Annotated in this window: 46 protein-coding genes, 1 tRNA gene and 2 pseudogenes (2 of these 49 running past the window's edge); 28 read left to right on the top strand and 21 right to left on the bottom strand. The window is 72.5% G+C overall.

What is annotated here, in order from left to right; translation table 11 throughout:
- Positions 1–790, bottom strand: partial view of a helix-turn-helix domain-containing protein gene (locus ACIG0D_RS06615; protein ID WP_399796706.1) — the 5' portion only. It extends 41 nt beyond the left edge of the window; the window shows 790 of its 831 coding nt (coding positions 1–790); the start codon lies at positions 788–790; its stop codon lies beyond the left edge, outside the window.
- Between the two features lie 29 nt (positions 791–819).
- Here ACIG0D_RS06615 and ACIG0D_RS06610 point away from each other — a divergent pair, with 29 nt between their 5' ends.
- From ACIG0D_RS06610 to ACIG0D_RS06600, 3 genes are all read left to right on the top strand, one after another.
- Complete coding sequence (locus ACIG0D_RS06610; protein ID WP_399796704.1) at positions 820–1,911, top strand: ADP-ribosylglycohydrolase family protein; 1,092 nt, start codon at positions 820–822, stop codon at positions 1,909–1,911.
- Between the two features lie 189 nt (positions 1,912–2,100).
- On the top strand, positions 2,101–2,406 hold the full coding sequence (locus ACIG0D_RS06605) for a 4a-hydroxytetrahydrobiopterin dehydratase (protein ID WP_399796702.1): 306 nt from the start codon (positions 2,101–2,103) through the stop codon (positions 2,404–2,406).
- A gap of 7 nt (positions 2,407–2,413) precedes the next feature.
- Positions 2,414–3,217, top strand: coding sequence for a class I SAM-dependent methyltransferase (locus ACIG0D_RS06600; protein WP_399796701.1), 804 nt, complete (start codon positions 2,414–2,416; stop codon positions 3,215–3,217).
- Here the strand turns inward: ACIG0D_RS06600 and ACIG0D_RS06595 are convergent.
- The 3 genes from ACIG0D_RS06595 to ACIG0D_RS06585 form a co-directional block, all read right to left on the bottom strand.
- Positions 3,183–3,959, bottom strand: a complete 777-nt coding sequence (locus tag ACIG0D_RS06595) for a PASTA domain-containing protein (protein WP_399796699.1) — start codon at positions 3,957–3,959, stop codon at positions 3,183–3,185. The genes ACIG0D_RS06600 and ACIG0D_RS06595 overlap by 35 nt on opposite strands.
- 143 nt (positions 3,960–4,102) lie before the next feature.
- Complete coding sequence (locus ACIG0D_RS06590; RefSeq protein WP_399796698.1) at positions 4,103–6,811, bottom strand: cellulose binding domain-containing protein; 2,709 nt, start codon at positions 6,809–6,811, stop codon at positions 4,103–4,105.
- A gap of 165 nt (positions 6,812–6,976) precedes the next feature.
- Positions 6,977–9,895 carry a glycoside hydrolase family 48 protein gene (locus ACIG0D_RS06585; protein ID WP_399796696.1) on the bottom strand — a complete coding sequence of 973 codons (2,919 nt, stop codon included), beginning with the start codon at positions 9,893–9,895 and terminating at the stop codon, positions 6,977–6,979.
- A 480-nt stretch (positions 9,896–10,375) separates the two neighbouring features.
- Here ACIG0D_RS06585 and ACIG0D_RS06580 point away from each other — a divergent pair, with 480 nt between their 5' ends.
- Positions 10,376–12,103 carry a glycoside hydrolase family 6 protein gene (locus ACIG0D_RS06580; protein ID WP_399796694.1) on the top strand — a complete coding sequence of 576 codons (1,728 nt, stop codon included), beginning with the start codon at positions 10,376–10,378 and terminating at the stop codon, positions 12,101–12,103.
- Between the two features lie 142 nt (positions 12,104–12,245).
- A complete protein-coding gene (locus tag ACIG0D_RS06575; RefSeq protein ID WP_399796693.1) occupies positions 12,246–13,160 on the top strand; it encodes a class I SAM-dependent methyltransferase in 915 nt (304 codons plus the stop codon).
- A gap of 102 nt (positions 13,161–13,262) precedes the next feature.
- Here ACIG0D_RS06575 and ACIG0D_RS06570 read toward each other — a convergent pair whose 3' ends face one another.
- The 3 genes from ACIG0D_RS06570 to ACIG0D_RS06560 form a co-directional block, all read right to left on the bottom strand.
- Positions 13,263–14,099 (bottom strand): aldo/keto reductase, encoded by an 837-nt coding sequence (locus tag ACIG0D_RS06570; protein WP_399796692.1) that lies wholly within the window; start codon positions 14,097–14,099, stop codon positions 13,263–13,265.
- A gap of 105 nt (positions 14,100–14,204) precedes the next feature.
- Positions 14,205–16,031 (bottom strand): AMP-dependent synthetase/ligase, encoded by a 1,827-nt coding sequence (locus ACIG0D_RS06565; RefSeq protein WP_399796690.1) that lies wholly within the window; start codon positions 16,029–16,031, stop codon positions 14,205–14,207.
- Between the two features lie 381 nt (positions 16,032–16,412).
- Positions 16,413–17,276 carry a LysR substrate-binding domain-containing protein gene (locus tag ACIG0D_RS06560; protein WP_399796689.1) on the bottom strand — a complete coding sequence of 288 codons (864 nt, stop codon included), beginning with the start codon at positions 17,274–17,276 and terminating at the stop codon, positions 16,413–16,415.
- A gap of 192 nt (positions 17,277–17,468) precedes the next feature.
- On the opposite strand from ACIG0D_RS06560, the gene ACIG0D_RS06555 reads away from it, so the two are divergent.
- Entirely contained in the window at positions 17,469–18,518 is a 1,050-nt protein-coding gene (locus ACIG0D_RS06555) for a bile acid:sodium symporter family protein (protein WP_399796688.1), read from the top strand.
- Here the strand turns inward: ACIG0D_RS06555 and ACIG0D_RS06550 are convergent.
- The 3 genes from ACIG0D_RS06550 to fdhD form a co-directional block, all read right to left on the bottom strand.
- A complete protein-coding gene (locus tag ACIG0D_RS06550) occupies positions 18,454–19,656 on the bottom strand; it encodes a DUF4185 domain-containing protein (protein WP_399797076.1) in 1,203 nt (400 codons plus the stop codon). The two genes, ACIG0D_RS06555 and ACIG0D_RS06550, sit on opposite strands and share 65 nt — an antisense overlap.
- Positions 19,657–19,811: 155 nt before the next feature.
- A complete protein-coding gene (locus tag ACIG0D_RS06545; RefSeq protein WP_399796686.1) occupies positions 19,812–21,677 on the bottom strand; it encodes an exo-alpha-sialidase in 1,866 nt (621 codons plus the stop codon).
- 274 nt (positions 21,678–21,951) lie between these two features.
- Positions 21,952–22,800, bottom strand: a complete 849-nt coding sequence (gene fdhD, locus ACIG0D_RS06540; RefSeq protein WP_399796685.1) for a formate dehydrogenase accessory sulfurtransferase FdhD — start codon at positions 22,798–22,800, stop codon at positions 21,952–21,954.
- A 247-nt stretch (positions 22,801–23,047) separates the two neighbouring features.
- On the opposite strand from fdhD, the gene ACIG0D_RS06535 reads away from it, so the two are divergent.
- Positions 23,048–23,995, top strand: a complete 948-nt coding sequence (locus tag ACIG0D_RS06535; protein WP_365765679.1) for a beta-ketoacyl-ACP synthase III — start codon at positions 23,048–23,050, stop codon at positions 23,993–23,995.
- 64 nt (positions 23,996–24,059) lie between these two features.
- Here the strand turns inward: ACIG0D_RS06535 and ACIG0D_RS06530 are convergent, their stop codons facing one another.
- A complete protein-coding gene (locus tag ACIG0D_RS06530; protein WP_399796683.1) occupies positions 24,060–24,890 on the bottom strand; it encodes an NAD(P)H-binding protein in 831 nt (276 codons plus the stop codon).
- 276 nt (positions 24,891–25,166) lie between these two features.
- Between ACIG0D_RS06530 and ACIG0D_RS06525 the strand changes: the two genes are divergently transcribed.
- The 17 genes and pseudogenes from ACIG0D_RS06525 to ACIG0D_RS06445 all read left to right on the top strand — a co-directional run bounded on the left by ACIG0D_RS06525 (position 25,167) and on the right by ACIG0D_RS06445 (position 45,868).
- Complete coding sequence (locus tag ACIG0D_RS06525) at positions 25,167–26,348, top strand: ROK family protein (RefSeq protein WP_399796681.1); 1,182 nt, start codon at positions 25,167–25,169, stop codon at positions 26,346–26,348.
- 176 nt (positions 26,349–26,524) lie between these two features.
- Positions 26,525–28,048 (top strand): sugar ABC transporter ATP-binding protein, encoded by a 1,524-nt coding sequence (locus ACIG0D_RS06520; RefSeq protein WP_399796680.1) that lies wholly within the window; start codon positions 26,525–26,527, stop codon positions 28,046–28,048.
- A complete protein-coding gene (locus tag ACIG0D_RS06515; protein ID WP_399796678.1) occupies positions 28,045–29,064 on the top strand; it encodes an ABC transporter permease in 1,020 nt (339 codons plus the stop codon). Before ACIG0D_RS06520 ends, ACIG0D_RS06515 begins: the two co-directional genes overlap by 4 nt.
- A 17-nt stretch (positions 29,065–29,081) precedes the next feature.
- Positions 29,082–30,122, top strand: coding sequence for a substrate-binding domain-containing protein (locus ACIG0D_RS06510; RefSeq protein WP_399796677.1), 1,041 nt, complete (start codon positions 29,082–29,084; stop codon positions 30,120–30,122).
- Between the two features lie 283 nt (positions 30,123–30,405).
- Positions 30,406–31,554 (top strand): Gfo/Idh/MocA family protein, encoded by a 1,149-nt coding sequence (locus ACIG0D_RS06505; RefSeq protein ID WP_399797075.1) that lies wholly within the window; start codon positions 30,406–30,408, stop codon positions 31,552–31,554.
- Between the two features lie 15 nt (positions 31,555–31,569).
- Positions 31,570–32,568 (top strand): sugar phosphate isomerase/epimerase family protein, encoded by a 999-nt coding sequence (locus ACIG0D_RS06500; RefSeq protein ID WP_399796676.1) that lies wholly within the window; start codon positions 31,570–31,572, stop codon positions 32,566–32,568.
- A 165-nt stretch (positions 32,569–32,733) separates the two neighbouring features.
- Positions 32,734–35,283, top strand: coding sequence for a PQQ-dependent sugar dehydrogenase (locus tag ACIG0D_RS06495; RefSeq protein ID WP_399796675.1), 2,550 nt, complete (start codon positions 32,734–32,736; stop codon positions 35,281–35,283).
- Positions 35,284–35,294: 11 nt separating this feature from the next.
- Positions 35,295–36,662, top strand: coding sequence for a ThuA domain-containing protein (locus ACIG0D_RS06490; RefSeq protein ID WP_399796673.1), 1,368 nt, complete (start codon positions 35,295–35,297; stop codon positions 36,660–36,662).
- 100 nt (positions 36,663–36,762) lie between these two features.
- Positions 36,763–37,965 carry an inositol-3-phosphate synthase gene (locus ACIG0D_RS06485; RefSeq protein WP_399796671.1) on the top strand — a complete coding sequence of 401 codons (1,203 nt, stop codon included), beginning with the start codon at positions 36,763–36,765 and terminating at the stop codon, positions 37,963–37,965.
- Complete coding sequence (locus ACIG0D_RS06480) at positions 37,962–38,960, top strand: SCO3242 family prenyltransferase (RefSeq protein ID WP_399796669.1); 999 nt, start codon at positions 37,962–37,964, stop codon at positions 38,958–38,960. The genes ACIG0D_RS06485 and ACIG0D_RS06480 overlap by 4 nt, the downstream gene beginning before the upstream one ends.
- Complete coding sequence (locus ACIG0D_RS06475; protein WP_399796667.1) at positions 38,957–39,850, top strand: sugar phosphate isomerase/epimerase family protein; 894 nt, start codon at positions 38,957–38,959, stop codon at positions 39,848–39,850. The genes ACIG0D_RS06480 and ACIG0D_RS06475 overlap by 4 nt, the downstream gene beginning before the upstream one ends.
- A pseudogene (locus tag ACIG0D_RS06470) lies at positions 39,847–40,512 on the top strand (EboA domain-containing protein); the annotation flags it as partial. The gene ACIG0D_RS06475 and the pseudogene ACIG0D_RS06470, both read left to right, overlap by 4 nt.
- Positions 40,513–40,703: 191 nt before the next feature.
- Positions 40,704–41,552, top strand: coding sequence for a TatD family hydrolase (locus ACIG0D_RS06465; RefSeq protein ID WP_399796666.1), 849 nt, complete (start codon positions 40,704–40,706; stop codon positions 41,550–41,552).
- Positions 41,553–41,555: 3 nt separating this feature from the next.
- Positions 41,556–42,761 (top strand): metabolite traffic protein EboE, encoded by a 1,206-nt coding sequence (gene eboE, locus ACIG0D_RS06460; protein WP_399796664.1) that lies wholly within the window; start codon positions 41,556–41,558, stop codon positions 42,759–42,761.
- Complete coding sequence (locus tag ACIG0D_RS06455) at positions 42,758–44,152, top strand: nucleotide pyrophosphatase/phosphodiesterase family protein (protein WP_399796663.1); 1,395 nt, start codon at positions 42,758–42,760, stop codon at positions 44,150–44,152. The genes eboE and ACIG0D_RS06455 overlap by 4 nt, the downstream gene beginning before the upstream one ends.
- A 60-nt stretch (positions 44,153–44,212) precedes the next feature.
- Positions 44,213–45,274, top strand: coding sequence for a sugar phosphate isomerase/epimerase family protein (locus tag ACIG0D_RS06450; RefSeq protein WP_399796662.1), 1,062 nt, complete (start codon positions 44,213–44,215; stop codon positions 45,272–45,274).
- A 509-nt stretch (positions 45,275–45,783) separates the two neighbouring features.
- Positions 45,784–45,868 (top strand) — tRNA-Leu (locus ACIG0D_RS06445).
- A 67-nt stretch (positions 45,869–45,935) separates the two neighbouring features.
- Here ACIG0D_RS06445 and ACIG0D_RS06440 read toward each other — a convergent pair.
- The 4 genes from ACIG0D_RS06440 to ACIG0D_RS06425 form a co-directional block, all read right to left on the bottom strand.
- Complete coding sequence (locus ACIG0D_RS06440) at positions 45,936–46,547, bottom strand: DM13 domain-containing protein (RefSeq protein ID WP_399796661.1); 612 nt, start codon at positions 46,545–46,547, stop codon at positions 45,936–45,938.
- Between the two features lie 126 nt (positions 46,548–46,673).
- Positions 46,674–47,786 carry a sensor histidine kinase gene (locus ACIG0D_RS06435; protein WP_399796659.1) on the bottom strand — a complete coding sequence of 371 codons (1,113 nt, stop codon included), beginning with the start codon at positions 47,784–47,786 and terminating at the stop codon, positions 46,674–46,676.
- Positions 47,783–48,523 carry a response regulator transcription factor gene (locus ACIG0D_RS06430; protein WP_399796658.1) on the bottom strand — a complete coding sequence of 247 codons (741 nt, stop codon included), beginning with the start codon at positions 48,521–48,523 and terminating at the stop codon, positions 47,783–47,785. Before ACIG0D_RS06430 ends, ACIG0D_RS06435 begins: the two co-directional genes overlap by 4 nt.
- A 167-nt stretch (positions 48,524–48,690) precedes the next feature.
- Entirely contained in the window at positions 48,691–49,638 is a 948-nt protein-coding gene (locus ACIG0D_RS06425) for an arginase family protein (protein ID WP_399796657.1), read from the bottom strand.
- A gap of 161 nt (positions 49,639–49,799) precedes the next feature.
- On the opposite strand from ACIG0D_RS06425, the gene ACIG0D_RS06420 reads away from it, so the two are divergent.
- Entirely contained in the window at positions 49,800–50,363 is a 564-nt protein-coding gene (locus tag ACIG0D_RS06420; RefSeq protein WP_399796656.1) for a phosphatase PAP2 family protein, read from the top strand.
- A gap of 150 nt (positions 50,364–50,513) precedes the next feature.
- Here ACIG0D_RS06420 and ACIG0D_RS06415 read toward each other — a convergent pair whose 3' ends face one another.
- The 4 genes from ACIG0D_RS06415 to ACIG0D_RS06400 form a co-directional block, all read right to left on the bottom strand.
- On the bottom strand, positions 50,514–51,194 hold the full coding sequence (locus tag ACIG0D_RS06415) for a DUF3618 domain-containing protein (RefSeq protein ID WP_399796654.1): 681 nt from the start codon (positions 51,192–51,194) through the stop codon (positions 50,514–50,516).
- Complete coding sequence (locus ACIG0D_RS06410; RefSeq protein ID WP_399796653.1) at positions 51,170–51,568, bottom strand: phage holin family protein; 399 nt, start codon at positions 51,566–51,568, stop codon at positions 51,170–51,172. The genes ACIG0D_RS06415 and ACIG0D_RS06410 overlap by 25 nt, the downstream gene beginning before the upstream one ends.
- 10 nt (positions 51,569–51,578) lie before the next feature.
- Positions 51,579–52,235: a hypothetical protein gene (locus ACIG0D_RS06405; RefSeq protein ID WP_399796651.1), complete on the bottom strand. Its 657-nt coding sequence runs from the start codon at positions 52,233–52,235 to the stop codon at positions 51,579–51,581.
- A gap of 251 nt (positions 52,236–52,486) precedes the next feature.
- On the bottom strand, positions 52,487–53,770 hold the full coding sequence (locus tag ACIG0D_RS06400) for an extracellular solute-binding protein (protein WP_399796649.1): 1,284 nt from the start codon (positions 53,768–53,770) through the stop codon (positions 52,487–52,489).
- Between the two features lie 226 nt (positions 53,771–53,996).
- Between ACIG0D_RS06400 and ACIG0D_RS06395 the strand changes: the two are divergent.
- The 3 genes and pseudogenes from ACIG0D_RS06395 to ACIG0D_RS06385 all read left to right on the top strand — a co-directional run.
- Positions 53,997–54,116, top strand: a pseudogene (locus ACIG0D_RS06395) (cytochrome P450); the annotation flags it as partial.
- Between the two features lie 48 nt (positions 54,117–54,164).
- Entirely contained in the window at positions 54,165–54,341 is a 177-nt protein-coding gene (locus ACIG0D_RS06390) for a ferredoxin (RefSeq protein WP_399797074.1), read from the top strand.
- A 314-nt stretch (positions 54,342–54,655) separates the two neighbouring features.
- Positions 54,656–55,549, top strand: a complete 894-nt coding sequence (locus tag ACIG0D_RS06385; RefSeq protein WP_399796647.1) for a universal stress protein — start codon at positions 54,656–54,658, stop codon at positions 55,547–55,549.
- A 53-nt stretch (positions 55,550–55,602) separates the two neighbouring features.
- Here the strand turns inward: ACIG0D_RS06385 and ACIG0D_RS06380 are convergent, their stop codons facing one another.
- Both ACIG0D_RS06380 and ACIG0D_RS06375 read right to left on the bottom strand, forming a co-directional pair.
- Positions 55,603–56,661, bottom strand: coding sequence for a PucR family transcriptional regulator (locus ACIG0D_RS06380; protein WP_399796646.1), 1,059 nt, complete (start codon positions 56,659–56,661; stop codon positions 55,603–55,605).
- 449 nt (positions 56,662–57,110) lie between these two features.
- Positions 57,111–57,462, bottom strand: the 3' end of a protein-coding gene (locus ACIG0D_RS06375) for an amidase (protein WP_399796645.1). It continues 1,100 nt past the right edge of the window; the window shows 352 of its 1,452 coding nt (coding positions 1,101–1,452); its start codon lies beyond the right edge, outside the window; it ends in the stop codon at positions 57,111–57,113.

Below are 57,462 nucleotides of genomic sequence, written 5' to 3'. Positions count from 1 at the left end.
CGGCCGGGAGGAACGTCTCGATGGCCAGCTCGGCGACGGTCACGTCCATCGGCGTGTTGAACGTGGAGATCGACGAGATGAACGACAGGATCCGGCCCTCGTACTCGATCTGCATCGGCAGCGCGAAGTACGGGACCGGCTCATCCGGTTCGGCGTGCGGCGCGGTCTTCGGCACCGGATACGCCGCCACCTCCTCGTACAGCGCGCGCAGCGGCGCCGAGCGGTGCAGCGCGATCTGCCGCTCCATCTGGGCCAGCAGATGCCCCCGCCACTCGCGCAGATTGCGGATCCGCGGCGCCAGCCCCCTCGGGTGCAGCGTCAGCCGCATCGCGTTCAGCGGCGGCGCCAGCAGCTCCTCGGGCACCTCGTCCAGCAGCATGGCGATGCCCCGGTTCGCGGCGACCACGTCGTACATCGCGTCCACCACCAGCGCCGGATACGGCTCGTAGCCGCGGATCAGCCGCTCCATGCCCGCCCGCAGCGCGCCCATCGACGGGTCGTCCAGCGGGGTCTCCGGGTAGTGCGGGGCGTAACCGGCGGCCAGCAGCAGCGCGTTGCGCTCCCGCACCGGCACCTCCAGATGCTCGGCCAGCCGCAGCACCATCTCCTCGCTCGGCCGGGAGCGGCCCGTCTCGACGAAGCTGATGTGGCGGGCGGACGAGTCGGCGCGCAGCGCCAGCTCCAGCTGGCTGATCCGCCGCCGCTCCCGCCAGGCCCGCAGCAACGGGCCGACGCCCTGTCCGGCGGGGGCGGTGACCGGCGAGGACGGCCCGGACGCGAGAATGCTCATGTGTACGACCGTAGTCGAGGAGGCGCCGCGTGAACGAGCTGTCGCAGCAGGGGAACCAGCAGGCACAGGCGGTGTACCGGTCGAGAGTGCGCGGCTGTCTGCTCGGCGGGGCGCTCGGCGACGCCCTCGGCTACCCGGTCGAGTTCAGCTCCCTCGACGCGATCCGCGCCGCCCACGGCCCGCGCGGCGTGACCTCCCTGGTGCCCGACGCCGGCGGTGTCGCCGGCCGGATCAGCGACGACACCCAGATGACCCTGTTCACCGTCGAGGGCATCCTCACCGCCCACCGCCGCGAGCGGGAGAAGGGCATCGGCGGCGCCGCCCACCAGCTGATGTACGAGGCCTACCAGCGCTGGCTGGCCACCCAGGAGCGGCCCGGCCCCGAGGGCCCCTACGCCGCGCACGCCGGCTTCGACCGCCCCCTGCTCGCCGAACCCTGGCTCTACGCCCGCCGCGCCCCCGGCAACGCCTGCCTGTCCGGCCTCCACCAGCCCTACGTCCCGGACGCGGGCGCCCCGCTCGGCGGCTTCGGCCCGGTCAACCCCAACTCCAAGGGCTGCGGCGGCGTGATGCGCTCCGCGCCCTTCGGACTCACCGGCGCCCCCGCCGACCACGCCTTCGACCTCGCCGCGCGCTGCGCCCGCCTCACCCACGGCCACCCCACCGGGTATCTCGCGGCCGGCGCGTTCGCCGCGATCACCGCGTACCTGATCACCGGGGACTCCCTGGAGGGCGCCGTCCTGCGCACCCTGCGGATGCTCGCCGGCCACCCCGGCCACGAGGAGACCACCGCGGCCCTGCGAAAGGCCCTCGACGCGGCCGCCGAGGGCGCACCCAGCGCCGAGCGGCTGGAGAAGCTGGGCGCCGGCTGGATCGCCGAGGAAGCCCTCGCCATCGGCGTCTACGCCGCCCTCGCCGAACCGCACCGGCCCGCCCACGCCCTGCTGCTCGCCGTCAACCACTCCGGCGACAGCGACTCCACCGGCTCCATCTGCGGCAACCTCCTCGGCACCCGCCTCGGCGACGTGGGGCTGCCGCAGGAGTGGGTACGGCAGGTGGAGGGGCGGGAGCGGATCGCGGCGCTGGCGGACGACCTGGCGGCGGAGTGCGCGGCGGGCTGACGGGCGCCGAAGGGAGCCCTGGGCTGACAGGCGCCGAAAGGGGCCGTGGGCGACCGGTGGCGCATATGCCGATGGCCCGTACCCGGCGGCCGAATGCCGCCGCAGCCGCCCCCCGGCGGCCCCTCTGACCAGGACCGGAACCCCGTCCCTGTGGCAGGCTGGACGGGGACCCCCGGAAGGAGCGAGGTCATGGCCGTCGAACCGCTGTCGCCCCAGGAGATCGAGGACCGGCTGGCCGAACTGCCGGGCTGGTCCCTCGACGAGGACCGGCTCACCCGCACCTACCGGCTCGGCTCGCACATCGCCGCCGCCGCGCTGGTCATGCACATCGCCCGGGTGCAGGACGAGCTGGACCACCACTCCGACCTCACCCTCGGCTACCGGAGCGTGACCCTCTCGGTGAACACGCACAGTGTCGGCGGCAAGATCACCGAGCTGGACGTCGACCTGGCCCGCCGCGTGTCCGCCCTCGCCCCGGCCCACGGCGCGGACTGAGCCGGCGGTGCTCGACTACGACAAGGAGGCCGAACACTACGACGCCTCCCGAGGCGGCGAGCCCCGGGCGCGAGCCGCCGCCGAGGGCGTCCTCGGCCTGGTCCCCGACACCGCGCGCAGCCTGCTCGACCTCGCCTGCGGCACCGGCATCGTCACCCGTCGGCTGGCCGCCGCCCGCAGCGGGTTACGGGTGACCGGCGTCGACCTCACCACCGAGATGGTCCGCCGCGCCGCCGCCCGCCTCCCGGGCGCCGTGGTGCGCGCCGACGCCCGCCTACTCCCGTTCCCCGACGGCACGTTCGACGCGGTGACCAGCGTATGGCTGCTGCATCTGCTGCCGGGCCCGGAGGGCGTGCGCGGCGTGGTCGCCGAGTGCGCGCGCGTGCTGCGCCCCGGCGGCGTCTACGTCACCACCGTCGACAAGGCCGCCGCCCACAACGTGGGCAGCGACATCGACGCCGTCCTCGCGGCCCGCCCCCGCATCCGTGCCGTCGACGAGTCGGCGGCCGTCGAGGCGTACGCCGCCGCCCACGGCCTGGTCCCGGCCGGCCGCGCCCGCTTCCGTGGCCGCGGCCAGGGCCGCAGCCCCCGCCGCACCATCGCCGACCTGCGCCGCGGCTGGTTCGTCACCCTGCCGCCCGGCGACCCCCGCGCCGACGTCTTCGCCGAACGCCTGGCCGCCCTGCCCGACCAGGACCGGCCGCGCCCCGATCCGTGGTTCACCCTGCGCGCGTTCAGAAAGCCGGGGGACGCGGCGGCGGGGCGCGGCGCCGGGGCTACGGGCAGGTCTCGCCGAACTTCACCGCGGTGAAGGTGACGGGCCGGCCGTTCAGGGTCTCACCGGCGGCCGGTTGCTGGGTGCAGACCTGCCAGTTCGACTCGACCAGCACCCAGCGTCCCTCCGGCGAGGCGTCCTCGACGGTGAGCGAGGTGCCCGAGTCGAGTGCGCCGCGGGCCGCCTTCACCGACTTGCCGGTGAAGTCGGGCATCTTCCCGTCCCGTGCGGCCGGGGGCTTCTCGTCCTTCGCCGGGCAGTCCTCCGCCAACTTGACGGTACCGAAGTCGAGTTCGGTGTCGGTCGACGCCGACGTGCCGGCCTTCACGTTCTGGCCGCACACCTTCCAGTTGCGGTCGAAGGCCTGCATGCGGTCCCGGCCGAGCGCGTCGTGCGAGGTGAGGTGGAAGAAGCCGAGTTCCTGGGCCTTGTCCTGCGCGGACTGCAGGCCCATGCCCACGAAGTCGGGGACGGTCGCCTTCTCGTCGGCGGCGGCCCGCTCGTCGTCGGTGGCGGGCTTCGCGTCGTCGGCCTTGGCCGGCTCGGCCCCGACCGTCTCCGTGACGGTGACGGTGGGCCGCGGCTCGGCCTTGGCGTCGGCGCTCGTCTTCTCCTGGCCGTTGTCGCCGGAGGAGCCGATGCCGACGCCGACGAAGAAGATCAGGAGCGCGGCCGGGACGGCGATCCGCTTGCGCGCCCATCCCGGCTTGCCGGCCGGCTGCCCAGCCGGTGGTGCGATGAACGTGGGCTGGTCGGCCGGTGGCTCGTTGTGCGACATGTGTACCCCATAGGTCAGTTGGTGCCAGATGACCGTAAGGGGTGGGACGCCCCGGAGGGGCGCTCGGGGCGGTCCGGTGACGCAACCGTGATGGAAGCGTGAACATTCAACGTTCTTCCGGACCGCCCCTTCTCGCTTCCCGCTCAGTTCACCGCGCAGGTCTGGTCACCCAGCTTGAACGCGGTCGGTTTCCCGTTCGCGCCCGACGAGTTGCCGGTGAAGCCGAAGCCCACCGACGAACCCGCGGCCACGCTCGCGTTCCAGCCGACGTTCCTCGCCGTCACCGTCCCGCCCGACGAGGAATGTTCGGCGTTCCACATCTGGGACACCGTCTGCCCGTCGGGGAAGGTCCAGCTCAGCGACCAGCCGTTCCAGGCGCTGCTCCCGGTGTTGGCGAGCCGCACCTCCGCCTGGAAGCCGCCCGACCACTGGTTGGTGACCTTGTACGTCACCGCGCAGGCACCCGTCGGCGTCGGCGTCGGCGTCGGCGTCGGTGTGGGTGTCGGCTCCGTGCCGCCACCGCCACCGCCGCCCCCTCCCGTGTCGGAGGTGTCGCCGTAGATCACGCCGCGCCCGTTGGTCGCCACGTACACCCGTCCGTACACCCGCGGGTCGCCGGTGATCGCCGCGCCGGTCCAGCCCCACTGGTGGGCGTCGTCGTTGACGCGGGTCCAGGTCGCGCCCTTGTCGGTGGAGCGGAAGATGCCGCGCACGCCGCCGATCTTGGCGCTGGTGTAGAGCGTCTGGTACGAGGCGCCGGGCGCCGCCTTGCCGAAGCCGATGGTGTCGGCCTCCTCCACGTTCGACAGCCTGGTGAAGGTCGCGCCGCCGTCCGTGGAGTGCCACAGACCGTACGCCCCGTCACTCGCGCCGCCCGCCAGCCAGATGTCGCCCTTGCCGCCGGGCAGCGCCTTGAAGCGCACGCTGTCCCCGCTCGGCAGATTGGCCGCCGGAGACGCCGTGAAGGTCGCGCCGCCGTCCGTGCTGACGTAGAACTTCCCGGACTTGAAGCCGTAGAAGGTCTTCGGGTCCACCCGGTCCGACTCGACGATCGCGCCCTCCGGGATGCCCGTGGAGGCCTTCCAGGACGAGCCGAACCCGGTGGTGTGGTGGACGCCCGTGCCCTGCGGGCTCCACACGAACCGGCTGCCGTCGGCCGCCGCCGCGACCGTACCGCCGCCGCTCACCCCGGACGGGTCGGTCCCGGCGAACCAGTTGGCGCCGTTGTCCGTGGAGAAGGCGATGTGCGGGCCGGAGTCGAGGTTGCCGACCCGCACCACCGTGCCCGGGTTCGACTCGGCGAAGTCCAGGCTGGTGGTGGAGGTGAAGTTGGGGGAGGTGTACATCATCGGCGGGACCTTCGTCAGATCCGTGTGCCGGAAGCCGCCGATGTCACCGAGCGCGCTGAGCAGCGGCGCGCCGGACGGGGGAGAGGCGAGGTCGAGGACCGCGGTCTCCTCCAGCCCCTGCACCATCGGCTTGATGGTGAACTTGGCTCCCGTGTCCCAGTTGGTGAGGTTCTCGGTGCCGTAGACCGTGGCGCCGGTGCCGTACATCATCCGGTTCGAGTCGAACGGGTCGATCTCCAGCGCCTCCGTCATCCAGCCCAGTTTCGGGGTCTGCTCGGGCGGTGACGGATTGGCGCCCCAGGTCAGCCACGGGGAGGACGAGACGTCCATCGTGTACCGGTTCTCGCGGTTGGGATACGAGGTGTAGTCCCACGCCTTCGTCCAGGTGGCGCCGCTGTCGGTGGAGCGGAAGATCTGGGTGTCGGGCCACCAGGAGCTGTAGGCCGTGGCCATCACCGTGCCCGGCTTCTGCCGGTCGACCGTCAGACCGCTGAAGCCGTAGTACGTGTCGGCCTCCGCCACCGGGCTGATGTCCGTCCACGTGCCGGTCGCGGTCGCGTACCGCCACAGCCGGCCCTTGCCGCCGTCGTACGGACCGCCCTTGTCGCTGTAGGCGAGGTACAGATGACCCTTGGCCGTGTCCAGGACGCCCTTGTGGGCGAGGTGGCCCGTCGGCTGCCCGGCCAGCCGCTGCCAGGTCGCGCCCGCGTCGGTCGAGCGGTAGACGGCGTTCTCCTTGTCGGCGACACCGACGTAGATCGTCTTGGTGGCGCTGCCGGACGTTCCCGTGGACTCGTCGAATGTGACCCAGACGATGCCCTGGTTGTCACTGGCGTAGCCGGAGGTGTCGCTCGGGTCCTGCGCGTAGTTGCCGGGGTTGGGGAAGTTCGCCACCTGCGACCAGGTCACCCCGGAGTCCGTCGACCGCCACAGGCCCTTGCCGCTGGGCGCGCCCAGGTACAGCACGCTGTTCCTGTTCGGGTCGACGGCGAGGCGTTCGCCCATGCCGCGGCCCGGCATGTTGCCGCCCAGCTTGAACGGCAGGTCCGTCTTCTGCCAGCTCGCGCCCCGGTTCGCGGAGCGCAGCACGGCTCCCTTGCCCGGGTCCCAGTCGTTGGTGTACGTGCCGACGGCCGCGTACACCTTGTCCGGGTCGACGGGGTCGGAGGCCAGGCTCACCACGCCGGTGTGGCCCCAGTCGTCCCAGCCGACGTGGTCGAGCAGGGGCGTCCAGGTCTTCGTCGACTGCTGCCAGCGGTAGGCGCCGCCGATGTCGGTACGGGCGTAGGCGAGGTTCTTCTCCTTGCGGTTGAAGACGATGCCGGGGACGAAGCCGCCGCCGTCGATCCGGGCGTTCTTCCAGGTGTAGGTGTCGGCGGCGATCGACACCTCTCGTTCGACGGGCTCGGCCGCCGGCGCGGGCGGTGCGCCCGCGAGCAGAGCGCCCGTGAGCAGACCGGCCGCGAGCGCCGGCACGGCCGTGAGGATGCGGGTTCTTCGCACGGTGGGGAGGTCCTTCCTGCTGCGAAAGCCGGGGGAGGGCTGCGGGTGCTGCGAGGGGGACGTACGACGGCCGGGCGGCCCCCCGTGCGGGTGGGGACCGCCCGGCCGGACGGGGCCCCGCCGTCGGGTGACGGGGCCCGTGCACGCGGAGCGTTCAGCGGGGACTTATTCGAGGAGCTCCGCGTACGAACCCATGGCGGTGGCGATGTCCACCTGGGCCCAGAACCGGTGATACGTGAAGGTGGGCGCGGCACCGCCCGCCAGGTAGGCCTCGATCTTCGACCAGGCCGGGTCGTTCTTGTAGAAGGAACGGATCGAGGTGAAGGTCGAGGAGGAGTTGATCGTGTCGCCGTTCGGCATGGTGCCGGTCCAGCCGCTCGGGATGTAGACCTTCTCGTTGAAGCGGCTGTAATCGGTGCGGGTCTCCGGGACGGCGATGCCGAGCGCGTCCTGGTTGTTCTTCCACATGCCGTCCAGCAGGGCCTTCGCCACCCGCGCCGCCTCCGTGTCACCGGAGCGGTCGGCGTAGTACGTCAGGGTCTTGGCGTACGAGGCCGCCACACCGACGTCGTTGGTGTAGTCGGCGACGGTGACGTGCAGCCCGGTGTTGGCGCCGGGGCTCGACGGGTTCCAGGTGTCGGGCTTCCCCGACCACTGGAGGGTGGACGGGATCCGGAAGGAGCCGTCCGGGTTGACCGTGGTCTTGGACAGCGCCCAGTCCACCCACTTGTCGAGGACGACCTTGGCGTCCGCGTCACCCGTCTGCTGGTAGTACTCGGCGACTCGCTCCATCGACCACGCCTGGAAGCCGAACCACTGGTTGGACGGCGGGTCGTGGTAGACGGGCTTCTCGTCGTAGTACATGCCGTAGAAGGTCGGCGTGCCGGCCGGCGGGGTGGCGTAGCGGCCCGCCCAGCTGTTGGTGGCGCCGCCCGCGATGGCGCCCTCGGCCGACTGGAGCCAGCGGTAGAACTCCAGCTGCCGGTCGAGGGACTTCGCCCAGTCCGCCTGGCCCGTCGCCGACTTCGGCTTCAGGTCCGGGTAGTTGGCCAGGGCGTGCGCGGCGAGCGGGTTCTGGTAGCCGCCGTGCGCGTGGGAGGAGCCGATGCGCCAGGCCCAGCCCGCCGACGTGTCGACGGCGCCGCCCCAGGCGTAGTACCAGGACAGCAGGTAGTGCGAGGAGTCCTTGCCGCTGCCCGCCGGACAGGCGGCCGGGCCCACGCAGTTGCCCACCTTCTTGAAGTACTTGTCGTACATCGCGTACCGCAGGTAGTCGCCCATCTTCGCCGCCTTGGCGACGGTGGCCGCGACCTGCGAGCCCTTGCCCTGCTGCTCGGCCCAGATGTCCGCCCAGTACGCGACCTGCACCGCGCGCGCGTCGGCGTCGGGGGCGTTGGTGAACTTCCACTGCTTGGCGTAGGAGGAGTCACCGGTGAACAGGTCCAGATAGCCGTTCTTGCCGCCGTACTTGAAGGCGTCGCAGGTGGGCTGCGGGACCGTCTCCCAGACCGACTCCTGGGGGCCGCGCTGGAAGGTGTTGATGTACGACGGCCCGGTGTCGGTCGGACCCGCCTCGCACTTGCCGGGCGAGTTGCCGTAGCCGTAGACGTTGTCGACGTCCTGGATCCAGTGCATGCCGTAGATGTCGTCCGTGCCGTACGCGGACTTCAGCTCGGCGGCGATCGGGTCCGGGCCGACGGAGACACCCGTGTCGAGCTTGGACGGGTACTCGTTCGGGGTGTCGTACTCGGGCGCGTACGTGGCCGGCTTGGACGCGTTGTAGAAGGAGTTCGTCGGCTGGTCGGCCTTGGTGGGGATCATGTACTTCTCCATGATCTCCCAGGCGCCGTTGAACTTGGTCCAGTCGCCCGTCACCTTGCCGTACATGGCCTGGAGCCACAGCAGATAGCTGTACGCCTCCGACGTGGTCTCGTGGCCGTGGTCCGGCGCCTCGACGATCAGCGTCTCCACCGAGTGGTAGGGGATCCCCTCGGGGGAGAAGTAGCCGTTCGCCGGGTTGGTGATCTTCCCGTACAGCTCCAGGAAGCGGGCGTCGTACTCCTTGGTCGCCCCGATCTGGGTGACGGTCACCGACGCCTTGCCGTGGCCGGGCGCCGTCGACTCGAAGACGGCCGCGCCGGTCCCGGAGGAGTCGGCGGTGATCGTCACCTTCTGCGGGGTGTTCCAGTTCGACGGGGTGAAGGTCAGCGAGGCGCCGCCGGTCACCGTCAGGCCCGTGTTGCCGGAGGCCCGGGTGGTGGTGACGGTGACGTTGGAGGACGGCTGGGTCGACAGCCGCAGCTCGTAGCTGCCCGTCTTGCCCTGCTGGACGGGCAGTTGGGTCGGCGAGGCCACCACGGCGGGGCCCGAGGCGACCCTGATGCCGACCGGCGTGGACGACGCCGAGGCGCCCAGGCTGTCGTACGCCTTCGCCACCAGGGAATGACTGCCCACGGTCAAACCGGAGGCGGAGAAGGTGTAGGGCGCGGTGGTGTCCGTGCCCAGCAGCGTGGTGTCGTCGTAGAACTCGACCTTGGTGATGGTCGCGTCGTCGGCCGCCGCCGCGGTGGCCGCGAGCGGCACCGGGTCACCCTGCGAGTAGACCGCGCCCGGGGCGGGGCTGGTCAGCACGGTGATCGGCGGCTGATGGGCACCGGCACACGTGGTGCCGTTCACCGCGAAGGAGGTGGGGGCGGTGTTGGTGCCGCTGTAGGTGAACTGGGCGCCCGTCGAGACCGCCGCGCCGGCCGCGATCCGGCCGTTGTACGAGGCGTTCTTCACGGTGACCGTCTGGCCGGACTGCGACCAGGTGCCGTTCCAGCCGTTCGTCAGCTTCTGGTTGCCGCTGTAGGAGTACGTCAGCGTCCAGCCGTCGATCGGATCGGTACCGCGGTTCGTCAGCGTCAGGTCCGCGGTGAAGCCGGAACCCCAGTCGTTGGTCTTCTTGTAGTCGACGCTGCACTGGAGCGCCGCCGCGTGCGCGGGGCTCTGGCCCGTGGCCAGCATCGACAAGGGCACCGCGAGGGCCGCCACCACGGCGGTCCATAACCGCCGCGCGACGCGGCGTCTGGTTCTGGGGGGCATGTGCTGGTTCCTCCTTGCGGCGAATGCGCAGTTGCGGCTCGGAACTGTCAAGGCTTGAACCAGTGGGAGCGCTCCCATAGTGAGGACGGGGCCAGTTCCGGTCAAGATGTTCGAAGAGTCGAAAAGATTCGATGAACATGCCGGAGGGAAAGTCAAGCAACTCCCCTGTTCTTTACCGTCACTTGGCGCTACCTTCGCCATCACCAGTGGGAGCGATTCCGTCGGTCGACGGGTCCGTCCGGACCCGCCCGAGCTGCAAGGAGTCGTTCATGCGACACCCCCCGCGTTCAGGTCTTTTACTCGTCGGCGCCGCCCTGCCCACCCCCGTGGGTCCCCCGCCGCGCCGGCTTCTTCCGCGCTCGCGCTGACGCTCCTCGGTCAACGCGCCCTCACCCGCGCCCTTGTCGAGGCGTCCCCACCCGCGCCCTGTTCGAGGCGCGAGCACCCGTCACAGAAGTCGCAGAAGAGGAACCCGCACTGATGAGCCGTACCCGAACGAGAACCGCACTGCTGGCCGCACTCACGCTCGTGGGCGGTGCGACCGGGACCGCCATGGCGGCGATCCCCGACGACACCGGCGCCGCCGCCATCCCCTGCACCGTCGACTACAAGGTGCAGAACCAGTGGAGCACCGGCTTCACCGCCTCCGTCACCGTCACCAACCACGGCGCCGCCAAGTCCGCCTGGTCGGTGAAGTGGTCGTACGCCGGAAACCAGAAGGTCACCAGCGCCTGGAACGCCAAGGTCACCCAGAGCGGGACCGCCGTCACCGCCGCCAACGAGAGCTACAACGGGCAGCTCGCCACCGGCGGCTCGGTGAACTTCGGCTTCCAGGGCACGTACAGCGGCACCAACGCGATCCCCGCCACCTTCACCCTCGACGGCGTCACCTGCAACGTCGACGACGGCAGCGGCGGACCCGGCGGCCCCACCGACCCGCCGCCGAACCCGTCGGGCAAGGCCGACAATCCGTACGCCGGAGCCAAGGTGTACGTGAACCCCGAGTGGTCGAGGAAGGCCGCCGCCGAGCCGGGCGGCAGCCGCATCGCCAACCAGCCCACCGGCGTCTGGCTCGACCGCATCGCCGCGATCAACGGCGTCAACGGCGGCATGGGCCTGCGCGCCCACCTCGACGAGGCGCTGAAGCAGAAGGGCTCCGACCAACTCGTCGTCCAGCTGGTCATCTACAACCTGCCCGGCCGCGACTGCGCCGCCCTCGCCTCCAACGGCGAGCTGGGCCCGACCGAGATCGACAAGTACAAGACGCAGTACATCGACCCGATCGCCGCGATCCTCGCCGACCCGAAGTACAAGGACCTCAGGATCGTCACCACGGTCGAGATCGACTCGCTGCCGAACCTCGTCACCAACGTCACCCCGCGGCCCACCGCCACGCCGAACTGCGACGTGATGAAGGCCAACGGCAACTACCAGAAGGGCGTCGGCTACGCCCTGAACAAGCTCGGCGACATCCCCAACGTCTACAACTACGTCGACGCCGGCCACCACGGCTGGCTCGGCTGGGACGACAACTTCGGCGCCTCCGCCGAGATGTTCAAGTCCGCCGCCACCACCGAGGGCGCGACCGTCGCCGACGTGCACGGCTTCATCGTCAACACCGCCAACTACAGCGCCCTGAAGGAGGACCACTTCAAGATCACGGACACCGTGAACGGGACGTCCGTGCGCCAGTCCAAGTGGGTCGACTGGAACCGCTACACCGACGAGCTGTCCTACGCACAGGCGATGCGCGACAAGCTGGTCTCGATCGGCTTCGACTCGAAGATCGGCATGCTCATCGACACCTCCCGCAACGGCTGGGGCGGTACCAAGCGGCCCGCCGGGCCCGGCCCGACGACCGACGTCAACGCCTACGTCGACGGCGGACGCTACGACCGCCGCATCCACCTCGGCAACTGGTGCAACCAGGACGGGGCGGGACTCGGCGAGCGGCCGCGGGCGAACCCCGAGCCGGGGATCGACGCCTATGTGTGGATGAAGCCGCCGGGGGAGTCCGACGGAGCCAGCAAGGAGATCCCGAACGACGAGGGCAAGGGCTTCGACCGGATGTGCGACCCGACCTACACCGGCAACCCGCGGAACAACAACAACATGTCCGGCGCCCTGCCGAACGCCCCGCTCTCCGGGCACTGGTTCTCCGCGCAGTTCCAGCAGCTGATGCAGAACGCCTACCCGCCGCTGTCCTGACGGGTGCGGACCACCGCGGCGTCCGGCGACCGCGGTGACCCGCGAGATCCGGCCGGTCGTGTTGCCGTTCCGGCAACACGACTGGCTCCTTCGCGGTGCGTCGGCGCACCCTGTCGACACCCCGGAGGAGAGGCTGAGCACCATGCCGCACGACCACCACGCCGCGCACGACCACGAGCACCGTCACGAGCACCACGCACACCACCACGGCCACGGCGACCTCGACTGGGCCGGGATGGCCCCGCTGCTGGAGGCGCAGGCCGAGCTGTTCACCCCGCTGTACGAGCGGGCCCTGGCCTGGCTGGCCAAACAGCAGACCGACCCCGGGCTGGTGGTGGACGCGGGCAGCGGACCCGGCGTCGTCTCCTGTCTGCTCGCCGAGACCTTCCCCGGCGCCCGCGTGGTCGCCGTCGACGGTGCCGAACCCCTGCTGGAACGGGCCCGCGCCCGCGCCGAGCGGCTCGGGGTCGCCGACCGGTTCGGCACCCTCGCCGGGGACCTGCCCGGTGTCCTCGGCGACCTCGACTACCCCGCCGACCTGCTGTGGGCCAGCCGCAGCCTGCACCACCTCGGCGACCAGCGCGCCGCGCTCGCCGCCTTCGCCGACCGGCTCGCCCCCGGCGGCACCCTCGCCATCCTGGAGGGCGGACTGCCCGCCCGGTTCCTGCCGCGCGACCTCGGCTTCGGCCGCCCCGGCCTCCAGGCCCGGCTGGACGCGCTGGAGGAGGAGTGGTTCGCCGAGATGCGGGCGGAGCTGCCCGGCAGCGTCGCCGAGACGGAGGACTGGCCGGCGCTGCTCGCCGCCGCGGGCCTCGGCCATCCGCACACCCGCAGCTTCCTGCTGGACCTGCCCGCGCCGACCACCGACCGGGCCCGCGCCTATGTCGCCGCCTCCCTCTCCCGGATGCGGGACGGCTTCGGCGACCGCCTCGACGCGACCGACCGCGCCACCCTCGACCGACTGCTCGACCCCGACGACAGGGCGAGCGTCCACCACCGCCCGGACGTCTTCGTACTGGCGGCGCACACCGTGCACACGGCGACCAAGTCCCTGTGACGGTCCGCGGCGGCCCCCTGACGCGACGACCGCGCCCCGGGACCTGGGCGGTCCCGGGGCGCGGTCGCGACGGCTGTGCCGTGCCGGTCAGGCCACTGCCGGTCAGGCCATGTCGAAGACGGCGGGGTCCGGGCCGATGCGCCGGTCCTCGTTCAGGGCGCTGATCGCCGCCAGGTCCTCGTCGTCGAGGCTGAAGTCGAAGACGTCGATGTTCTCCTTGATGCGCGACGGGGTCACCGACTTGGGGATGACCACGTTGCCCAGCTGGAGGTGCCAGCGCAGCACGACCTGCGCCGGGCTGCGGCCGTGCTTGCGCGCGATGGCGACGATCGCCGGCACCTCGAGCAGGCCCTTGCCCTGGCCGAGCGGCGACCAGGCCTCGGTGGCGATGCCCTTCTCCGCGTGGTACTCGCGGGCCGCGCGCTGCTGGAGGTGGGGGTGCAGCTCGATCTGGTTGACCGCCGGGACGACCGAGGTCTCGCCGATCAGCCGCTCCAGGTGCTCCGGCAGGAAGTTGGAGACACCGATGGCCTTGATCCGGCCGTCCGCGTGGAGCTTCTCCATCGCCCGGTAGGTGTCGACGTAGGTGTCCCGGGCCGGCAGCGGCCAGTGGATCAGGTACAGGTCCACGTAGTCCAGGCCGAGCTTGGACAGCGAGAGGTCGAAGGCGCGCAGCGTGGAGTCGTACCCCTGGTCGCTGTTCCAGAGCTTGGTGGTGACGAAGAGCTCCTCGCGGGGGATGCCGGAGGAGGTGATCGCCTTGCCGGTGCCCTCTTCGTTGCCGTAGATCGCCGCTGTGTCGATGCTGCGGTACCCGGCCTCCAGCGCGGTGGAGACCGCCTGCTCCGCCTCGTCGTCCGGCACCTGCCAGACGCCGAAGCCCAGCTGGGGCATCTCGACGCCGTTGTTGAGGATGATCGGGGGGACCTTGCTGCTCACGAGCTCTTGATCCTTCGGTTGTCGTCAGGTGGTACTCACATCGTCAACGATCACGGGCCGCGTCGCATTCCTGACGGGAGAATCCGTACATGCGTCCGGAATGTCTCACGTCCGGTACAGCGCCTCCACCTCGTTCGCGTACGCCTTCTCGATGGCCTTGCGCTTCAGCTTCAGCGACGGCGTGAGCAGTCCGTGCTCCTCCGTGAACGGCTGGGCGAGGATGCGGAACGTACGGATCGACTCGGCCTGCGACACCAGGGTGTTCGCGGCGACCACCGCCCGCCGGATCTCCGTCTCCAGGTCCGGGTCGCGCACGAGTGCGGCGGCGGTCAGCGAGGGTTTGTTGCGCATCTTCAGCCAGTGCTCCACGGCCTCCTGGTCGAGGGTGATCAGCGCGGCGACGAACGGGCGGTCGTTGCCGACGACGATGCACTGCGCGACCAGCGGATGGTCCCGGACGCGTTCCTCCAGCGGCCCCGGTGAAACGCTCTTGCCGCCGGATGTGACCAGGATCTCCTTCTTGCGGCCGGTGATGGTGAGATAGCCGTCCTCGTCGAGGACGCCGAGGTCGCCGGTGGCCAGCCAGCCGTCGTGCAGGGTGTCGTCGGTGGCCTTGCCGTTGTTGAGGTAGCCCTGGAAGACGTTGGCGCCGCGCAGCCAGATCTCGCCGTCGTCGGCGATGTGCACGGTGACGCCCGGGATGGGCTGCCCGACCGTGCCGTAGCGGGTGCGCTCGGGCGGGTTGGCGGTGGCGGCGGCCGTGGACTCGGTGAGCCCGTAGCCCTCGTAGACGCGCACGCCGGCGCCCGCGAAGAACAGGCCGAGCCGCCGGTCCATCGCCGAGCCGCCGGACATCGCGTGCCGCACCCTGCCGCCCATGGCGTCGCGCAGCTTGGCGTAGACGAGCTTGTCGAAGAGCTGGTGCTGCATCCGCAGCCCCGCCGACGGCCCCGGCCCGATGCCCCAGGCCTTCTCCTCCATCGCCTCCGCGTACCGGACGGCGACGTCGACGGCCTTCTCGAACGCCCCCACGCGGCCCTCGCGCTCCGCCTTGCGGCGGGCGGCGTGGAAGACCTTCTCGAAGATGTACGGCACCGCGAGGAAGAAGGTCGGTCTGAAGGCGGCCAGGTCGGGCAGCAGGGCGGCGGCGTTCAGCTGCGGCTGGTGGCCGAAGCGGACCCGGCCGCGGATCGCCGCGACCTGCACCATCCGGCCGAACACGTGCGCGAGCGGCAGGAAGAGCAGGGTGGCCGCCTCGTCGCCCTTGCGGGAGTGGAACACCGGCTCCCAGCGCTCGATGACCGTGTCGGCCTCGTACATGAAGTTGCCGTGCGAGAGCACACAGCCCTTGGGGCGGCCGGTGGTGCCCGAGGTGTAGATGACCGTCGCGACCGTCTCCGGGGTGACCGCGTTGCGGTGCCGGTGCACCACCTCGTCGTCCAGGTGCGCGCCCGCGTCGTACAGCTCCCGCGCCGCGCCCGCGTCCAGCTGCCAGAGCTGCTTGAGCCGGGGCAGCCGGTCGATGACGGTGGCCATCGTCATCGCGTGGTCCTCGTGCTCCACGACCGCGGCGGTCACCTTCGCGTCGTGCAGCATCCACAGGCACTGCTCGGCCGACGAGGTCGGGTACACCGGCACCACCTGCGCCCCGATCGACCACAGCGCGAAGTCGAACAGGGTCCACTCGTAGCGCGTCCGGGACATGATCGCGACGCGGTCGCCGAACCGGACGCCCCGCGCCAGCAGCCCCTTCGCGAGGGCCAGCACCTCGTCGCGGAACTCCGCGGCGGTCACGTCCCGCCACCGCCCGGCCTCGTCCTTGCGGCCCAGCGCGACGCGGTGCGGGTCCTCCTCGGCGTTGCGGTAGACGGCGTCGGCCAGACCGCCCACGGGGGGTGCCAGGAGCAACGGAGGGCTGGTGAACTCGCGCAAACCCGCTCCCCCGATCTCCGTGACGGCTCCCGGTGACGCCTGACGCCCCGCACAGGCGGTGAAAGCTACCCCACGCAGAGTCGGGGCGGGAGGGGTGCGAAAGGCGAGCAGCGTTCACGTTGACGCTGGTCAGCAGGGGAAAAATGGGCGCACAAGGGGAAGGGGCGGACAGATTCCTGACAGTGGAGTAAGTTTCGGTACCGTAATCTCCACGGAATCTGTACGACCCGCTTACCGGGCCGACGGTGCGCGCACCGTCACCTCTGTCAGCGCGGCGACGACGGATTTCGTCACTCCGGATTCTGCTCGGTCGCTGCTCGCTGTGCGGCCGGTCCCTCCCAGGTCGGGCTCGGCCCCGGTGCAGCCGGTCCCGGCCCGGGCTCAGCCCCGGTGCAGCCGGTCCCCGCCCGCGAGGATCGCCGCCGCCAGCGCGTCGGCCGCCTCCTGCGCCGGCGTACGGCGGTGCCCCTGCACGAGGACGAAGTCGACGCGGCCCAGCTCCGGCAGGCCGAACCGGTCCGGGACGCGGACCAGGCCCGGCGGCACGAGCCCCCGGGAGTGCGCCATCACCCCGAGCCCGGCACGGGCCGCCGCGATCAGACCGTTGAGACTGCCGCTGGTGCACACGATCCGCCAGGCCCGCCCCTGCCGCTCCAGCGCCTCCAGCGCCAGTGCCCGGGTGATGCCCGGCGGGGGATAGACGATCAGCGGCACCGGACGCTCCGGATCGAGACGGAGCCGGTCGGCGCCGATCCAGACCAGCCGGTCGTGCCAGACCAGCTCCCCGCGCGGGTCCTCCGGCCGCCGCTTGGCCAGCACCAGGTCCAGCTTCCCGGCCGCCAGCTGCTCGTGCAGCGTGCCCGACAGCTCCACCGTCAGCTCCAGGTCGACCTCCGGGTGGTCGTGCCGGAAGCCCTCAAGGATCTCCGGGAGCCGGGTCAGCACGAAGTCCTCCGACGCGCCGAACCGCAGCCGCCCGCGCAGCCGGGTGCCGGTGAAGAACGCCGTCGCCTGCTCGTGCACCTCCAGGATCCGCCGGGCGAATCCGAGCATCGCCTCGCCGTCCTCGGTCAGCTCCACGGAGTGGGTGTCCCGGGAGAACAGCGTCCGCCCGGTGGCGTCCTCCAGCCGCCGCACATGCTGGCTGACCGTCGACTGGCGCAGCCCGAGCCGCCGCGCGGCCTGCGTGAAGCTCAGCGTCTGCGCGACCGCCAGAAAGGTGCGCAGGTGGGAGGGGTCGTACACATTCCGAGCCTAGCTCGCGTCATCACAGATCGCGATGACAGTCAGAGTGGTATGCCGGATTCCCGATCGGCGGGCGGAGGCGCACGATGAGAGAAGGGACTGCCGAGCCTCCGTGCGAGAGCTGTGCTCGACCCCCGGCCGAGCAGGGCACCCGACCCTCAGACCCCTTGTCCGCGAACCGTGTGGAGCACCGTGAAACGCCTGCGACGGCCGAGCCGGCTGCCGATCGACCCGTACATCCTGCTGCTGCTCGGGACGGTGGGCCTCGCCGCGCTGCTGCCGGCCCGCGGCACGGCCGCCGACGCGGTCTCCGGCGCCTCCACCGCCGCCATCGCCCTGCTGTTCTTCCTCTACGGCGCCCGCCTGTCCACCCGGGAGGCGCTCGACGGACTGCGGCACTGGCGGCTCCACGTCACCGTCCTCGCCTGCACCTTCGTCGTCTTCCCGCTGCTCGGCCTGGCCGCCCGCGGCCTGGTGCCGGTGGTGCTCACCCACCCCCTGTGGCAGGGCCTGCTCTTCCTCACCCTCGTCCCGTCGACGATCCAGTCCTCCATCGCCTTCACCTCGATCGCCCGCGGCAACGTGCCCGCCGCGATCTGCGCCGGCTCCTTCTCCTCCCTCGCGGGCATCGTCATCACCCCGCTGCTGGCCGCGTCCCTGCTCGGCGGCACCGCCGGCGGGTTCTCCGCGGACTCGCTGCTGAAGATCGTGCTCCAGCTGCTCGTGCCGTTCCTCGCCGGACAGGTGCTGCGCCGCTGGATCGGGGGATTCGTCACCCGCCACAAGAAGATCCTCGGCTACGTCGACCGCGGCTCCATCCTCCTCGTCGTCTACACCGCGTTCAGCCAGGGCGTCGTCCAGGGCATATGGCACCAGGTCAGCCCCGCCCGGCTCGCCGGGCTGCTCGCCGTGGAGGCCGTACTGCTGGCCGTCATGCTCGCGCTGACCTGGTACGGCGCCAGGGCGCTCGGCTTCGGCCGGGCCGACCGGATCACCATCCAGTTCGCCGGGTCCAAGAAGTCCCTCGCCGCCGGACTGCCCATGGCCGGCGTCCTGTTCGGCGCGCACGCCGCGCTGGCCGTGCTGCCGCTGATGCTCTTCCACCAGATGCAGCTCATGGTGTGCGCCGTCATCGCCAAGCGCCGGTCCCACGACCCCGAGGCGAAATCCGGGCAGGTCAGCGATCCGGCCGCAGCCGCAGCGTCACGAAGCGCGGCCGGTACAGGGTCGCGTTCCCGCTGAGCTGCGCGGAGGCGTCCGTCGTCCGCAGCCAGTTGACGTCGTAGCTGAGCACCAGCCGGCCGTCACCGCCGCTCAGCCCGTCGCCGCCCAGCTCCGGGTGCGCCTGCGGGTTGTACGCGGCGACCTCGCCCGGCGGCAGCGGCGCGGTGAGGACGCGGGCCGGGCCGTGCCACGGCCCGGTGGGGGAGCAGGCCCAGTACGACGTCACATCGGTCAGCCCGCGGGTGCCCGCGGCCATGGTGAACAGCACATACGTGCCGCCCCGCCGCACCACCGAGAACGCGCTGCCCACCCCCGTGCGCCACTCGTCCCCGAGCACCGCCGCGGGTCGCGCGCCGGCTGCCCACCCGGAGCCCGTCCAGTACTCCCAGGCGGCCGGATCGGCGAGCGAGCCCTCCGGCACCCGGGCGACGAAGGCCGAGGAGACCGGCCGGGCGGCGGCCTGCCCGTCGTCGCCGCCGAAGACATAGCTCCAGCCGTCCTCCGTGACCAGCGTCGTCCCGAACAGCACCCGCCGCGAGGGGTCGGCGACCGCGCGCTCGTCCCGCACCCGGACGATGCCCTCGACGCGCAGATCCGGCAGCGACAGCGTGGCGACCTCGGTGGCCAGCGGCACACCGTAGATCCACGGCGCCTGGCCCGCCGCGCGGGTCCACAGCACCACCCGCACCACCCGCTCGGCGGCGCCGGGCGAGCGCGGCTCCACCCGGGCGGCGACGGGCCAGCGCCACTGCTGGGGCGCGGGGTCGGGGAAGAGCGGGGCGGGGAGGGTGGCGGTCAGCCGGCCGCCCGCCGTCATCACCACCGCGGAGTTGCGCACGAGCGGGGCGGTGGCGTCACGCCACGGGTGGGACTCGCCGGCCGGGTTGGGCGGGGCGTGCACCGGGCCGAGGTAGGTGTCGGAGAAGAGCCAGAGGAGACGGCCGTCGGGGAGACGCAGGGAGTGGGTGCCGTCGCCGCCGGTCCAGTCGTCGGTGCGGGCGGGGTCGTCGCCGTAGCGGGCGAACTCGGCGGTGAGACGGTCGGCGGCGGACCAGCCGGCGACGGTGTGCGGTGCGCAGCGGGCCGCGGCCTGCCCACGGTCACCGGTGTCCCGCCCACCGCCCAGGAGCACGGCCGTGAGCGCCACGACCAGCAGCAGCCCGACACCGGCCCAGGCCCGGCGCCGCGCCTCCGGGACCTCTCTCGTCGCGCGTGTCTCCCGTAACGCTCGTAACCCTTCTGACTCTCGTAACCCTTGTGACTGTCGTACGTCTCGTCGGTCGCGTCCGTCCTCGGGCACGCTCCGGGACGTTAGCGGCTGTGGTCCACCCGGTCCATGGGCAGCCACAGCACCGTGCCCGGGAGGGGCGCGTCGTCCAGCTCGGTGTCGGCCAGTGCCCGGTTCCACACCCGGACGTCGTCGATCGCGCCGGTGAAGAACGCCCGGGAGTCCATGCGCTGTCCGATGTGCACCCCGAACGGCGAGTTGCGGCTGAGCGAGCCGGACACGTCCGCCGTGGCGGCCACCGCCGCGCCGTCGACGGTCAGGGTGAGCCGCCCGCCGCCGCGCCGCAGCACCACGCGGTGCCAGCGGCCGTCGTCGAGGGCACCGGCCGCGCTCACCTCGGCCGTGCGGACGGCCCTGGCCCCCTCCCGTACGGTGATCAGCCCGCGCAGCCGGTCGTGCGCGGGCTCCGTCCACAGCCGGATCTGCGGCTGGGAGCCGCCGATGCCGCCGATCGAGAGCAGCGGCTGTTCGCCGTCGCCCGCGGTGGAGCGGAACCACAGGGACACCGTGAAGTCTCGGGTGTCCAGCTCCAGTTGGTCACGGCGGGGCAGCCGTACGGCGTCGTCGGTGCCGTCGAGGGCCAGCGCGCCGCCCGAGGCGCCGTCGCTGACGGGCGCGGCGCCGCCGAGGACGGCCGCCTGGTCGCCGTACGGACTGAGATCGCGGGTGGTCGGGTCGGGGCCGCGGGGCGGGACGAGCCAGTCCTCGGTGAAGCGGGCGAAGCGGATCTCGTCGCGGGCGTCGACGGCACCGGCCTCGTACAGCAGGCCGACGGTGTCCGGGGCGATCTCGGTCATGTCGGAGTAGCCCGCCCAGTCGCGGGTGACGACCGTGCCCCGGTCCACGCTGTCCCAGGTGCGACCGCCGTCGTGGGAGGAGCGGATCATCATCGTCCGGCGGCGGTCGGGATCGGCCGGCGCGGACAGCAGCAGGCGCGAGCCGAGCGGGAGGACCGCGCCCTGCACCTGCGGGGTGTACAGATCCGGCAGGTCCTCGAAGGGCGCGTCGAAGGTGTCGCCGCCGTCGCTGCTCACGGCCTGGGTGCGGTGGCCGAGGTCGGTGCCCTCCTGTTCCCGGCCGCCGACCAGGATCGCGCCGTCGGGGAGTTCGGCCAGGGTCGGCTCGGAGGGCTTCTGCCGGAAGACGCCGTCCTCCGCGACCGGCCAGGAGTCCGTCGCGCCGATCCGCCAGTGGTCGCCGCCGTCGTCGCTGACGATCAGCGCGGCGTGGTTCCCGGTGACCCGGCTGCCGTCCCACGTCTCGGCGTTGATCCCGAACACCAGCCGTCCCGCGCGGGGGCCGTGAGCGAGCTGGATGCCGTGCACGGGCCCGGTGGCGTACCAGGAGTTCCAGTTTGGGGGCAGGATCTCCGCGCTCAGATCGCGCGGCGCGGACCAGGTGCGGCCGTCGTCGTCGCTGTACTGCAGATGCGGGGTGCGGTCGCAGGGCACCCGGCAGCCCGCGGCGTCCGTACGGCCCGTGTTGTGCGTCTGGGCCAGCAGGATCCGGCCCGTCCCCCGGTCCACCACCGGCACCGGGTTGCCGTGCGTGTCACCGGCGCCCACGGTGACCACCTGGAGCGGGCCCCAGGTGCGACCGCCGTCCGTGGAGCGCTTGACGACGATGTCGATGTCGGCCGCGTCCCCGCAGTTCAGCACACGACCCTCGGCGAACGCGAGCAGCGTGCCCGCGGTGGTCCGCACGATGGCGGGAATGCGGAAGCAGGCGTAACCGGGGTCCTGCGAGGCCTTGAAGAGCACCTGCTGCTCGAACGTCGCCGCGCGGGCGGCGGATTGGGCGTGTGCGGGGCCCGGAAAGGCCACTGTGGCCGCGAGGACGGCGATCGTGGTGAGGGCGGATCTCGTACGGGCGAGGAGACCTGACGGCACAGTGGGTCTGCCCTTCATCGGGGCCGGAGACAGGGACATCCCCCGCCCAACGTAGGGACCCCTGGGCGGCGGTCGCCGTCTTCGACACCCACCGGCGTGGTGTGGTCACCGAGTCGGGTGTACGGGTCTGCTGACGTGCCGTCAGAGCCCGGCGCCGCCCGTGCCGAGATCGCCTCTCGTCTCGATCGCCTCGCGCGTACGCCCGGCTTGCGTCAAGGTGAACTCACGGTGGACGGCGGGCCGCAGTGCGCCCGCGTAGCTCGTGGTGCGCCGGTCAGCCCTGGGTGGCCGCGGTCCGCAGGACGAGCCGGTGTTCGCCGGCGTACACGTTCATGGAGCTGCCGCGCAGGAAGCCCACCAGCGTCAGTCCCGTCTCCGCGGCCAGGTCGACGGCGAGGGAGGACGGCGCCGACACCGCCGCCAGCACCGGGATGCCCGCCATCACCGCCTTCTGCGCCAGCTCGAAGGAGGCCCGGCCGGAGACGAGGAGGATCGCGCGGGACAGCGGCAGGCCGCCGCTCTGCAGGGCGCGGCCGACCAGCTTGTCCACCGCGTTGTGCCGGCCCACGTCCTCGCGTACGTCCAGCAGCTCGCCGTCCTCGTCGAAGAGGGCCGCCGCGTGCAGCCCGCCGGTGCGGTCGAACACCCGCTGGGCCGCGCGCAGCCGGTCGGGGAGGTCCGCCAGCAGCTCCGGGTCGAGGCGCAGCGGGGGCTCGTCGGCGATCGGGAAGCGGGCGGTCGTGCGCACCGCGTCGAGGCTGGCCTTGCCGCACAGGCCGCAGGAGGAGGTGGTGTAGACGTTGCGCTCGAGGGTGATGTCGGGGAGGGTCACACCCGGGGCGGTCTGCACGTCGACGACGTTGTAGGTGTTGGAGCCGTCCGCCGTCGCCCCCGCGCAGTAGACGATGTTGCGCAGGTCGTCCGCGGTCGCCAGGACGCCCTCGCTCACCAGGAAGCCGGCGGCCAGCGCGAAGTCGTCGCCCGGGGTGCGCATGGTGATCGCGAGCGGCTTGCCGTTCAGCCGGATCTCCAGCGGCTCCTCCGCGACGAGCGTGTCGGGGCGGGACGAGACCGCCCCGTCGCGGATGCGGATCACCTTGCGTCGTTCCGTGACTCGTCCCATGTCCCGATCAGTCCCGTCCGTCCCGGTTCGGTAGGTGCCGGCAGCCGAAGCGACCCGCACGAACTCATTGTCCTGCACGTGCCGGGCCAGGTCGCGGCTCGCTCCGCGGTACGCGCGGCTCCCCGCGGTCTGACCGAAGCCGACAATCCGGGCGGCTGTTTCCTGTGGCATCACCTGCCGTGCTACCCGTCAGTCACTGATCAGACTGGTGAACCCCGCTACCGAGGCACGAGGGGGAACCCCATCCATGAACGGCTCGCGCATCACCGCCGTCGGCCACTACCAGCCCGCGAGGGTCCTCACCAACGAGGACCTGGCGGGCATGGTCGACACCAGTGACGAGTGGATCACGTCGCGGGTCGGCATCCGTACACGCCACATCGCCGGCCCCGACGAGCCGGTGGACGAGCTGGCCGCGCATGCCGCCGCCAAGGCGCTCGCGGGGGCGGGACTCACCCCCGGCGACATCGACCTGGTGCTCGTCGCCACGTCGACGGCCGTCGACCGCTCCCCGAACATGGCCGCCCGGGTCGCCGCCCGCCTCGGCATCCCCCAGCCCGCCGCCATGGACGTCAACGTGGTGTGCGCCGGCTTCACCCACGCCCTGGCGACCGCCGACCACACCGTGCGCGCCGGGGCGGCGCGGCGGGCCCTGGTCATCGGCGCCGACAAGATGTCCGACGTCACCGACTGGACCGACCGCACCACCTGCGTGCTCGTCGGCGACGGGGCGGGGGCCGCCGTCGTGGAGGCCTGCGCGCCCGGCGAGGAGCCCGGTATCGGGCCGGTGCTGTGGGGATCGGTGCCCGAGATGGGGCACGCCGTGCGCATCGAGGGCACGCCCGCGCGGTTCGCGCAGGAGGGCCAGAGCGTCTACCGCTGGGCGACGACCCAGCTGCCCCCGCTCGCCCGCGCGGCCTGCGAACGCGCCGGGCTCGCCCCCGAGGACCTGGCCGCGGTCGTGCTGCACCAGGCCAACCTGCGCATCATCGAACCCCTCGCCGAACGGCTCGGCGCCGTCAACGCGGTCGTCGCGCGCGATGTCACGGAATCCGGCAACACGTCGGCCGCCAGCATCCCGCTCGCGTTCTCCAAGCTGGTGGAGCGGGGCGCGGTGACGAGCGGCGACCCGGTGCTGCTGTTCGGCTTCGGCGGCAATCTGTCGTACGCCGGACAGGTCGTCCGGTGTCCGTGACGCCGCCCGCGACGCCGTAGCCGCACCGGAGCGGGTAGCGCGCGCTGTCGAACGCCGGCTCGGATCACCGGAAGGCGTCCGCGTGCGTCCGCGCCCACTGGTCGAAGGTGCGCGGCTCCCGTCCCGTCACCTCCCGCACCGTCGGCCGCACCACGGACTCGTCCAGGGTGCCGTCGACGAAGAAGCTGACGATCGCGTCCGCGAACGGCTTGGGCATCGCCGCCTCCAGCTCGGCACGCGCCTCCTCGGGACCGAGCCCCACGGCGCGCAGATCCCGGCCCAGTACCTCGCCGAGGACGCGCACCCGGTCGGCGGGCAACAGCGCCTGCGGACCGGTCAGTTCGAGGGCACGGCCGGAGTGCGCGTCGGAGAGCAGGGCGTGCAGGGCGCACTGCGCGATGTCGTAGGGGTCGATGTCGGTGGTGTACACGTCCGGGAACGGCACCCGTACGGTGTCGCCCGCGCGGATCTGGTCCACCAGGCGCAGCGCGTTCGACATGAAGCTGGTGGGCCGCAGGAAGGTCCAGGCCAGCCCCGACTCGCGTACCGAGTCCTCGGCGTCGATCAGGTAGGCCGAGACGGCGTTGGTCCGGTCCCCGGTCCCCGCCGATCCGCCGGACAGCATCACCACCCGCTCCACCCCGGCGTCCCGCGCGTCGGCGAGGATCCGCCGCTGCCCGCCGTAGCCCGGCATCAGGAACATCGCTCGGACGCCCTTCAGCGCGTCGCGCACCGTCTCCGGGCGGTCCAGATCGCCCGCCACGGCCTCGACTCCGGCCGGTAACCCGTCCGTCCGGCCCGACCGGCTCAGCGCCCGCACCGGCTCCCCGGCCTCCGCGAGCGCGTGGACCAGCTCGGAGCCGACGTTCCCCGTGGCACCCGTCACCAAGATCACAGACGTTTCCCCTCCCCATGCCCGGTCCGCGGCCCGGCCCGGATCGTGCCCTCATCCTCGGGGTCAACGCCCGGCGGCGCCAGGGCCTTCGGGTCGCGCCCCGCACCAGCCGTGACCGGCGCACCCCCCGCCTTTGTCCTGTGAGTGGAAAAAGTCATGGGCAATTCCTGCGCGACTTCTTCCCACCTCCGGTAGCCGCTGCTACGTTCCCCTCGAAAGCCAGAGGCAACGGCAACCGCGAGGGCCGGAACGAGGCGGGAGGGGCACGTGAGACGTATGACCGCGCGACCCGCGAACGCCCATCAGGCCAGACTGCTGAAGCTGTTGCGCGACGGCGGGCCCAACTCCCGGGCCCAGCTGGGCGACCAGATCGACCTGTCGCGGTCCAAACTGGCCGTGGAGGTCGACCGGCTGCTGGAGACGGGCCTGGTCGTGGCCGACGGACTCGCCGCCTCGCGCGGCGGCCGGCGCTCCCACAACATCCGGCTCGCCCCCGAACTGCGGTTCCTCGGCGTCGACATCGGCGCCACCTCCATCGACGTCGCCGTCACCAACGCGGAACTCGAGATCCTGGGTCACATCACCCAGCCCATGGAGGTCCGCGAGGGACCGGTCGCCGTCTTCGAGCAAGTCCTCGTCATGGCAGGCAAGTTGAAGGCCTCGGGGCTCGCCGAGGGTTTCGACGGCGCCGGCATCGGCGTCCCCGGCCCGGTCCGCTTCCCCGAGGGCATCCCCGTGGCGCCCCCGATCATGCCGGGCTGGGACGGCTTCCCCGTCCGGGAGGCCCTCAGCCAGGAACTCGGCTGCCCCGTCATGGTCGACAACGACGTGAACCTGATGGCCATGGGGGAGCAGCACGCGGGCGTCGCCCGCTCCGTCGGCGACTTCCTCTGCGTCAAGATCGGCACCGGTATCGGCTGCGGGATCGTCGTCGGCGGGGCGGTCCACCGCGGCACCACGGGCAGCGCCGGCGACATCGGCCACATCCAGGCCGTATCCGACGGCCGCCCGTGCGCCTGCGGCAACCGCGGCTGCCTGGAGGCCCACTTCAGCGGCGCCGCCCTCGCCCGGGACGCCCTGGAGGCCGCCCAGCAGGGGCAGTCCGCCGAACTCGCCGCCCGCCTGGAGGCGAACGGCACCCTCACCGCCGTAGACGTCGCCGCCGCTGCCGCCGCGGGCGACGCCGTCTCGCTCGACCTGATCCGCGAGGGCGGCACCCGCACCGGCCAGGTCATCGCCGGCCTGGTCAGCTTCTTCAACCCCGGCCTGGTGGTGATCGGCGGCGGGGTGACCGGCCTCGGCCACACCCTGCTCGCCGCGATCCGCACCCAGGTCTACCGCCAGTCGCTGCCGCTGGCGACCGGCAACCTGCCCATCGTGCTGGGGGAGTTGGGCCCCACCGCCGGTGTCATCGGCGCGGCCCGCCTCATCAGCGACCACCTGTTCTCACCCGCGTAAAGCACACCCTCGTACGTCCCCGTACGACCGCACGACCGTACGTCCCGAGTACGACCTCGTCAGTTCGGCACACCAGCTCAGCGCACTGCCCTGCCCTGCTCAGCCCTGCCCTGTCCTGCCCCGCTCCACCCTCGCCCTGAACCGGCCCGCACCCACGCCCGCCGAGGGGAACCCACATGGCACCAGAACCACCGCTGCTCAGCATGTCCGGCATCACCAAGTCGTTCCCCGGAGTCCGGGCCCTGGACGGGGTCGACCTCGACGTCCAGGCCGGTGAAGTGCACTGCCTGCTCGGCCAGAACGGGGCCGGGAAGTCCACCCTCATCAAGGTCCTCGCCGGTGCCCACCAGCCGGACGGCGGCACCATCCGCTGGCGCGGCGAGCCGGTCACGCTGCGCTCCCCGATCGCCGCCATGCGCCTCGGTATCGCGACCATCTACCAGGAACTCGACCTGGTGGAACACCTGTCGGTGGCCGAGAACGTCCATCTCGGCCACGAACCCACGGCCGCCGGATTCGTCGTACGGCGCGGCGCCGCCCGGGCGTCGACAGCCGCGCTGCTCAAGCGTCTCGGGCACCCGGAGATCGATCCGGCGCGCCTGGTCGGGGAGTTGTCGGCGGCGCAGCAGCAGATCGTGTCCATGGCGCGGGCGCTCTCCCACGACGTACGGCTGATCGTGATGGACGAGCCGTCCGCCGCGCTCGACCCCGACGAGGTCGACAACCTGTTCCGGATCGTCGGCGACCTCACCGCCGACGGCGTCGCGGTCGTCTACATCTCGCACCGGCTGGAGGAGATCCGCCGGATCGGCGACCGGGTGACCGTGCTGAAGGACGGGCGGGCGGTGGCGGGCGGGCTGCCCGCGAAGACGACGCCGACGCGGGACGTCGTGGCCCTGATGACCGGCCGGAACGTGGAGTACGTGTTCCCGGCGCGGCCGGCCGCTCCGGCACCCGGGGCACGGCGGCCCGTGCTGGAGGTGCGAGGGCTCGCGCGGGACGGCGAGTTCGCGCCACTGGATCTCACGGTGCACGCGGGGGAGATCGTCGGGCTGGCCGGGCTGGTCGGATCGGGACGGTCGGAGATCCTGGAGACGGTCTACGGCGCGCGCAAGCCGACGGCGGGTCAGGTCCTCGTCGGCGGACGGCCGTTGAAGACCGGCAGCGTCCGGGCCGCCGTCCGCGCCGGCCTCGGCCTCGCCCCCGAGGAACGCAAGGCGCAGGCCCTGCTCATGCTGGAGTCCGTCACCCGCAACGTCTCCGTCTCCACCCTGTCCCGCTTCTCCCGCGGCGGCTGGATCGACCGCGGCGCCGAACTGGGCGCGGCCCGGGCGGCGACCCGTGAGCTGTCGCTGCGGCCGGACAACCCGTCGGTGCCCGTGCGCACCCTCTCCGGCGGCAACCAGCAGAAGGCCGTCCTGGCGCGCTGGCTGCTGCGCGGCTGCAAGGTGCTGCTGCTCGACGAACCCACCCGGGGTGTCGACGTCGGCGCCCGCGCCGAGCTGTACGCGGTGGTCCGCCGGCTGGCGGACGAAGGTCTCGCCGTGCTCCTCGTCTCCAGCGAGGTGCCCGAGGTGCTGGGCCTCGCCGACCGCGTGCTGGTGCTGCGCGAGGGCCGCGTCGTCCACACCGCGCCCGCCGGCGAACTCGACGAACACCGCGTACTCGACCTCGTGATGGAAGGAAGCCCGGCGTCATGACGCAGCCCGTCTCCCCGCCGCGGGGCGCCCCCGACAAGGCGCCGCCGGCCGCCCCCCGCCCCGCCTGGCGCACCCTGGTGTTCCGCGCCGACGTGCGCACCCTCTCCCTGCTGGGCGTGCTGGCCGCGCTCGTCGTCATCGGCGGCATCACCAAGCCCGACGAGTTCCTGGACACCCGCAACCTCCAGCTCGTCCTCACCCAGGCCTCGGTGATCGGTGTCGTCACCGTCGGCATGACCTTCGTGATCACCTCCGGCGGCATCGACCTGTCCGTCGGCGCGATCGTCGCCCTCGCCTCGGTCTGGGCGACGACGGTCGCCACCCAGGAGTACGGCTTCGGCGGCATCCTGTTCACCGCGGTCCTGGTCGGCGTCGGCTGCGGACTGGTCAACGGACTACTGATCGCCTACGGCGGCATGGTCCCGTTCATCGCCACGCTCGCCATGCTGGCCTCCGCGCGCGGACTGGCGCTCCAGATCACCGACGGCAAGACGCAGATCGTCACCGTCGACGGCATCCTCGACCTCGGCGAACGCGACGCGTACGTCTTCGGCATACCGCCGCTCGTCCTCGTCTTCGCCGCCGTCACGGTCATCGGCTGGCTGGTGCTGAACCGCACCACCTTCGGCCGCCGCACCGTCGCCGTCGGCGGCAACGCGGAGGCCGCCCGGCTCGCCGGCATCGACGTCCGCCGCCAGCGCCTCTACCTCTATCTGCTGTCCGGGCTGTGCTGCGGCATCGCCGCCTTCCTGCTGATCATCCTGTCCGGCTCCGGCCAGAACACCAACGGCAACCTCTACGAGCTCGACGCCATCGCCGCCGCGATCATCGGCGGAACCCTGCTCAGCGGCGGTCGCGGCACCATCACGGGCTCCGTGCTCGGCGTCCTGATCTTCACCACGATCACCAACATCTTCGCCCTGAACAACCTGCAGAGCGACGTCCAGCAGATCGCCAAGGGCGCGATCATCGTCGCCGCCGTGCTGGTCCAGCGCCGTACCGCAAGCACGACCTGAGGAAAGGGTTCACCACCATGTCGCACCTCCCCAGTCGCAGAGGACTGCTCTTCGGGACCGCCGCCGTCTCCGCGGGTGCCCTCCTCGCAGGTTGCACGAGTAACGAGAAGGACGACGACAAGCCCGCCGCCGACGACCAGCCCGCCGCCGACGACAAGCCGGGCAAGCAGGTCACCATCGGTTTCGCCGGGCCCCAGGCCGACCACGGCTGGCTCAACGCGATCAACGAGAACGCCAAGAGCCGCGCCGAGAAGTACCAGGACGTCACCCTGGAGATCACCGAGGGCTCCAACGACACGGCCCAGCAGATCGGCCAGATCGAGACCCTGATCAACAAGAAGGTCGACGTGCTGGTCGTCCTGCCCGCCGACGGCAAGGCCCTCACCCAGGTCGGCCTGAAGGCGATGCGCGCCGGCATCCCCGTCGTGAACCTCGACCGCATCTTCAACACCCCGCAGGCGTACCGCTGCTGGATCGGCGGCGACAACTACGGCATGGGCCTCAACGCCGGTCACTACATCGGCGAAAAGCTCAAGGACAAGCCCACCGCCCGCGTCATCGAACTCGCCGGCCTCGACAACCTGGAGCTGACCAAGCAGCGCACCCAGGGCTTCGACGACGCCCTCAAGAACTACCCCAACATCAAGAAGGTGGCCCGCCAGGCCGCCGAGTTCACCGTCGAGTCCGGGCAGGCCAAGATGGCGCAACTGCTCCAGGCGCAGCCTGAGTTCGACGCCCTGTGGAACCACGACGACGACCAGGGCGTGGGCGCGCTGCGCGCCATCGAACAGGCCGGACGCGACGACTTCCTGATGGTCGGCGGAGCCGGTGCGCTCTCCGCCTTCCAGGCCATCAAGCAGGACGACGGCGTCCTCAAGGCGACGGTCCTCTACCCGCCCACCATGGCCGCGTCCGCGATCGACCTCGCCCGCGCCCTCGGCCAGGGCAAGGGCGTCGGCGGTCTCGCCGAGTTCGAGATCCCGGCGTCCATCACCCTCTACTCGGCCGTGGTCGACAAGACCAACGTCGACCAGTACATGCCCACCGGCTTCGAGTGAGGCGTCCTGCCGCACCCCCCACCGCGCACGGCCCGGGCCGCCCCGGCGGCCCACTGACGAGGAGGACATCTGCATGGAAGAGCCGGAGCAGTCCGCAGCACGGGAGCGGCCCGTGGCACCGGAGCGGTCCGCGGCACCGGAGCGGCCCGTGGCACCGGAGCGGTCCGCGGCGACCGAGCACTCCACGGCGACCGAGCACTCCACGGCACCCGAGCAGTCCCCGGCACCCGAGCGGTCCCCGGCGGCGGAATCGGGAACGGACCGGCCCCCGCTGCGCATCGGCATGGTCGGCTACGCCTTCATGGGCGCCGCCCACTCCCAGGGCTGGCGCACCGCGGGCCGCGTCTTCGACCTGCCCCGGCGCCCGGTCCTGGCCGCGATCTGCGGACGGGACGCGGACGCGGTACGCGCGGCGGCCGACCGGCACGGCTGGGCCGCCGCCGAGACCGACTGGCGCGCGCTGATCGCCCGGGACGACGTCGACCTCGTCGACATCTGCACCCCCGGCGACAGCCACGCAGAGATCGCGCTCGCCGCCCTCGCCGCCGGCAAGCACGTCCTGTGCGAGAAGCCCCTCGCGAACACCGTCGAGGAGGCCGAGGCGATGGCCGAGGCCGCCGAAAGCGCCTACCGGCGCGGGCAGTTGGCGATGGTCGGGTTCAACTACCGCCGCGTCCCCGCCACCGCGCTCGCCCGGCGGATGGTCGCCGAGGGCCGCCTCGGCACCCTGCGGCACGTGCGGGTGTCGTACCTCCAGGACTGGCTGGTCGACCCCGAGTTCCCGCTCACCTGGCGGCTGCGCAAGGAACTGGCCGGCTCCGGCTCGCTCGGCGACCTCGGCGCGCACATCGTCGACCTCGCCCAGTACCTGGCGGGGGAGCCGCTGGCCGGGGTCTCCGCGCTCACCGAGACGTTCGTACGGCAGCGCCCGCTGCCCGGCGGACCCACCTCGGGCCTCACCGCCGTCTCCTCGGGCGGCACCGGGACCGTCACCGTCGACGACGCCGCCCTGTTCACCGGCCGCTTCGCCTCCGGCGCCCTCGCCTCCTTCGAGGCCACCCGGTACGCCACGGGCCGCAAGAACGCCCTGCGCCTCGAACTCAATGGCGAACACGGCTCGCTCGCCTTCGACCTGGAGCGGCTGAACGAGCTGTGGTTCCACGACGCCACCGAACCCGGTGAGCACGCCGGCTTCCGCCGCATCCTCGTCACCGAACCCGAACACCCCTACCTGGACGCCTGGTGGCCGCCGGGGCACGGCCTCGGCTACGAGCACACCTTCGTCCACCAGGCCCGCGACCTGGTCCACGCGGTCGCCGAGGGCCGCCGCCCCGAGCCCTCCTTCGCCGACGGGCTCCAGGTGCAGCGCGTCCTCGCGGCGGTCGAGGAGAGCGCCGAGAAGAACTCCGTCTACACGCCGATCGCCGCCTGAGGAGGAGACAGCCGTATGCCGCGCAGGTTCACGCTCTTCACCGGTCAGTGGGCCGACCTCCCGCTGGAGGAGGTCTGCCGCCTCGCCCGTGACTTCGGCTACGACGGCCTCGAACTCGCCTGCTGGGGCGACCACTTCGAGGTCGACAAGGCGCTCGCCGACCCGTCGTACGTCGCCTCCCGCCACCAGCTGCTCGACAAGTACGGCCTGAAGTGCTGGGCGATCTCCAACCACCTCGTCGGCCAGGCCGTCTGCGACGCCATCATCGACGAACGCCACCAGGCGATCCTGCCGCCCGGCATCTGGGGCGACGGCGACCCCGAGGGGGTGCGGCAGCGGGCGGCGGCCCGGATGAAGGACACCGCGCGCGCCGCCGCGGCCCTTGGCGTCGACACCGTCATCGGCTTCACCGGCTCCGCGATCTGGCACCTGGTCGCCATGTTCCCGCCCGCGCCCGAGTGGATGATCGAGCGCGGCTACGAGGACTTCGCCGAGCGCTGGAATCCGATCCTCGACGTCTTCGACGCCGAGGGCGTGCGGTTCGCGCACGAGGTCCACCCCAGCGAGATCGCCTACGACTACTGGACGACCGTACGCGCCCTGGACGCGGTCGACCGCCGGCCGGCCTTCGGCCTCAACTTCGACCCCTCGCACTTCGTCTGGCAGGACCTCGACCCGGTCGGCTTCCTGTGGGACTTCCGCGAGCGGATCTACCACGTCGACTGCAAGGAGGCCCGCACCCGCCTCGACGGCCGCAACGGCCGCCTCGGGTCCCACCTGCCGTGGGGCGACCCGCGGCGCGGCTGGGACTTCGTTTCGGCCGGACACGGTGACGTGCCGTGGGAGGACGTCTTCCGGATGCTGCGGTCCATCGACTATCAAGGACCGGTCTCCGTCGAGTGGGAGGACGCGGGCATGGACCGGCTCCAGGGCGCGCCGGAGGCACTGACCCGCCTCAGGGCGTACGACTTCGAGCCGCCGTCGGCCTCCTTCGACGCAGCGTTCGGCAACTGAACGGCCCCGGTGCCGGGCCGGCGGCCCCACCGCCGGCCGGCACCGGACGGGCACGGCAGCACACCGCGCCACCGCACCACCGCACCACCGCACGATTCTCCGGGATGACGGCGCATCCCGGCGTACGCACCCGCCCGTACAACCGGCCCCTTTCTGGAGGCATTCGTGCACGGGAACGACCGGAACGACCCCACGACCGGCACCGGCAGAACAGACATCCACAGACGACGCCGCCCGACCCTGCGCTCAGCCGTCGCCCTGCTCGGCGGCATGCTGCTGGCGGGCACCTCCCTCACCTTCGTGGCGCCTCAGGCCGGCGCAGCCGTGGCCGACCGGGGCGCCGTAGCCGACCGGACGGCCGCAGCCGACCGGGACGCCGTGGCCGCCGAGGACTTCCAGCAGGTCACCCTCGCCAAGGGCGAGGCGGAGGTGGGCGAGCCCATGTCGCTCGCCGTCCTCCCGGACCGCTCCGTCCTGCACACCTCACGCGACGGCGAACTGCGCCTCACCGACGCCGCGGGCAACACCCGGCTGGCCGGGAAGATCGACGTCTACAGCCATGACGAGGAAGGCCTCCAAGGCATCGGCGTCGACCCCGGCTTCGCGGAGAACCGTTTCATCTATCTGTACTACGCGCCCCCGCTGAACACCCCCGCGGGCGACGCCCCCGAGACCGGCACCGCCGCCGACTTCGCCCCCTTCGACGGCGTCAACCGCCTCTCCCGGTTCGTGCTGAAGACGGACGGCACCCTCGACACCACCAGCGAGAAGAAGATCCTCGACGTTCCGGCCAGCCGCGGCATCTGCTGCCATGTCGGCGGCGACATCGACTTCGACGCGGCGGGCAACCTGTACCTGTCGACCGGCGACGACTCCAACCCGTTCCAGTCGGACGGCTACACCCCGATCGACGAGCGCGCGAACCGCAATCCCGCCTTCGACGCCCAGCGGACCTCCGGCAACACCAACGACCTGCGCGGCAAGATCCTGCGCATCAAGGTGAACGCCGACGGCTCCTACTCCGTCCCCGAGGGCAACCTCTTCCCGCCCGGCACCGACAAGACCCGGCCCGAGATCTACGCGATGGGCTTCCGCAACCCGTTCCGGTTCAGCGTCGACAAGAAGACCGGGATCCTGTACGTCGGCGACTACGGACCGGACGCGGGCGCCGCCGACCCGGCCCGCGGCCCGGCCGGCCAGGTCGAGTTCGCCCGCGTCACCGGCCCCGGCAACTTCGGCTGGCCGTACTGCACCGGCGACAACGACGCGTACATCGACTACGACTTCGCGACGAAGACCTCCGGCGCGGCCTTCGACTGCGCCGCCCCGAAGAACACCTCGCCGAACAACACGGGCCTGACCGACCTGCCCCCGGCCCAGGCCGCGTGGATCCCGTACGACGGCGGCTCCGTCCCCGAGTTCGGCACCGGCTCCGAGTCCCCGATGGGCGGCCCGGTCTACCGCTACGACCCGGCGCTCGACTCGCCGGTGAAGTTCCCCGAGGCGTACGACGGCGACTTCTTCGCCGGTGAGTTCGGACGGCGCTGGATCAAGCGGATCGAGCACGGTGCCGACGGCACGGTGAACGCGATCTCCGACGTCCCGTGGACCGGCACCCAGGTCATGGACATGGCCTTCGGCCCGGACGGCGCGCTGTACGTCCTCGACTACGGCACCGCCTGGTTCGGCGGCGACGACAACTCCGGCCTGTACCGCATCGAGAACGCCACCGACGGCCACTCCCCGGTCGCCCAGGCCGCCGCGAACCGCACCTCCGGCCAGGCCCCGCTGAGGATTCGTTTCTCCTCCGAGGGGACGACCGACCAGGACGGCGACGCCCTGACGTACCACTGGGACTTCGGCGACGGCGCCACCTCCACCGAGCCGCACCCCACCCACCGCTACCGCAAGAACGGCACCTACACGGCGACCGTGACCGCCAAGGACCCGACCGGCCGCACCGGCAGCGCCAGCGTGCGGATCGTCGTCGGCAACACCGCGCCCACCGTGGTCCTGGAGACACCGAAGGACGGACAGCTCTTCAGCTTCGGTGACGCCATCCCGTTCAAGGTGCGGGTCACCGACCCCGAGGACGGCACCGCCATCGACTGCGCCAAGGTCAAGGTCACCTTCATCCTCGGCCACGACTCCCACGGCCACCCGCTGACCTCGGCCAACGGCTGCACCGGCACCCTCCAGACCAGCGCCGACGGCGGCCACGACGAGGACGCCAACATCTTCGGCGTGATCGACGCCGAGTACACCGACGGCGGAGGCGGCGGCCAGGCCCCGCTCACCACCCACGACCAGAACGTCGCCCAGCCCAAGCACCGCCAGGCCGAGCACTTCGGCAACGGCTCCGGGGTCTCCGTCATCACCAAGGAGACCGCGCACGGCGGGCGCACCGTCGGCAACGTCCACAACGGCGACTGGATCTCCTTCACGCCGTACCTGCTGAACAACGCCGAGAGCGTCACCGCCCGCGTCTCCTCCGGCGGCGCGGGCGGCACCCTCGAGATCCGCGCCGGCTCCTCGACCGGCACCCTGCTCGGCAAGGCCACCGTGCCGGTGACCGGCGGCTGGGAGGTCTTCCAGGACGTCACCGCCGACCTCTCCCGCGCACCACGCGGCACCACCACGCTGTACCTCGTCTTCAAGGGCAGCGGCACGGGCGCGCTGTTCGACGTGGACGACTTCACCTTCACGACCGGCTGAGCGGAGGCGGTATGCGATCCATCGGACGACTGACCCTCGCGGCCACCGCGGGCGCGCTGCTGCTCGGCGGCGTGGTGGCACAGCCCGCCGTCTCGGCCGGCGAACGGGACGACGAGGACCGGGACGGCCGGCGGGTGCTGGTCTTCTCCAAGACCGCCGGTTTCCGCCACGACTCCATCCCGGACGGCGTCGCCGCCGTCCGCGCCCTCGGCGAACGCGGCGGCTTCACCGTCGACGCCACCGAGGACGCGGGCGCCTTCACCCCGGCGAACCTGCGCCGCTACGACGCGGTGGTCTTCCTGTCGACGACCGGCGACGTCCTGAACGCCACCCAGCAGTCCGCGTTCGAGGGCTACATCCGCCGCGGCGGCGGCTACGTCGGCGTCCACGCCGCCGCCGACACCGAGTACGACTGGGCGTTCTACGGCGGCCTCGCCGGCGCCTACTTCCAGTCCCACCCGGCGATCCAGCCGGCCGAGGTGGAGGTCGAGGACCGCGCCCACCCGGCGACATCCGGGCTGGCACGGACCTGGAACCGCACGGACGAGTGGTACAACTACCGCTCCAACCCACGCGAACGCGCCCACGTCCTCGCCTCCCTCGACGAGTCCTCGTACAGCGGCGGCACCATGCACGGCGACCACCCGATCGCCTGGTGCCAGACCTACCAGGGCGGCCGCGCCTTCTACACGGGCGGCGGCCACACCAAGGAGTCCTTCGCCGAACCGGAGTTCCGCGAGCACCTGCTCGGCGGGATCCGGTACGCGATCGGCGACGCCCAGGCCGACTGCCGCCCGGAGAACGGCTACCGTCCGCTCTTCGACGGCACCTCCCTGGACGGCTGGCGCCAGGCCGGCCCGGGCTCCTTCACCCTCTCCGACGACGGCACGATCACCTCGTCCGGCGGCATGGGGATGCTCTGGTACGCCGCCTCCGGCTTCTCCTCCTACTCGCTGAAGCTGGACTGGCGCATGGCCGGTGACGACAACTCGGGCGTCTTCGTCGGCTTCCCGCCGTCGGACGACCCCTGGTCGGCGGTGAACAACGGCTACGAGATCCAGATCGACGCCACCGACGTACCGGAGAAGACCACCGGTTCCGTCTACGGCTTCCAGTCCGCCGACCTCAGAAAGCGCGACCGCGCGCTGAACCCGCCGGGGGAGTGGAACACGTACGAGATCCGCGTGGAGGGCGAACGCCTCCGCGTCTGGCTCAACGGCGTGAAGATCAACGATTTCACCAACACCGACCCGGCCCGGAGCCTGCGGGACGGACACTTCGGCATCCAGAACCACGGAGCCGAGGACCAGGTGTCCTTCCGCGACATCCGGATCAAGGAACTGCCCGCGACCGCGTCCCGGGGCTCGCAGGGCGACTGAACGGCGGCGGGCGGGGGACGCCGGACCCCCGCCCGCCGTCCTGCGGCCACATCCACGGGGGACGAGGTCCGGCCATGTCTTGGGGACAAGGAGGTTGCCCATGTCCGCGTCCGTTTCCCAGCCGCGCGTCGGCGTCTGGCTGATCGGGGCCCGTGGCTCCGTCGCCACCACCGTCGTGGCCGGCTGCGCCGCCGTCACGGCGGGACTGCACCCACCGACGGGCATGGTCACCGAGACCCCACCCTTCGAGGACTGCGGCCTGCCGCCCCTGTCCTCCCTCGTCTTCGGCGGCCACGACGTCGTGGACTGCCCCCTGCCCAAACGCGCCGAGGCCCTCGCCGCGGGCGGCGTCCTGCCGCCCGGCCTGCCGGCCGCCGTCGCCGCCGAACTGGCCGCCGCGGACGGGGAGATCCGGCCGGGCGGCCCGCTGCGGGGCGAGGCCGGAGGCGTCCGCGGCGCGGAGGGTGCAGAGGGCGCGGGAGGCCAGGAGGGCGCGGAGGAGCTGATCGACGTCTTCGCCTCCGACATACGGGACTTCATACGGCGGTGCGGGCTGGAGCGCGCCGTCGTGGTGAACGTGGCCTCGACGGAACCGGCCCCGCGCGCAGACGAGCTGCCGGCCAGCACCCTCTACGCCGCGGCTGCCCTGCGCGCGGGCTGCCCCTACGTCAACTTCACCCCCTCGACGGGCCTCGACCACCCGGCGCTCGCCGCGCGGACGGCCGCCTCCGGCCTGCCGTACGCGGGCCGCGACGGCAAGACCGGGCAGACGCTGCTGCGGTCCGTGCTGGGCCCGATGTTCGCCCAGCGGGCGCTGGCGGTGCGGGCCTGGTCCGGCACCAACCTGCTGGGCGGCGGGGACGGCGCCGCCCTCGCCGACCCGGCCGCCGCCGCCGCGAAGAACGCCGGCAAGGAACGCGTCCTCGCCGAGACCCTCGGCACCGTCCCCGAGGGCGAGGTCCACATCGACGACGTGCCCGCCCTCGGCGACTGGAAGACCGCCTGGGACCACATCGCCTTCGACGGCTTCCTCGGCACCCGCATGATCCTCCAGACCATCTGGCAGGGCTGCGACTCCGCCCTCGCCGCCCCCCTCGTCCTCGACCTGGCCCGCCTCCTCGCCCGTGCCCACGAGAGGGGCCTGTCCGGCCCCCTCGGCGAACTGGGCTTCTACTTCAAGGACCCGGTGGGCCACAGCCCGTCCTCCCTGGGAGAGCAGTACGCGACCCTGCTGCGCTTCGCCGAACGCCTGCGAGACGAGCCGCCCACCACCGCGGCGGAGCCTTCCGGGGAGCCCCGATGAGCGAGCGACACGTCGACGGCCGGGCTCCGCGCGCGACCGGGGGCAGCGGCGCCGCGGCTCCGGTCCTCACCGGCACACCCGACACGCCGGACGCCACCCACGCGCAGGCCGCCGCACGGCCGCCCGGCCGGGCCCGTGCCTGGGCCGAACTGCTGCGTCTGCCCGCCCTGTTCACCGTGCCCGGCGACGCCCTGGCGGGCGCGGCGGCGGCCGGGGCGCGCCCCGGCGCCCGCACGCTGCTCGCCATCTGCTCCTCCCTCTGTCTGTACGAGGCCGGCATGGCCCTCAACGATTGGGCGGACCGCGAGGAGGACGCCCGGGACCGCCCGCACCGGCCCCTGCCCTCCGGCCGGATCCGCCCGGCGGCGGCCCTGACCGCGGCCGGTGCGCTGACCGGCGCCGGGCTCGCCCTCGCCGCCCGCGCCGGACGCCCCGCGCTGGCCGTCGCCACACCGCTCGCGGCCACGGTCTGGTCGTACGACCTCGCCCTGAAGCACACCCCGGCCGGACCCGCCGCCATGGCCGCCGCCCGTGGCCTCGACCTGCTCCTGGGCGCCGCGGCCTCCGGCGGCCGGACCCGCGCCGCGCTCCCGTCGGCGGTGCTCCTCGGCAGCCACACCCTCGCGGTGACGACGGTGTCCCGCCGGGAGGCCCAGGGCGGCTCGACCGCCGGCCCGCTCGCCGCACTCGCCACCTCCGCCCTGCTGACCCGGCTCCTGACCCGCCGCCCGGCCCCGGCCGAGTCACCGCGGGCCTCCGCCCTGCGGACCGCGCTCGGCACCGCGTACGCCGCGACCGTCGCCCGCCCCTACCTGCACGCCGCGCTCAACCCCTCACCCCCGCTCACACAACGGGCCGTCGGCGGAGGCATCCGCGCCACCATCCCGCTCCAGGCCGCGCTCTCCGCCCGCTCCGGAGCCCGCGTCACCGCCCTGGCCGTCGCCGCCCTCGCCCCGATCGGCCGCGCCTGCGCGAGGAAGGTGAGCATCACATGACCACCCAGCCCGCCGCCCCCGGCACCCGCTCCTCCCTCCGCTTCGGCTACGGCACCAACGGCCTCGCCGACCTGCGGCTCGACGACGCCCTCGCCCTGCTCGCCGACCTCGGCTACGACGGCGTCGGACTGACCCTCGACCACATGCACCTCGACCCCTTCGCACCCCTCCTCTCCGCCCGCACCCGCCGCGTCGCCCGGCGCCTGCACACGCTCGGCCTGTCCGTCACCGTGGAGACCGGCGCCCGCTACGTCCTCGACCCGCGCCGCAAGCACGGCCCCTCCCTGCTGGACCCGGACCCGCAGGACCGGGCCCGCCGCGTCGACCTGCTGCTGCGCGCCGTGCGGATCGCCGCCGACCTCGGCGCCCACGCCGTGCACTGCTTCAGCGGCACCACCCCCGCCGGGACGGACCCCGACACGGCGTGGAAACACCTGGCCGACGGACTCGCCCCCGTCCTGGACGCCGCCGCCACCGCCGGCGTGCCCCTCGCCGTCGAACCCGAACCGGGCCACCTCCTCGCCACCCTCGCCGGCTTCCACCACCTGCGCCGCCTCCTCGGCGACCCCGAACCCCTCGGGCTCACCCTGGACATCGGCCACTGCCAGTGCCTCGAACCGCTCCCTCCCGCCGACTGCGTCCGCGCCGCCGCCCCCTGGCTGCGCCACGTCCAGATCGAGGACATGCGGCGCGGAGTCCACGAGCACCTGCCGTTCGGCGACGGCGAGATCGACTTCCCGCCGGTCCTCGCGGCCCTGGCCGACACCGGCTACCAGGGGCTCACCGTCGTCGAACTGCCCCGCCACTCCCACGCGGGCCCGCACTTCGCCGAGCGGTCCCTGCCCTTCCTCCGTCACGCGGCGCCGACCCCACAAGGGAGCACCTCATGACCTACGCACAGCCCGACCCGGGCGACCCAACGCCGGGCGGCCAGATAGCGGGCGTCACCCTCGCCCGCACCCCGCTGGACGACCTCCGCGCCCGCCTCGACGCCGAACTGTCCGGAGCCGCCCGCGCCTGGCTCGACCAGGCCCTCGCCGAGGCCACCGCCCACCCGGGCACCCACGGTCCGATCTCGGTGTGGGAGCTGCGGCTCGCCGAGGCCGGCCGCCGCTGCGGCGCCGCGCACGCCGACGCCGCCCGCGTGCTGGTCCTGCACGCCGCCCGCGCCGACCCGGACGCACTGAACCGCGTCTACGCCCAGGGCACCGCCGCCGAACGCCGCGCCGTCCTGCACGCCCTGCCCCACCTGGTGCCCGGCCCGGACGCGCTGCCGCTCGTCGAGGACGCCCTGCGCACCAACGACACCAGCCTGCTCGCCGCCGCCGTAGGCCCGTACGCCGCCCGCCACCTCGACCCGCACACCTGGCGACACGCCGTCCTGAAGTGCCTGTTCACCGAAGTGCCCGTCGACGCGGTGGCCGGCCTGGCGGAGCGCGCCCGCGGCGACGCCGAACTGGCCCGCATGCTGGCCGACTACGCCACCGAACGCACCGCCGCCGGCCGCCCCGTCCCCGAGGATCTGCACCGCGTACTGGCCCTGACCGAGACCGAGACCGAGACCGAGACGGGCGCCGGGACCGGCACCGGCACGGGCACCGACATCGAGACCAGCCCCGGCACGGGCACCGAGACCGGCGCCGCCACCCAGACCGGCAAAGGCACCGACCCAGGCACCGACACCGAGAGCGCGCCCACACCCCCGTCGCACGGACCGGACGTCCCCCACGGCAAGGAGTCCTGATGCGCATCTTCGACCCCCACATCCACATGACCTCCCGCACCACCGACGACTACGAGGCCATGCACGCGGCCGGTGTCCGCGCCGTCGTCGAGCCCTCCTTCTGGCTCGGCCAGCCCCGCACCTCGCCCGCCACCTTCTTCGACTACTTCGACTCCCTCCTCGGCTGGGAGCCCTTCCGCGCCGCCCAGTACGGCATCGCCCACCACTGCACGATCGCCCTCAACCCGAAGGAGGCGAACGACCCGCGCTGCCGGCCCGTCCTCGACGAACTGCCCCGCTATCTCGTCAAGGACCAGGTGGTCGCCGTCGGCGAGATCGGCTACGACTCGATGACCCCCGCCGAGGACACCGCGCTCGCCGCCCAGCTCCAGCTCGCCGCCGACCACGGCCTGCCCGCCCTCGTGCACACCCCGCACCGCGACAAGCTCGCCGGGATGCGCCGCACCCTCGACGTCGTCCGCGAGTCCGCCCTGCCCCCGGAGCGGGTGCTGCTGGACCACCTCAACGAGACCACCGTCAAGGAGGCCAAGGACAGCGGCTGCTGGCTCGGCTTCTCCGTCTACCCCGACACCAAGATGGACGAGGAACGGATGGTCGCCCTGCTGCGCGCCTACGGGCCCGAACAGGTCCTCGTGAACTCCGCAGCCGACTGGGGCAGAAGCGACCCGCTGAAGACCCGCAAGGTCGGCGACCTGATGCTCGCCGAAGGGTTCTCCGAGGACGACGTCGACCGGGTGCTGTGGCGCAACCCCGTCGCCTTCTACGGCCTCAGCGGCCGGCTCACCCTCGACGTCGCCGCCACCGACGCCACCCACGAGGGCAACTCCATCCTGCGCGGCGGGGAGTGAGCGATGCGCTTCCGCCACCCCGACGGCTCCGTCGTCCACCTCGCATACTGCACCAACGTCCACCCCGCGGAAACCCTCGACGGGGTCCTCGCCCAGCTCCGCGACCACTGCGAACCGGTGCGCCGCCGGCTCGGCCGCGACCGCCTCGGCATCGGCCTGTGGCTGGCCCGGGACGCCGCCCGCGCCCTCGTCGCCGACCCGTCCGCGCTGCGCGCCCTGCGCACCGAACTGGACCGGCGCGGCCTGGAGGTCGTCACCCTCAACGGCTTCCCCTACGAAGGGTTCGGCGCCGAGGAGGTCAAGTACCGCGTCTACCGCCCCGACTGGGCCGACCCGGAACGCCTCGAGCACACCACCGCCCTCGCCCGCGTCCTCGCCGGGCTGCTGCCCGACGACGTCACCGAGGGCAGCATCTCCACCCTGCCGCTCGCCTGGCGCACCGCCGTCGACGAGGAGCGCGCCGCCGCGGCCCGCACCGCCCTGACCACCCTCGGCGAACGCCTCGACGCCCTCGCGGAGCTGACCGGCCGCTCCCTGCGCGTCGGCCTGGAACCGGAGCCCGGCTGCGTCGTCGAGACCACCGGCGACGCCCTCGCCCCGCTGGCCGCCATCGCCCACCCCCGCATCGGGATCTGTGTCGACACCTGCCATCTCGCCACCTCCTTCGAAGACCCGGACACCGCCCTCGACGCCCTCGCCAACGCCGGCGTCCCCATCGTCAAATCGCAGCTCTCCGCCGCCCTGCACGCCGAACACCCCCACCTCCCCGAGGTCCGCGACGCCCTCGCCGCCTTCGACGAACCCCGCTTCCTGCACCAGACCCGCACCTCCCCCACTCTCGGCTCCGCTCGGGCGGGCGGGACCCCCATCGCGGCCGGCCTGCACGGCACCGACGACCTCGGCGAGGCCCTGAAGGGCGACACCCTCCCGGACGGCGCACCCTGGCGGTCCCACTTCCACGTCCCGCTCCACGCGGCCCCCGCCGCGCCCCTCACCTCGACCCTTACCGTCCTCAAGGCCGCACTGGCCCGGCTCGTCGGCGGCCCGCACCCGCTCACCCGCCATCTGGAGGTCGAGACCTACACCTGGCAGGCCCTCCCGCCCGAGCTGCGCCCGAACACCCGCGGCCGGCTCGCCGACGGCATCGCCGCCGAACTCACCCTCGCCCGCGACCTCCTCACCGACCTCGGCCTGAAGGAGCTGCCGTGACCGCCTCCAGCCCGGCGCACCCCACCCCGCTCCTCGTCCTCGACGTCGTCGGCCTCACCCCCCGGCTCCTCGACCACATGCCGCACCTGAAGGCCCTCGCCCGGTCCGGCTCCCACGCGCCGCTCGGCACCGTCCTGCCCGCCGTCACCTGCGCCGCCCAGTCCACCTTCCTCACCGGCACGGCGCCGTCCGAGCACGGCATCGTCGGCAACGGCTGGTACTTCCGCGAACTCGGCGACGTCCTGCTGTGGCGCCAGCACAACGGCCTGGTCGCCGGCGACAAACTCTGGGACGCCGCCCGCCGCGCCCACCCCGGCTACACCGTCGCCAACATCTGCTGGTGGTACGCCATGGGCGCCGACACCGACATCACGGTCACCCCCCGTCCGATCTACTACGCCGACGGCCGCAAGGAACCCGACTGCTACACCCGCCCCGCCGACCTGCACGACGAACTCACCCGAAAGTTCGGCACGTTCCCCCTCTTCCACTTCTGGGGACCCGGCGCCGACCTCGTCTCCAGCCGCTGGATCATCGACGCCACCCGGCACATCCAGCGCACCCGCCGCCCCGACCTGACCTTGTGCTACCTCCCTCACCTCGACTACGACCTCCAGCGCTTCGGCCCCGACGACCCACGCTCCCTGCGGGCCGCCGCCGACCTCGACGCCGCGCTCGCCCCGCTGCTCGACGACGCCCGCGCCGAGGGCCGTACCGTCGTCGCGCTCTCCGAATACGGCATCACCCGCGTGTCCCGGCCCGTCGACATCAACCGGGCGCTGCGCCGCGCCGGACTGCTGGAGGTGCACACCCAGGACGGCATGGAATACCTCGACCCGATGGCGTCCCGCGCCTTCGCCGTGGCCGACCACCAGATCGCCCATGTCTACGTCCGCCGCCCCGAGGACCTGGAGGCGACCCGGGCCGTGCTCGACGACCTGCCCGGCATCGACCTGCTGCTCGACGACGAGGGCAAGAAGACCCACCACCTCGACCACCCGCGCTCCGGCGAACTCGTCGCGGTGGCGGAGCCGGACGCCTGGTTCACGTACTACTACTGGCTCGACGACGCCCGCGCGCCCGACTTCGCACGGCTCGTCGAGATCCACCGCAAACCCGGCTACGACCCGGTCGAACTCTTCATGGATCCCCTCGACCCCTACGTCAAGGTGAAGGCGGCGACGGCCCTGGCCCGCAAGAAGCTGGGACTGCGCTACCGCATGGCGGTCGTGCCTCTGGATCCCTCACCTGTTCGGGGCAGCCACGGCCGCCTCCCGGCGAGCGACGACGACGGTCCGCTCCTCATCTGCTCCACCCCCCGCGCTGTCGGCGACCGCGTCGCGGCCACCGACGTGAAAGCACTCCTGCTCCGACTGGCCGGTCTCTCCTGACCTGTCACCAGTGAAGCACCCACCACTGACAACGGCCCCCGACCCAGAGGAGTTCCAGGCATGAGCCGCTTCTCCCAGCCCGACCCCGAACTCACCCACCGCCTCAGCAGACGAGGAATGCTCGGTGTCGCCGCCGGCGCCACCGCCGCCGCCCTGCTCGGCGCGGCGGCCACCCCCGCGACCGCCGCCGCGACCGCCACCGGTGAGACCACGGCCGACGCCGCCGGCGCGTCCGGCCGGGGCCGCCCCGTCCTGCCGCCCGGCAGGCTCGGCATCCAGCTCTACAGCCTCCGCGACAAGGTCTCCACGCTCGGTTTCGCCCCCGTCTTCGCCGAACTGGAGAAGTACGGCTACGACGAGGTCGAGTTCGCCGGATACGGCCAGGGCTCCGCGGGCCCCATCACCCTCGCCCAGCTCAAGCGCCTGGCCCGGAACCACGGCCTGAACCCCATCGGCAGCCACGTCGGCTACTACTCCAGCGACCCCAACGCCTACACCTTCGCCACCAACCTCACCAAGGTCCTCGACGACGCCCAGGCGCTGGGCCTGAAGCACATCGGCACGGCCTCGAACCCGTTCCGCTACGGCTCGACCGTCGACGCCTGGAAGCGCGCCGCCGAGGACTTCAACACCTACGGCGCGGCGGCGAGGGCGCGCGGCATGAAGTTCTACCAGCACAACCACTCCGAGGAATTCTCCTTCGCCACCGACAAGCCGCACGTCCGCCTCTACGACGTGCTGCTCGCCGAGACCGACCCCGACCTGGTCTATCTGGAGATGGACATCTACTGGGCGTACGTCGGACAGTTCCGCTTCTCCAAGCGGCCCGACGGCACACCCGCCCCCTTCGACCCCCTCGACTACGTCCTGAGGCAGCCCCACCGCTACCCGCTGTTCCACGTCAAGGACGGTGTCAGCGACCCGACCACCCAGCACGGCTACCGCATGGTCGACGTCGGTGACGGCGACATCGACTACCAGCGGTTCCTGTCCGCCGTCACCCGGCTGCGCGGCGAGCGGTTCGCCCACCACTGGCAGGCCGAGCACGACAACCCGGCCGAGTCCTTCACCTTCGCCCGCAAGTCCAGCGAGCACCTGCACTCGCTGCGGGAGAAGTGCTGACCGCACCCGGACACACCAGGAAGGGCCCTCTCCGGAACCGGAACTCGCACGACTCCGGAGGAGGGCCCTCCCTCCCCGATCGCCCGCCGACCGCCCTCTCTCCGAGGGTGAGGCCACGCACCGTCAGCTTCCGGTTACAGTCGGCGCATGGTCCTCGACAGGCCCCCTGCCTCTGGAGCCCCGCCTCGGCCACCTCCTCAAACAGGCCCAGGCCAAGCTCGCCCGGGCCTCGGCCGAGGCCCGGGCCGCGCACGGGGTGGACGGCCACGACCTGGCCGTCCTGGGCGTCTCGTCGACGCTGGTCCGAGCCCTGACCCTGCTGGCCGGCGAGATGCCCGCCACCGCCGAGTGACACCTCCGTCACCTGCGGTGACGCGCTCCTCCCGGGGGTCCGTCCGACGGTCCCCACCTCGCGGGCCTGCGGATACGCAGGTGAAAGGCACTCCGAAACCTTGGTATTGTTGTCCCTGTCGCCGCGGGGACAGCCCCGGCAAGGCGACGGACACCTAGTCCGGGTGGCGGAATGGCAGACGCGCTAGCTTGAGGTGCTAGTGCCCTTTATCGGGCGTGGGGGTTCAAGTCCCCCCTCGGACACAGATCACAAATGGTGGTCGGGAGTGATCCCGGCCACTATTTGCGTTCCGCGGGATGCCGGTCGCGGTCAGGCGCGGGCCAGTTCCGCGGCGCCGAAGGAAACATCGAAGCGGTCGCACCAGATGCTGACGCTGCTGTAGCGGGCCGGGTCCACGTCGGCGGGCACGGTGTAGTTCTGGCTGCCCTTGTTGCCCTTGAGCTTGCCGAGACTGACGTACTCGCCGTCGTCGAAGACGTTCCACCCGGCCCGCCCCTCCTTCACCGGCGCGTCGGTCAGCCATACGTGCAGGTCGGGGCCGTTGCTGGTGGCGAGGTCTTCCAGGCGCACCACATGGCTGCCGTCGGGCAGTCGCACGAGCCGCACGCTGCCGGACGTCGTGTGCTCGTGGCTGATCAGCTCACCGCTCGCCAGGGTCACGGGACCGGCCGGTGCGCTCGGGGCATGGGAGGCCGGTGAATCCGGTGAGGCGGAGGAGTCGGAGGAGCCGGTCCCGCCCGATCCGGCCGGCGCGGGGGCCGCCGAGGTGGTCGAGGAACCGGGCAGCGCCTCGTGCACCGTCTCGTCCTGCCACAGCTTCCACGGCTGGAACCAGTACAGCCCGAAGCCCGCCGCGACGACCACCACCGCCAGCACGCCGGCCATCCACAGCTTGATCCGCCTGCTCGGCACCCGTCCCATACCGCCGCCCCCCTCCTGAGAGATCACTCGTGTCCCTCCCATTCAAACGGGCGAAGCGGCTCTCCCGGGCCGCGAGACGATGACGAAATCCTTACGGCCGCCGTGATGGGTCCGGCCCCGCCGGTGTCAGGGAGCGGCGGCGGGCAGCACCACCTCGAAGCGGCAGCCGCCGGGGATGTTGCGTACGGTGGCCCGGCCCTGGTGCGCCTCCACGATCCCGCGGACGATGGCGAGGCCGAGGCCCGCGCCGGCCGGGGGCGTCCGGGCGTGCGTGCCGCGCCAGCCGGTGTCGAAGACGCGCGGCAGGTCCTCCTCGGGGATGCCGCCGCAGCCGTCCGTCACCGACAGCACCACGCCCTCGGCGGACCGCTCCGCGGCGACGGCGACCGTACCGTCGGCCGGGGTCCGGCGGATGGCGTTGACCAGCAGGTTGCCCAGCACCCGGCTCATCTCCCCGCCGTCCACCTCCACCGGGACCGGCTCGACACGACTGCCCACCAGCCGCACCCCGTGCTGCCGGGCGAGCGGGTCGGCTCCGGCCAGCGCGTCGCCGACCAGGTCGTACACGGAGATCCGGGTGGGTGTCAGGGGGAGTGAGCCGGCGTGGATGCGGGAGAGTTCGAAGAGGTCGCCGACCATGTCGTTGAGGCGTTCGACCTCGGTGCGCATCTGCCTCAGGTAGCGGTCGGGGTCGGCGGCGACGCCGTCCTCCAGCGCCTCCGACATGGCGCGCAGTCCGGCCAGGGGGGTGCGCAGGTCGTGCGAGATCCAGGCGACGAGTTCACGCCGGGAGGTCTCCAGCGCGCGTTCCCGCTCCCGCGACTCGGCGAGGCGGGCGCTGGTCGCCGCCAATTCGCGGCTCAGCGCGTCGAGTTCGGCGGTCGTCGGGCCGGCCGGCGCCGCGAAGTCCCCGCCCTCGCCGAAGCAGCGGGCCGCCACGGCGAGGTCGCGGCTGCGGGCGACGACCCAGCGGCCCAGCAGCAGCGCGGTGGCCAGGGAGACGACGGCCGCCACGGCGACGACCGTCGTGACGACGGTCAGGTCGTGCGGGGAGAGGAACATCGCCCAGGCGACGGCGAGCGTGCCCGCGAGCATCGCGACGATCCCGACGGCCGCGACGACGGCGAGCGAGGCGGTCAGCGAGCGGTGCCGGATCAGCCGCAGGACGCCCGCGCCCAGCAGACCGGCGGCTGCGGCGCCGGCGAAGGCGTACAGGGCGATCAGCAGGGTGTCGTTCACGAGCCGGCCTCTCCTCCGGTGGGATCGAAGCGGTAGCCCACGCCCCACACGGTCCGGATCAGACACGGCCGGGCCGGGTCGTCCTCGATCTTGCCGCGCAGCCGGCGGATGTGGACCGTGACGGTCGACAGGTCGCCGAAGTCCCAGCCCCACACCTCGCGCATCAGGTCCTCGCGGCCGTACGCCCGCCCCGGATGCCGCAGGAAGAAGGACAGCAGATCGAACTCCCGCAGGGTGAGGGTGAGTTCGGTGCCGTTCCTGGTGACCCGGCGGGCCACCGGGTCGACGGTCAGGCCGCCCGCCCGCAGCCGGGTACCGGGGACGGCGGGTCTGCTGCGGCGCAGGACCGACTCCACGCGCAGCACCAGCTCACGGGGGCTGAAGGGCTTGGTGACATAGTCGTCCGCGCCCACCTCCAGCCCGAGGATGCGGTCGTCCTCGTCACCGCGGGCGGTGAGCATGATGACCGGCACGGCCGCCCGTTCCCGCATCCGCCGGCACACCTCCAGGCCGTCCATGCCCGGCAGCATCAGGTCGAGCACGACCAGATCCGGCCAGTGCGCGGCGGCACGGGTGAGGGCCGTCGGGCCGTCGTCGGCGCGGTCGACGACGTACCCGGCGCGGTCCAGATACCCGGCGACGATCTCGGCGACGGTCGGATCGTCGTCGACGACCAGGATCCTGGGGGCGCCTTGGACGGCTTGCGCCCCCTGTGGCTCGTACGGCTGCGGCTCCATGGCCCAAGCGTGTCATGCCGCCGATCCGGGCCGAGACCGGATCCGCGGGGCGCTGCGGGGGAGCGGCACGACGGAAACCAGCACGGTGGCCAGGCCGATCGGACGTTCCTCCGAGCGCTGGACCAGGCCTTCGGGAGTTCGAACGGTCGCCGACGTCGCGGCGGCGGTTACGGCCCGGTCGAAGTCGCAGGGCCGTTCGCGGCGCCGGAGCCGGCGGGCGCAAAGGCGTCCACCACGATGTCGGCGAGCAGCGCCCCCGCCGTGCCGTCCGGGTCGAGATCGGGGTCGTAGATGGTGACGTTGAAGCCGGCACAGAGCGGGGAGGCGAGCAACGGACGCAGCAGCGCGACGAGTTCGGCGGGCAGGAGTCCGTCGGCGTCGGGGCTGTCCACGGCGGGCATGACGCCCGGGTCCAGGACGTCGGCGTCCAAGTGGACCCAGAAGCCGGACACGTCCGGGCTCGCGAAGGACTCCACGGCGGCCCGGGCGAGCGCGTCCGCGTCCGAGGCGCGCAGGTCGCCGACGGTCACCACGGGGATCTTCAGGGCGGCGAGTTCGGCGCACTCCTCGTCGTCCCGGAAGGCGTCGCGGACACCGAAGAACCGCACGTCCTCGTCCCGCAGGTAGGGCTTGAGCCCTTCCAGATCCGTCAGGTCGTCCTGCCCCCGCCCGGTGGCCAGCGCGACCTCCTCGCCGCCGGCCGCGCCGATCCGGCGGGAGTTGCCCGGGTGCCGGAAGTCCGGCGAGGCGTCGACCGCGACCAGCCCGTACCGCCCCAGGCGGCGCAGCGCGAGGGAGGCGCCGAGCTGAATCGAGCAGTCGCCACCGAGTACGACGGGGAAGTCCCCCGCGCGGACGTGGTGCTCGATCCGGTCGGCGAGCTTGCGGGTGTAGGAGGCGAGCGCGGCGGCGTTGAAGACCCCGTCGCCCTCCTGCCAGTCCCCGCGGTCGTATCGCGGCGGCACCACCACACAACCCTCCAGCGCACCCAGCCGCCGCACGATCCGCTGTTCCCGCAGGGCTCCGGCGAGTTTGTAGCAGCCGGGGACGGTGCCGGGAGCGGGCGGGCGCAGGCCCAGGTTGGAGGGCGCGTCGACCACCACGAGATTCCGCATGCGGCCCATCCTCGGCGCCCCGGAGCCGGCCCTTCAACCGGATTGCCGGAGGGTGGCGGCCGTCCGGATGGCGGCTGTACGGATCTTCCGGACGGGCCGGCGCGGTGACGGGACCGGGCGCTGCCGGGAATATTCGGTGATCAATGGGAGACTCGCAGGTCATGAGCTTGCTGGCAGAGGTTCGTCAGGCGGATCGGCAGCTGACCAAGCGGATCGCCGCCGGTGCCTCACCGCGGCTGCACCGGGTGCTGTCGGCGGTGGAGGAGATGGCGGAAGGCACCAAACTGTGGTGCGGCGCGGCCGGGGTGCTGGCCTGGAAGGGCGGTCGGCGCGGCCGTACGGCGGCCGCCGCGGGCGTGGCGTCCGTGGCGGTGGCCCAGCTGGTCTCCAACGGCGTGTGCAAAGGGCTGGTGGACCGACGCCGGCCGCCCAAGGAGTGGATTCCGCACGACGAGGTCGACGACCGTCCCGACTCGTCGTCCTTCCCGTCCGGGCACACCGCCGCGGCGGTCGCCTTCACCGCCGCCGTCGCTCGGACCTGGCCCCTCGCAGGCGCACTGTGCGCGATCCCTGCCGGCGTGGTGGCCGTCGAACGCGTGCAGTCCGGAGCCCACTACCCGAGCGACGTCGCCGCCGGTGCGGCCATCGGCCTGGCCGCGGCCTGGTTCGTCCGCCGCGTTCCTCGTCTGGTCAGGAAGAGGATGACTGCCGCCGTGCTGCCGTAGCTCTCGCTGCAACTGCCGGAGTTCGCGACGTGGAGAGCCGACTTCGGCAGAGGCGATGAGCCAGAGGGCGACGGCGATGACGCCGTGGCTGCCCTCACGGCAGGCGTCGCCGCACCGGCAGAGGCAGCCGGTGCGGCGACCGTTGATCGTTCAGGCGGAGGCCGGGGGCTGCGGGCGGGTTTCGTCGGCCACCTGGCGGCCGGATTGCCGGGCCTGCTCGGAGACGCGTCCGGTCTGTTGCTGTGCTTCCTCCTTGGTGGTCCGGGCGGCCTCCGTCGCGGTGTCCTTCACTTCCTGAGCGGCCTGCCTGGCGGTTTCGGTGGCTTCGTCCTTGATGTGCTGGGCGGACTCCATCACAGCCTGTTTGGCGGGCTCCATGACCTGGCCGGCCTGCTCGGAGAGTCGGGAGGCCGCCTGTTCCTCCGCCTGTGAGCTGGGCAGAAGGGAGGCGGCCAGCAGACCGGCGCCGAAGGCGATCAGTCCGGCAGCGAGCGGATTGCCCTGGGTCTGCCGAGCGGCCTGCTCCGGGGCGCCGCTGACGGCTTCTCCGACCTGCCCGGCGGTCCGGCGCACGGTGTCCGCCGCCTGTCCGGCGCTTTCCTGCACCGACGCGGCCGCTTGCTGTGTGCGCCCCTGCACCTGGCCCGCGGTTCCGGAGGCGGAGCCCATGACACGCTCGCGCATCCCGGAGACCGCGCCGCGGACTCGATCGGTGCGGCGGCGCACCATGCGTCGGGGGCTGGTGCGGTCGGCCAACTGGTCGACGTTCTCCGACAGTCGCTCACGGGTCGCTTCGATCTCGGACCTCACTTGGTCGGGTGACGTGCCCATCGGGCGTCCTCCTTCAGCGTCTCGACGGTCTGCTCCGGTTTCGGGGACACCTCTCGCATCCGAGAGCGGCCCATGACGAACAGCACCGCTCCGATTCCCGCCCACAGTGCGGTGACGATGAGGGCAGCCCAGGCGGCGTCCATCACGTTGGCCAGGCCGAACACGGCCGCGAGCGAGGCGAACAAGGCCACCATGTACCCGGCGAAGCCCGCCCCGCCGTACATGCCGCCCGCCTTGCCCGCCTTGGTGGCCTCCTGGCGTATCTCCGCCTTGGCCAGCTCGATCTCCTGCCGGAAGAGCGTCTGTATGTCCGAGGTGACCTCCGACAACAGCTCTCCCATCGAGCGGTCCTGGCCGCGCGGTTCGGGTGTCATCGACGGCATGTCATACCTCCGGGTAGCCCAGTGGCTCCGGTCGCACGGCGCCTTGCGGCAGTTGGGCTGCGCCTTGGGGCAGTGGGGCTGAGCCTTCCGGCAGTGGGGCAGCGCCTTCCGGCAGTTGGGGTGGCGTGTCGTCCCGCGCCGCGGGTTGCGACGGCTGTGAGGACCGGGCCTTGCTGCCGGCCTTGCCCATCCTGCCGACGGCCAGGCCCGCCAGCGCCGCACCTGCCAGGAACGCTCCCGGCCGCCGGCGAGCGAAGCCCTTCAGGTCTTCGGTCATGCCGGCCACCCCGTGCCGGTCCAGGTAGTCCGCCGCGCGATGCCCGCCGTCCGCCGCCTGCTCCACGAGGCTGCGGGCTTGGGACTCGCCGGGCGCGTTGTCCGCCAGAGCGGCCAGATCATCCGCCCACTGCCGCACCGTGCCCGCCGCGCGCCGCGCCTGGTCCTCCATCTCATGGGTCACGCGTTCACGCAGGCCGGACACCGCGTGCTCGGTTTGCCGGCGTGCCTCTCCTGTCACCGCCTTGGCCTGGTCCAACGCCGTGCTCCCGACCTCACCGGCGGCCTGGCCGGCCCGGCCGGTCGTGGCCGAGGCTTGTTCCTTCGCGGCCTGCCCGGCCCGCTGCACGCGCTCGGCACCGCCGTCCGTCGGTTCAGTCATCGCTTCCTCCCTGCTGGGCGCGCACAGTGCTCCGGGCCTTCGTCACAGCGCCGACGTGGGGGGATCACTGCCCACCGCTTGTCAGGTGGTGTCTCCGCTGTGCGGGCGACGTACGCGCCGGTATGGGTCTGTGGCAGTTGATGCGCTTTGCCAGGTATCCCGGCATATGGTGACGAAACGGTCAAATGGCTGCGATTGAGGATTGCTGATCGTGCTCCGATGGTGACGCAGAGTGCGCCACCTCTCCCTTCCTACTTCTTCCTCGCCGCCTCCTGGGCCTGCCGGGCGATGTCCTCCAGTACGGCCTTCGGGTCGGCGGACGGTGCGACGGCCTTGCCGATGTTCCGCTTGATGATGTTGCTGACCTGCAGCCAGGACGGTTCGCTGACCGGGTAGAGCCGGGCGCCGCGCAGTGCGGTCAGGAACTGCTCGCGGCTGGGGTCCGCCGCCGCGTCCTTGGAGGTCTGCGTCGCGGTCACCGTCGAGGGCAGCAGGTGGTACCGCCCGGCGAACTCGTTGAGGTGCTCGTCCTCGTAGACGAACTCCAGGAAGTCACTGGTCAGTTCGCGATTGCCCTCGTGCTTGAAGGCCATCATCCAGTCGGCGACGCCCACCGACGGCGGGACCTGCCCGTTGCCCAGGGTGTCCGACACCGGCATGCGCAGGGTGCCGACCTCGATGCCCTTCGCCCTCGCCTCGTGGAGGAGTGAGGGGTAGCCGTTGAGCATGCCGACCTCGCCGCGCAGGAAGGCGTCGAAGGCGTCCTGCCGGTCGAGTTCCGCGGGCGGGACCGGGCCGGTCAGACCGGGTGCGACCAGGTTGTCCCTGATCCAGCGGAACGTCCGCGTGTTCTGCTCCGACGCGATGCTGTAGCCACCGCTGTCGTCGGCGTACCCTCCGCCGTTGCTCAATTCCCAGATCAGGGCTTCGGCGTGCGCCTCCTCGGGGCCGAGCGGCAGGGCGAACGGGTACGGCACGCCCTGCGCCTTCAGCGCCTCGGCCGCGGCCTTCAGGTCCGACCAGGTCTTCGGCGGCTGCGCCCCGGCCTCGTCGAACAACTCCTTGTTGTAGAACAGCAGTCGGCTGCTGGCCACGAAGGGCAGGCCGTAGAGGGTGCCGCGGACCGAACCCGCCTCGGTGAGCGGCGGCAGGAAGTTCGACTCCGCCCTGACCGACAGCACCTCACTGGCGGGGTAGAGCCGGCCCTGCGCGGCGAAGTCGGAGTACGCGCCCATCAGGGCCACGTCCGGGGCGTTGCCCTCCTCGACCATGCGGGTGACCTCGCGGTCGACATCGGCCCACGGGTAGAGCGTCACCTCGACCGTCTTGCCGGGGTGGGCGGCGGTGAAGGCGGCGGTCAGCTTGTCCCAGTACGCCTTGGAACTGGTCGAACGGCCGCTGCCGTACTCGGCGGCCACCAGCCGCAGCGTCGTCCTGTCATCACCGCTCCCGGACGAGCCGCAGCCGGTGACGAGGGAGGCGAGCAGTCCGAGTGCGGCTATGGAAGCGGACGCGCCGAAGAATCTTGGTCGCACAGATGTTTCCTCTTGCTGTTCGGGGAAGTGCGGCCGGAATTCTCTCCCAGCTCAGGGCGTATTGCGGCCCCTGTTCAGCAGTTGTGGTCATTGCTCCGAATGCGGCGGTCGGCGCTGGTGTCTTCCGATATGACGACGCCGAAGATGACGCGTGTAGAACCTTCCGTGATGTCCAACGCGGCTCCCGAACGGCGCATTGACCGGACGGCTGCGGCAAGGAATGGCCGTGAGCGAAACCCTCCACACCGTCAGGACGTTACCGACGGCGCGTCGGGCCGGATGTCCCTTCGACCCGCCGGCGGAGTTGATCGACACGCGTCGGCATGGCCCCATCAGCCGGTACACCCACCTACGGGGTGAAGAGCCTGCCGGTCACGTGGGACACGAAGGGGGCGTGAGCACGACGCGTCTGCATGTCGACCGTGAGCGCTGCATCGGCGCCGGGATGTGCGAGCTGACCGCCCCCGAGGTTTTCGACCAGGATCCCGACGACGGCCGGGTGATCCTGCTGCACGCCGAGCCGCCGTCCACCGCGCATCACGCCGCCGCACGGATGGCCGCCGGGGTCTGACCCTCCGGGGCGATCACCCGCCGGGGGGCGGAATCCGGCGGCTCCTGATTTGCGGAGAGACACGGGCACCTCCCGGCCCCCCCCGATGCGGTCCGCCGGTCGGGGTCTGCCGGGAGGGGGCCGCCGTCCGGGTCGTGTCGGGCGGAGTCCGCCGGTCGGGGTCTGCCGGGAGGGGGCCGCCGTCCGGGTCGTGTCGGGCGGAGTCCGCCGTCCGGGTCGTGCCGGGAGGAGTCCGCCGATCGGGCCGTGCCGGGACGAGTCCGCCGTCCGGAGGGACAATGTAGGTGTTCCCGCGTGACGGAGGCGGTGGGGCGATGGAGCGGCCCTTGGTCGTGGGTGTCGACGGCTCGGAGCCCGGTCTGCTGGCGGTCGACTGGGCCGCTGACGAGGCGGTCCGGCAGGGTCTGCCGCTGCGGATCGTCCACGCCTCGCTGTGGGAGCGGTACGAGGCGGACGCGCTCGAGGAGACCCCGGGGGCCGGCGCGGACCTGGTCACCGAGCACGACCTCGCCGAAGGCATCCTGGCGCAGGCCTCGGACCGGGCCCGGCGGCGCGCCTCCACGCTGGACATCGGCACCGACCTCGTGCCGCAGGACGCCGTGTCCGCGCTGCTGCGGGAGGCCGCCCACGCCACCGCCGTCGTGACGGGGTCACGGGGCAGAGGCCCGATCCGGGAACTGCTCCTCGGCTCGGTCAGCCTTTCCCTGTCCGCCCGCGCGCCCTGCCCGGTGGTCGTCGTGCGCGGCAGCCTGCGGAACCGGGATGTCGCGAACGGCCGCGTCGTACTGGGGGTCGGCGGCCCGGCCACCGGTCCGGCGGCTGCCCGGTTCGCGTTCCGCGAGGCCGCGGTGCGTCACAGCGTGCTGGAGGTCGTACGGGTCTGGCACCGCCCGGCCCACAGAGCGGCCGGGCATCCGCTGCTGCGCGGTGAGCCGGCCCATCACCTCGAGGAGGAGGCCTGGACGCTGGTCGACGACGCCCTGCGGGCGATGGGGGAGCCGGACGTGTCCTCGCGGCCCGACGTGCGGCGCGTGGTCACCGAGGGCTCCGTCCGCCAGGTGCTGCTCGCCCGGTCGGCGGCGGCCGACCTGCTGGTCGTGGGCGCCCGCCGGCGGCACGGGCGTCTGGGCCCGCAGCTCGGGGTGGTGGGGCACACGATGCTGCATCACGCCGACTGCCCGGTCGCGGTCGTCCCGCACCAGGACTGACGCCGCCGCTCCCACCGCTCAGCTGTCCCCGCCGCTCGCGGCGCCGAAGGCGCTCACAGGCTCTTGGCAGGCCAGTCCAGCAGGCGGGCTCCGATCACCGCGGTGTGCAGGGTGTAGCGGCGAGCGGGGTCGGTCGGGTTGACGCCGGTGAGCTGGTGGATGCGTTCCAGCCGGTACGTCAGGGCGCGCACGCTCAGGGAGAGCCGGCGGGCCGCCTCCGCGGCGACGCAGCCGCAGTCGAAGTAGGCGGTGAGGGTGTCGAGGAGGGGCTGGGCGCCGTTGCGGGCGGTGGTGAGCGGGCCCAGGGTGCCCTCGACGAGGTCGGCCATGGCCTGGCGGTCGCGGGTGAGGACGGGGTAGACGAGCATGTCGGCCGCGCGCAGCACCGGGTCGTCGAGGTGGAGCCGGTCCGCGAGTTCGAGGGTGTTGAGCGCTTCTTCGTAGGAGTGGACGACTCCGCCGGGGCCGGGCTGGGGGCGGCCGATGGCGACGCGGCCGCCGTCGGTCGCGGCGTGCGCCTGTTTGGCGAAGTGGGCCAGGATCTCGTCCTGGTCGCCGGGGGCGATGCACAGCAGTCGGCCGCCCTTGGTGGTCAGCAGGAAGTCGCGGTCGCCGAAGCGCGCGATCATGGCCTGTTCCACCTGGCGGGGCACCCCGGCGCCCTCCTCGTACGCGGCGGAGCCCTCGGCGACGGCGACCGCGTGGGCCCGGGACAGCCGCAGACCGAAGCGTTCGGCGCGCTCGGCGAGGCGGCCGAGGTCGCTGCGGCCGTAGAGGAGGTCGTCGATGAACTCGCGGCGGGCGGCCTCCTCCTGTCGTACGGCGAGCCGCTGGGCGCGCTCGAAGCCCGCGGCGACCGCGTCGATCGCCTGCTCGACGGCGGCGAGCACGCTGTCGGCGGTGCCGGGGGTGTGGGGCCAGGCGGTGCGGGTGGCGGCGAGGTAAGCGCCGACCAGGGTGCGCAGGCCCAGTCCGGCGTCGGCGGCCCGCTCGCCCAGGACGCGCCGGGACTCCAGCTCGTCGCGGGTCAGGCGGCGGCCGGTCGCGGAGACCTCCGCCAGGATCCGGGCGTAGCCGTCGAGGTACTGCTCCGGCAGCGCGGACTCCGCCACTGGCACCCCATTTCCGAGATTTCCGCGGGTTGTTGACGACTTCTTGATGCCGTCAGGCATCCAGACCCTAATGAACTCTGCCGGAAGGCGGCAATGTGCCGGCCGCCGGTGCTACGGCACCATGGCCGCGGGGAGCACAACGGATCGCTCCGGTGCCGGTGACCGGCAGACGCCGGAAGCCGGCACCGGGCATCAGTCGTGCGCCCGGGCCGGGCGGCCAAGGCCGCGGACGGACCTCTCGGCCCCCACCCCTCGTGACCGACTCACGCACCCGGCGCGCCGCCGGACGGAAGGAGCCAGGATGGCCGCGTTTCTGATCCCCCTCGCCGCCGCGACGGCGGTCGTCGCCCTCCTCACGGCCGCACTGATGCGCCGCGACGATCGGCGGAGGGTGTCGGGGCGCTGGTAGACGAGGGACCGTGCGGCGGCCGTACGAGCCCGCGGGCGCCTCAGTCGACGGGCGGGCGGCGGCCGGCCCAGGGACGGGTGAGTTCGAGGGTGCGGGCCGCCCGGAGGAGGAGGTCCTCGCGCCAGGGGGCGGCGACGAGCTGGACGCCGACGGGCAGGCCGGTGGCGTCGTCGTGGTGGACGGGGACGGAGATCGCGGGCTGGCCGGTCACGTTGAACAGGGACGTGAACACCCCCAGGGGATAGCTGTTCCGCAGAGCCGCCAGGGGATCCTCGTCGGTGCCCGCCCGCAGGGCGCCGACGCGCGGCGGGAGGCAGGCCATCGTGGGGGTGACGAGGAGGTCGAACCCGGCGAGGAAGCCCTCGACGACGCGCCGCGACAGCCGCTGGGCC

This window comes from Streptomyces sp. NPDC052773, assembly GCF_044547145.1.
Classification (GTDB): domain Bacteria; phylum Actinomycetota; class Actinomycetes; order Streptomycetales; family Streptomycetaceae; genus Streptomyces.
This window is presented reverse-complemented; position numbering and strand designations above follow the sequence as displayed.

What these genes read in the sequence shown, in the direction of transcription:
- ACIG0D_RS06605 (WP_399796702.1), top strand. Translation starts at nt 2,101, where the DNA reads ATGGCCGTCGAACCGCTGTCGCCCCAGGAGATCGAGGACCGGCTGGCC.
- ACIG0D_RS06595 (WP_399796699.1), bottom strand. Translation starts at nt 3,959, where the DNA reads ATGTCGCACAACGAGCCACCGGCCGACCAGCCCACGTTCATCGCACCA.
- ACIG0D_RS06585 (WP_399796696.1), bottom strand. Translation starts at nt 9,895, where the DNA reads ATGCCCCCCAGAACCAGACGCCGCGTCGCGCGGCGGTTATGGACCGCC.
- ACIG0D_RS06580 (WP_399796694.1), top strand. Translation starts at nt 10,376, where the DNA reads ATGAGCCGTACCCGAACGAGAACCGCACTGCTGGCCGCACTCACGCTC.
- ACIG0D_RS06575 (WP_399796693.1), top strand. Translation starts at nt 12,246, where the DNA reads ATGCCGCACGACCACCACGCCGCGCACGACCACGAGCACCGTCACGAG.
- fdhD (WP_399796685.1), bottom strand. Translation starts at nt 22,800, where the DNA reads ATGGGACGAGTCACGGAACGACGCAAGGTGATCCGCATCCGCGACGGG.
- ACIG0D_RS06535 (WP_365765679.1), top strand. Translation starts at nt 23,048, where the DNA reads ATGAACGGCTCGCGCATCACCGCCGTCGGCCACTACCAGCCCGCGAGG.
- ACIG0D_RS06525 (WP_399796681.1), top strand. Translation starts at nt 25,167, where the DNA reads ATGACCGCGCGACCCGCGAACGCCCATCAGGCCAGACTGCTGAAGCTG.
- ACIG0D_RS06520 (WP_399796680.1), top strand. Translation starts at nt 26,525, where the DNA reads ATGGCACCAGAACCACCGCTGCTCAGCATGTCCGGCATCACCAAGTCG.
- ACIG0D_RS06515 (WP_399796678.1), top strand. Translation starts at nt 28,045, where the DNA reads ATGACGCAGCCCGTCTCCCCGCCGCGGGGCGCCCCCGACAAGGCGCCG.
- ACIG0D_RS06510 (WP_399796677.1), top strand. Translation starts at nt 29,082, where the DNA reads ATGTCGCACCTCCCCAGTCGCAGAGGACTGCTCTTCGGGACCGCCGCC.
- ACIG0D_RS06505 (WP_399797075.1), top strand. Translation starts at nt 30,406, where the DNA reads ATGGTCGGCTACGCCTTCATGGGCGCCGCCCACTCCCAGGGCTGGCGC.
- ACIG0D_RS06500 (WP_399796676.1), top strand. Translation starts at nt 31,570, where the DNA reads ATGCCGCGCAGGTTCACGCTCTTCACCGGTCAGTGGGCCGACCTCCCG.
- ACIG0D_RS06490 (WP_399796673.1), top strand. Translation starts at nt 35,295, where the DNA reads ATGCGATCCATCGGACGACTGACCCTCGCGGCCACCGCGGGCGCGCTG.
- ACIG0D_RS06485 (WP_399796671.1), top strand. Translation starts at nt 36,763, where the DNA reads ATGTCCGCGTCCGTTTCCCAGCCGCGCGTCGGCGTCTGGCTGATCGGG.
- ACIG0D_RS06480 (WP_399796669.1), top strand. Translation starts at nt 37,962, where the DNA reads ATGAGCGAGCGACACGTCGACGGCCGGGCTCCGCGCGCGACCGGGGGC.
- ACIG0D_RS06475 (WP_399796667.1), top strand. Translation starts at nt 38,957, where the DNA reads ATGACCACCCAGCCCGCCGCCCCCGGCACCCGCTCCTCCCTCCGCTTC.
- ACIG0D_RS06465 (WP_399796666.1), top strand. Translation starts at nt 40,704, where the DNA reads ATGCGCATCTTCGACCCCCACATCCACATGACCTCCCGCACCACCGAC.
- eboE (WP_399796664.1), top strand. Translation starts at nt 41,556, where the DNA reads ATGCGCTTCCGCCACCCCGACGGCTCCGTCGTCCACCTCGCATACTGC.
- ACIG0D_RS06450 (WP_399796662.1), top strand. Translation starts at nt 44,213, where the DNA reads ATGAGCCGCTTCTCCCAGCCCGACCCCGAACTCACCCACCGCCTCAGC.
- ACIG0D_RS06440 (WP_399796661.1), bottom strand. Translation starts at nt 46,547, where the DNA reads ATGGGACGGGTGCCGAGCAGGCGGATCAAGCTGTGGATGGCCGGCGTG.
- ACIG0D_RS06430 (WP_399796658.1), bottom strand. Translation starts at nt 48,523, where the DNA reads ATGGAGCCGCAGCCGTACGAGCCACAGGGGGCGCAAGCCGTCCAAGGC.
- ACIG0D_RS06425 (WP_399796657.1), bottom strand. Translation starts at nt 49,638, where the DNA reads ATGCGGAATCTCGTGGTGGTCGACGCGCCCTCCAACCTGGGCCTGCGC.
- ACIG0D_RS06420 (WP_399796656.1), top strand. Translation starts at nt 49,800, where the DNA reads ATGAGCTTGCTGGCAGAGGTTCGTCAGGCGGATCGGCAGCTGACCAAG.
- ACIG0D_RS06415 (WP_399796654.1), bottom strand. Translation starts at nt 51,194, where the DNA reads ATGGGCACGTCACCCGACCAAGTGAGGTCCGAGATCGAAGCGACCCGT.
- ACIG0D_RS06410 (WP_399796653.1), bottom strand. Translation starts at nt 51,568, where the DNA reads ATGACACCCGAACCGCGCGGCCAGGACCGCTCGATGGGAGAGCTGTTG.
- ACIG0D_RS06405 (WP_399796651.1), bottom strand. Translation starts at nt 52,235, where the DNA reads ATGACTGAACCGACGGACGGCGGTGCCGAGCGCGTGCAGCGGGCCGGG.
- ACIG0D_RS06385 (WP_399796647.1), top strand. Translation starts at nt 54,656, where the DNA reads ATGGAGCGGCCCTTGGTCGTGGGTGTCGACGGCTCGGAGCCCGGTCTG.